Genomic DNA, 55258 nt, shown 5'->3' on the forward strand with positions numbered 1-55258 from the left:
ACCGAGCCGCCCATTGAGAAGCCGATCGTGGCCACCCTCCGGTGGCCGAGCGACCGCGCCCAGCGGACCGCCGAGGCCAGGTCGAGCACCTCGCGGTCGCCGACGGTGGAGCGTCCACCGGAGCGGCCGTGGCCGCGGAAGGAGAAGGTGACGACCGCCGCGTGCCGCCGGAGCACCGCCGCCACCCGCCGGACCGCCGGCCGGTCGAGCGAGCCGGTGAAACCGTGCGCGACCACGATCGCCGGGCCCTCGCCCGGTTGGGCGGTCTCTCCACCAGCCCCGGTCCTGGGCTGGTGGAGAGCCTCGATCCGCACTCCGTCGTCGGTCAGCAGGGCAGCACGCGTCCCGCCTCCGCCCGGTCGCCCCGGTTGCTTCGGAGGCCGGGCGGGCTGGGCGGGCTGGGCGGCTGAGTGGGGGAAACGGCCGGATTCGCCGGCTGACTGGGAGGACACGTGCGTTATTGTGACCGGGAGGATCCGGGCAGCGCCGCCCCCGGGTCCTTTCGTGCTTCCGGTGCCCGACGCGGCACCGGGCACCGCCCGTGTGCGCGGCGCTGGGCCTTCGCGGGCGAGGAGGGACCGACGGTCATGGCCAGCGGACGATGAGCACCCTGCTGCTCCTCACGGACACCCCCGCCGACCAGCCCCGCACGCCCGGAGAGGTGCTCCCGGCCCTGGACCTGCTGCTGCACGAGGCCAGGGTGGCGCCGGTCGAGGGCGCGGCCCTGGTGCACGCCCCGACGGCGGAGGTGGTCCTCGTCGACGGGCGGCAGGACCTGCCCCGGGTGCGTTCGCTGTGCCGGCTGCTGCGCACCACCGGGCTGGACGCCCCGCTGCTCCTGATCGTGACGGAGGGCGGACTGGCCGCCGTCCACGCGGACTGGGGAGTGGACGACGTCCTGCTGGACACCGCGGGTCCGGCGGAGGTGGAGGCGAGGATCCGGCTGGTGACCGGGCGGCGGCGACTGGCGGCCGAGGACCTGCCGGACGAGATCCGCGGCGGAGACCTCGCGATCAACGAGGCGGCGTACAGCGCGAAGCTCGCCGGCAGGGTGCTCGATCTCACCTTCAAGGAGTTCGAGCTGCTCAGGTACCTGGCCCAGCACCCCGGCCGGGTCTTCACCCGGGCCCAGCTCCTGCAGGACGTCTGGGGGTACGACTACTTCGGCGGCACCCGCACGGTGGACGTCCATGTGCGGCGGCTGCGCGCGAAACTCGGGCCGGAGCACGAGTCGCTGATCGGGACCGTCCGCAACGTCGGCTACCGCTTCGTACTGCCGGAGCGGGCCGAGCGGACCACCGCGCCGCGGGGGGCGGGCGCCGCCGCGCCGGTGGCCGCGGACGTCCGAGCGGGCTGGGGGAGTTGAGGGTGGAGGCTGAGCGGCGGGTGTGTGGAGGTGTTGGAGAGGTGTGTGGGGGCTTTGGCCCCGCGCCGCCATGCGCCCTGCGATCGCCCACGTCATCCCGCGTAGACTACGCACTGTGGCCAAGGTGACGCGGGACGACGTAGCGAGGTTGGCGGGTACATCCACCGCCGTGGTGAGCTACGTCATCAACAACGGACCGAGACCGGTCGCACCGGCCACCCGTGAGCGGGTGCTCAACGCGATCAAGGAGCTCGGCTACCGGCCGGACCGGGTCGCGCAGGCGATGGCCAGCCGACGTACCGACCTCATAGGCCTGATCCTCCCGGACGCGCGGCAGCCCTTCTTCGCGGAGATGGCCCATGCCGTGGAACAGGCCGCCGCCGACCGCGGGAAGATGGTGCTGGTCGGCAACTCCGACTACCGGGACGAACGCGAAGTCCACTATCTGCGAGCGTTCCTCGGTATGCGGGTCTCCGGGCTGATCCTCATCAGCCAGGGGCCGAGCGAGCACGCGGCGGCCGAGATCGAGGCCTGGGACGCCCGGCTGGTGCTGATGCACCGGCGGCCGGACGCGATCGACGACATGGCGGTCGTCACCGACGACGTGGGCGGCGCCCAGTTGGCGACCCGGCACCTGCTGGAGCACGGTCACCCCTACGTGGCCTGCCTGGGCGGTGTCGAGTCGACGCCCGTGATCGGCGACCCGGTCACCGACCACATCGAGGGTTGGCGGCGGGCCATGCACGAGGCCGGCCGTTCCACCGAGGGCCGGCTGTTCCAGTCGCTCTACAACCGCTACGAGTCCTACCAGGTCGCGTTGGAGCTGCTCGCCGGCCCGGACCGGCCGCCGGCCATCATCTGCGCCACCGACGACCAGGCCATCGGGGTGCTGCGGGCGGCGCGGGAGCTGCGGATCGACGTGCCCGGGGAGTTGGCCGTGGCCGGTTTCGACGATGTGAAGGAAGCGGCGCTCACCGACCCGCCGCTGACCACCGTCGCCTCGGACCGGCGGGCGATGGCGGACGCCGCGGTGGGGCTGGTCCTCGACGACGGACTCCGGGTGCCCGGCCCCCGGCAGGAGCGGCTCAAGCAGTTCCCGTCCCGACTCGTGGTACGCCGCTCCTGCGGCTGCGCCTGAGAATCAGCGTCTCCGGGGCGTCGGACCCGGGCAGCCTGCTCGGTAGACCGGGCGGGTTTCCCTGACGGCGCCGCTGGTTGCCGTGGGCCCGTGGTCCGTCATTCCGCGTTCCTGGGGTCGTTCCGCGTCCGTCGATCGCCGACCCCCACCGAATGGGTCGACAGGCGCCGCCTGGAAGCCGGCGGCGCCGGGTGGCCGGGTCCAGGTCGATCGATCTCGCTGCGTGCCAAAGGGAGTTGGCGGAAGGGCCCGATCGATGGCGGTTGGTTAGTCTATTTAGACTGATAGAGTTCGATCATGCCACGCCGCGCTCTTGACAACCCGATCGTTCTCGCGGTGCTGGGCCTGCTGCTGGAGCAGAGCTCGCATCCCCATCAGATCCTGTACGAGCTGCGAAAACGCAGCGACAACCACGCCTCCGCGATCAACCGGGGCACGCTCTACAACACCGTCGCCGCCCTGGCCGAAGCCGGCTGGATCGCCTCGCAGGGCCAGCAGCGTTCGGGCAACCGCCCGGAAAGGACGGTCTACGCCCTCACGGAATCGGGCCATGAGGAGCTCGTACGACGACTCGACTCGCAGATCCGGAACCCCCGGCGGGAGTTCGCGCAGTTCCTCGGAGCCGTCACCTACCTCGGTGCCCTCGGGCCGAGCGGAGCGGAGGAGGCGTTGACGGAGCGCTCCCGACGTCTCCGGGAGCGCATGGCGGCCGATGAGAAGCGGCTCGCGGACGCCCTGGCGGCCGGTGTGACCCGCCTCCACGTCATCGAAGCCGAGTACGCGCTCAGCCTGGATCGTGCCGAGACGGCCTGGATCGACGCCGTCGTCGAGGACATCCGCACCGGCTCCCTCACCTGGCCGGCCGCCTCCTCGGCGACCCCCGGGTCTCCCATGTCCCTGGACGGAGAGGACTCCAAGGCATGACAGCGACAACCCATGACGGCCTGCTCTTCGGGATATACCCCGGTGGAGTCTGCGGGGACGACGCCGGCGGACTCACCAGCGGTCCGCCCGACGACCCGACCCGGGTGGCGAGCGTGCTCGACCGTCTCCAGGGCCGAGCAGGTCGCCCCTTCCTGGTACGCGCCTACCTCGGCTTCGACGACACCACCCGGCTCGGCGAGCCGCACCTGACCGAGACGCCCACCGCCGCGGACCAGTACGCCGTGCGGGGGCGGAGACTGGACCTGGTGGCGCAGTACCGGTCCGCCGCCGCGGATGTCGACGGCTACTGCGACTTCCTGCGCGAGCTGGTCGAGCAGTACGGCGCGGTCACCAGCACCCTGCAGGTGGCGGAGGAGCCGAACGTCGCGTCGAACCCCGTGCTGGACGGCTATTACCCGGCGGTGCGGGAGGCGATCGTCCGAGGTGTGGCCGCGGCCAAGGCGCGGGCCCGAGAACTGGGACACGGACACCTGCGGGTCGGGTTCAACACCACGCCGCTGTTCGGACCGGCCGCCTCGTTCGTCGCCGAACTCACCGGCCGGGGCGGGGAGGAGTTCATCGGCGACCTGGACTACGTGGGCCTGGACTTCTTCCCCGACGTCTTCCAGCCCGTCGCCGCCGCCGAACTGGCACCGGCGGTCGAGGGGCTGCTACGGCACCACCGGGACGCGTTGCTGACCCCGGCGGGCCTGGGGCACCTGCCGCTGCACATCACCGAGCACGGCTGGCCCACCGGACCGGACCGACCCGCCGACCGCCAGGCCGATGTGGTCGAGACCGTGGTCCGGACCGTCGCGGCTCATGCGAGGCGGCTGGGACTGAGCGGCTACACGCACTTCTCGCTACGGGACTCCGACAGCTCGAACCCGGGGCTGTTCCACCAGTTCGGTCTCACCACCGACGACTACGCGCCCAAACCCGCCTTCGAGACCATGTGGACGCTCGTCGAGGAGTTCAGCGTCTGACGAGGGGCCGCGGTTCGGCCCGGCACCCCACGCCTCCCGCTCCGGCGCAGCCTGACGCGACAGCGCCCCGCTCACCGGCCGATCCGCGGCCGTGAGCGGGGCGCGCCTACTCGGCGGTCCGCGCCTACTCGACGACCGTGATCCGGTCCGCCTTCGGCGGGGCCAGCGGGGAGTCGGCCGAGGAGTTCTCGGTCAGGTAGGCGTTGAACGCGTCCAGGTCGGAGGCGCCGACCAGCTTGTTACCGCCCTCCGCCAGCACGGTGAAACCGTCGCCGCCACCGGAGAGGAACTCGTTCATCGCGACCCGGTAGGTCCGGCTCGGGTCGATCGGCTCACCGTTCAACCGCACCGAGTCGACGACGATCCGATCCGCGCCGGACTTCGTCATGTCGAGCGTGTAGCTGAAGCCCTCCGAGACCTGGAGGATCTTCGGAGACTCCTCGTTGCCGCCGCTCACCTGCTGCCGCAGCGCGGTGATCAGCTGCTCTCCGGTCAGGTCGATGGCGGTCATCATGTTGGTGAACGGCTGCACCGTGAAGGCCTCGCCGTAGGTCACCACGCCGTCGCCCTCGCCACCGGATGCCGGGTACGACAGGTCGGAGCGGATACCGCCCGGGTTCATCAGCGCGATCTCCGCACCGCCCTTGTCCTCCGGTGCCATAGCCGCCAACTGCGCGTCACTGATCAGGTCACCCAGCGGGGACTCCGGGGTCGTCGCCCCGCGGCCGGGGATGTCGTCCGAGATGTAGCCGACGGCCTCGTTGGCGATCGGCGCGGCCAGGTCGTTCCACCGCTTGATGAGAGCGGTCATGTCCCGCGCCGCGGGCTGGTCCCGGCGCACCACGTGGTTCGCCGTCCGGCCGCCGGCCGAGGCGACCGAGGTCCGCACGATGTCCTTGGTGCGGCGGTCGTAGGTGAGCGTGGTGTCGGTGTAGAGCTTGCCGAAGGAGGACGCCGAGGTGACCGTGCGCGGCTTGCCCGAGGGGTCCGGGATGGTGCAGGTGTACGCCTGGTGGGTGTGGCCGGTGACCAGCGCGTCGACCCGGGAGTCGACGTTCTTGGCGATGTCCACGATCGGGCCGGAGATGCCGTCGCCGGGGCCCGGGCTGTCGCAGTCGTAGTTGTACGCGCCGCTGACCGGTTCGCCGCCCTCGTGGATCAGCGCCACGACGGACCTAACGCCCTGCCGCTCCAACTCCTTGGCGTACTTGTTGATCGTCTTGACCTCGTTGTGGAACTTGAGGCCCTTGACCCCCTCGGCGGTGACGATGTCGGGGGTGCCCTCCAACGTCACACCGATGAAGCCGATCTTGACGCCCTTGTGCTTCCAGACGGTGTACGGCTTGAGGATCGGCTTTCCGGTCTTCTCGTCGGTGACGTTGGCCGCGAGGTACGGGAAGTCGGCGCCGCCGAAGACCTTGCCCTTCTCGAAGCAGCCGTCCTCCGGGTGGCAGCCGCCCCGCTGGATGCGCTCCAGCTCCGCGCGCCCCTCGTCGAACTCGTGGTTGCCCACGCTGGTGACGTCGAGACGGAGCTTGTTCATCGCCTCGATGGTCGGCTCGTCGTGGAACAGCCCCGAGACCAGCGGGCTGGCGCCGATGAGGTCGCCCGCCGCCGCGGTGATGCTGTAGTCGTGGCCCTTGCGGGCCTTCCGCAGCGACGAGGCCAGGTACTCCACACCACCGGCGTCGACCTGCTCGCTGGTCCCGTCCGGGTGCTCCACGGTCACCTGGCCGGAGGATCCGGTGGGCGGTTCGAGATTGCCGTGGAAGTCGTTGAACGAGAGCAACTGCACGTCGACCGTGGGGCCCTGGCCCTTGCCGTGGCCCTTCCCGTGCCCGTGCCCGTGGCCGTGGTGGCTACCGGCGGAGTGCCCGCCGGTGGCGCCGGCCGGCACGGCGGCCGACAGCACTCCGGCGGCGGCGAGCACGGCCGCACCGGCTGTCAACCGGCGTGCGAAACGGCGCCGTTGAGGTTTCGCTGGCATATCTTCCCCTTTTGGTGACGCTGGTGGCCGCCGCGAACTCCCGCGCTCCGGCGGGCGAACCGCACCGCAGAACAGCGGTACGTGACGATGAGGGGCTCCGCACGGAGTGGTCGCCCGGCACACCACGTTCCCCAGCGGTCAGCTGGGGAGCCCTGAGCTCCGGCAGCCTACAGTTGACGCGCGTAGGTGTCAGCGGTCGGGCGTGATAATGACGTACGGGGGAACGGCGCCGGAAGAGTTCGGGTCCGGGGCGAACAGCCGGGGGAAAGTCGAGCCGGGTTGATCCGTCCGTCCCCCGGCGCGTCGTAGGCTCGACGGTATGAGCGACGCAGTGGAGCGGACGGGCATGGGGCGCGCGATCGATGTCCTACGGGAACCGGCACCCGACGTGGTGCGGGAGGTAGTGCAGCTCATCGCGGAGGGCGCCCGGACGGACGGCCGGGAAGCCGTCTCCGAACAGGGCCGGCTGCTGCTGGCCGGCGGAGCCCGGGAGGGCGTCCGCCACCTGCTGCTGCGGGCGGCGGACGGCACCCTCATCGGCTACGCGCAGATCGACGGGACCGACCCGGTGGAGGCTCCGTCCGCGGAGCTCCTGGTCCACCCCGCCCACCGGGGCCGCGGCCACGGCCGGGCGCTGGCCCAGGCGTTGCTCCGGGAGACCGACCGGCGGCTGCGGGTCTGGGCGCACGGCGGCGGGCCCGCCGCCCGGCATCTGGCGCAGGTGCTGGGCATGACGCTCTTCCGGGAACTCCGGCAGATGCGCCGCCCGCTGGCCGGTCTGGAACTGGACGAGCCGAGGCTGCCCGAGGGGGTGACGGTGCGTACCTTCCGGCCCGGTGAGGACGACGAGGCCTGGCTGGCCGCCAACGCCGCGGCCTTCGCCCACCACCCCGAACAGGGCTCGCTCACCCAGCAGGACCTGGACGCCCGCAAAGCCGAGCCCTGGTTCGACCCGCTGGGTTTCTTCCTAGCGGTGCGGGAGGACGGCCGGCTGGTCGGCTTCCACTGGACCAAGGTCCACGCGGGGGAGGGGCTGGGCGAGGTGTACGTCCTCGGTGTCGACCCGCAGGCGCAGGGCGGGGGCCTCGGCAAGGCGCTCACCGCCATCGGCCTGCGCCACCTGGCCTCCCGCGGGCTGCCCACCGCCATGCTGTACGTCGACGCCGACAACGCCCCGGCGGTGAAGGTGTACGAGGGCCTCGGCTTCACCACCCACGAGACGGACCTGATGTTCCGCACGGAGTCCTGACGGGGGTCACCGTTCTGATGCCGGACTCGGTACCGACGCCGCCGGTCCGGCCGGAGAGCCGCCTGAAAGAAGTCGAGCGGCCCGCTGTTCCGCGGACGGCCCGGTGCGCTGAGGCACCGGGCCGTCACTCGGGTCGGAACCCGTTCGGCAGGTCACCCCGCGCTCTCCGCACGGGCCACGAGGTCCAGGGCGATGTCGGTGATCATGTCCTCTTGGCCGCCCACCATGCCGCGGCGGCCGACCTCGACGAGGATGCTGCGGGTGTCCAGGCCGTAGTGCTCGGCGGCGGCCTCGGCGTGGCGCAGGAAGCTGGAGTACACCCCCGCGTAGCCCAGGCTGAGGGTTTCCCGGTCCACCCGGACCTCCCGGTCCTGCAGCGGGCGGACGAGGTCGTCGGCGGCGTCCATGAGCGGGAACAGCTCGCAGCCGTGCTCCCAGCCCATCAGGTCCGCGACGGCGACGAAGGCCTCCAGCGGGCAGTTGCCGGCGCCCGCCCCCTGGCCGGCCAGCGAGGCGTCGACGCGGGTGCAACCGTTCTCCACGGCGACGACGGAGTTGGCCACGCCCAGGGCGAGGTTGTGGTGCGCGTGGATGCCCAGCTCGGTGCGTGGATCGAGGACTTCGCGGTAGGCGCGGAAGCGGTCCCGCACGCCGTCCATGGTCAGCCGGCCGCCGGAGTCGGTGACGTAGAGGCAGTTCGCGCCGTAGGACTCCATGAGCTTGGCCTGACGCGCGAGTTCCTCGGCCTCGGCCATGTGGGACATCATCAGGAAGCCGGCGACGTCCATGCCCATCTCGCGGGCGGCGGCGATGTGCTGGGCGGAGATGTCCGCCTCCGTGCAGTGGGTGGCGACGCGCACCGAGCGGATGCCCAACTCGTAGGCCCGCTTGAGGTCGTGGAGGGTGCCGATGCCGGGCAGCAGCAGCGTGGTCGGGACCGCGTGCCGGGTGGCGTCCACGACGGCTTCGATCCACTCCCAGTCGGTGTGGGCGCCGATACCGTAGTTGATGCTGGAGCCGGACAGGCCGTCGCCGTGGGCGATCTCGATCGCGGAGACGCCGGCGGCGTCCAGCGCCGCGGCGATGGTGCGGGCCTGTTCGACGGTGTAGCGGTGGCGGATGGCGTGCATACCGTCTCGCAGGGTGACGTCCTGGATGTACAGGGCGGTCGGGGTGGCGGCCCTGTCGGTGTCGGTCGTACTCATCGGGCGGCCCCTTCGCCGGCGCGGTGGGCGGCCATGTGCTCCGCGGTGCGCAGCGCGGCCGAGGTCATGATGTCGAGGTTTCCGGCGTAGGCCGGCAGGTAGTGGGCGGCCCCCTCGACCTCGAGGAAGACCGAGACTCTCAGCGCCTCGCCGCCGGTGGCCCCGGTCGGCAGCAGGGAGCGCAGCGGGTCGTCCGTCGCCACCCGGTGGAACTGCACCTTCTGTTTGAGCCGGTAACCGGGCACGTAGGCCTGGACGCGGCCGACCATCCGCTCGACGGAGGCCGTGATGGCCTCGGTGTCGCAGTCGGAGACCAGGCAGTGCACGGTGTCCCGCATGATCAGCGGGGGCTCGGCGGGGTTGAGGATGATGATCGCCTTGCCGCGGGCGGCGCCCCCGACCTGCTCGATGGCGGCCCGGGTGGTCTCGGTGAACTCGTCGATGTTCGCCCGGGTGCCGGGGCCGGCCGAACGGGAGGCGATGGAGGCGATGATCTCGCCGTAGTGGACCGGGGTGACGGCGTTGACCGCGGCGACGACGGGGATGGTGGCCTGACCACCGCAGGTGACCATGTTGACGTTCGGCGCTCCGAGGTGGGCGTCGCCGTTGACCGGCGGCACCACGTAGGGGCCCAGGGCGGCCGGGGTGAGGTCGACCAGGGTGCGGCCGAGTGGGCGGAGCACCGTCTCGTGGCGCTGGTGGGCGCCGGCGGAGGTGGCGTCGAAGACGATCCGCACGTCGGCGAACTCGTCCATCCGCACCAGGCCGTCGACGCCCTCGTGGGTGGTGGCCACCTTCAGGCGGCGGGCGCGGGCCAGGCCGTCGGAGGCCGGATCGATGCCGGCCAGGGCCGCGACCTCCAGACTCTCCGACAGCCGCAGCACCTTGATCATCAGGTCGGTGCCGATGTTCCCCGACCCGATGATCGCCACCTTGGTCCGGGGGGTCGTCTCACTACTCATTCGTTCTCTCCTTCCGCCTCGAAGGCGACCCGGACGGAACCCAGGTTCGAGATACGGGCTTCGAAAGCATCACCCGGGGTGACGGTCACCATCGGCCCCAGGGCTCCGGTCAGAACGAGGTCCCCCGCCCGCAGCGGGTCCCCCATCCCCGCGAGGGTCGAGGCCAGCCAGGCGGCCGCGTTGAGGGGGCTGCCGAGGCAGTCGGCACCGGTGCCCTCGGAGACCGCCTCACCGTTGCGGAGCATGGTCATCCGGACGGTACGGAGGTTGAGTCCGGTCAGCGGCACGGGCTGACCGCCCAGCACGAACAGGCCACTTGAGGCGTTGTCGGCGATGGTGTCGGCGATGGTGATGTCCCAGTCCCGCACCCGGCTGTCGACGATCTCCAGGGCGGGAAGCGCGAAGTCGGCCGCGCGGATGACGTCGACGACGGTGCACTGGTCGTGCGGCAGGTCGCTGCCGAGAACCAGCGCGACCTCGGCCTCCACCTTGGGTTGCAGGAGTCGCCCGGCGGGCACCACATCGCCCTCGGCCACGGCCATGTCCGCGAACAGCGCTCCGAAGTCCGGCTGGTCCACGCCGAGTTGGCGCTGCACTGCCGGAGAGGTCAGCCCGATCTTGCGGCCGACGATCCGGCGCCCGGCGGCCACGCCCTGCCGGATGTTGAGCCGCTGCACGGCGTAGGCGGCATCGGTGTCCGCCGCGGACAGGAGCGGAGCCACCGGGGGGCACGGCACGCCGGTCCGGGCGGCCTCCGCCAGGGCGGCTGCCGCCTTTGTCACGGCGGTGGAGTCACGGTCGCTCATGGCCGCCTCACTCCCCGGGCGGTCAGGCTGCGGTACGGAACGGACATACGGGTTACCTCCGGCGGGGGGACGGGTGAAGCGGTTGGGAGAATTCGGAACGGCCGGTGCGGGCGCGTCGTGACGGCGGTCATTCCTTGGGCCCGAGGCCGGCTACGCGGATGCCGGAGCGGACTTTGTAGCGCTTGTTGACGCTGATCAGCACGGCGGTGAGCGGCTCCAGCTGACGGGCCAGCCGCAGGGCGCCGGCGTCGACGCCGGGGCGGCCGGTGACCGCGCGTGCCAGTTCGACGACCACCGCCTTGGCCTCGGTGTCGTCCCCGCAGACCAGTACGTCTTCGTGGTCGAGCAGCCCGGCCTGGTTCCACAGGCTCGGCGCGGAGAGGTGATGGAAGGCACCCACCAGCCGGGCCTCGGGGACGATCCGCTGCGCCTCCTCGGCCGCGCTGCCGTCGGGGACGTCCAGACCATAGGGGCCGCGCCGGTCGAAGCCGAGCGGGTTCACACAGCTGACCAGCGTCTTGCCGGCCAGCCGGGGGCGGAGCGATTCCACCAGGGCGGCATGACCGTCGTAGGGCACCGCGAGCAGCACGACGTCCGCGGACTCGGCGGCGGTGGCGTTGTCCACCCCGCTGACGGGGGCGGTGTCGCCGGCCCGGCGCAGGATCTCGGTCGCCGCCTGCTCCGCGCGCTCGGCGGACCGGGAGCCGAGAACGACCGTGTGACCGGCCCGGGCGAACCGGTAGGCCAGGCCCTTGCCCTGGGGGCCGGTGCCGCCGATGACGGCGATCTTGTAGCTGGTCATGCTGGCTCCTCACGGATCAGGGGATGCGGATGGGGGTGTTCCTCGGGGGGGGGGAGACGGAGCAGTGGGGAGGCGGGAACGCTCACCGCCGCAACAGCCGGCACAGCGTGTGCCGCAGGTCGCCGACGTCGGGCACGGTGTCCAGGGACAGACACCGCTCGATCCACTGTTCCCAGCGGCCATCGCCCTCCCTGGCGCCGACGTTGCGGCGGAACTTGGCTGTGACCGCGTCACCGGGCACGGTTCGGGCGGCGCCCCCACCGCCGCTCAGGACCTCCTGCTCGGCCCGCTGCCCGTCCGCGAGATCGACGATCACTCGTGCGCCCCAGCGGTCCGGTAGGTGGGCGTCGAGTCCGGGGGCGTGGCCCAGGGCCACCTCCGGTACGCCTCGCGGCAGCGCGCCCCTGAAGAAGCGGACGTCCGCGGCGGCGCCGTGGAGCCACGCCGCGACGGCGAAGACCGCGCTGGCCGCGGCCTCGGTGGGGCCCGCCGGTGCCCGGTCGGCGGTGACGAAGCGGAGGAGCGCCTTGGGCAGCAGGATCTCGATACGGCGGGCCGACGCGACCGGCAGCCCCCGCGCCGCCAGCGCCTCCAGGGCGTCCAGCGCCGCGTGCAGCGGCCGGGCACACGGATACCCCTTGAACACGCAGTTGTTCAGGTGCGGCTCGGTCTCGGCGGAGGCCGGTGCGGCGCCGGTGCCGAGCGCCGCGGCGGCGGGCCCGTCCAGTAGGGTCCGACTCGCGGTCGCGCCGACGCGTGCCAGTTGGGCCGCCTCCACTCCGTCGGCCGCCGCGCGCCCGGCCAGCAGGTAGTGGCCGGCGCCGAGTTCGTCCGCGCTGAGCAGTCCGCCGAGACCCGCCGCGGCCAGGCCCAGGGCCGCGGTGGTCTCCTCGTGCCCAAGGCGCAGCAGGCTGGCGGCGGCAGCGGCCGAGCCCAGTGCGCCGAAGACCGCGGTCGGCCACCAGGCGGAGCCGTAGAGGCGGGGTCCGCCGAAGCGCAGCCCCGCCTCGACGACCACCTCGTAGCCGGCGATCACGGCGTCGACGACCGCCCGGCCCGGCAGTCCTTCGCGGTCGGCCACGGCCAGGGCGGCCGGGACCACCACGGCCGCGGGTACCACGGCGGCGGCGGGGTGCAAGGCGTCGTACTCGTCGGCGTGCCCCAGTACCGCCTCCGCCCACACTGCCGTGCGCAGCCCGTGCCGGCCGGCCAGGGCGGGAGTGCGCAGCTCACCGGAGGCGCCGGTGTCCGCCGCGAACCGGGCGAGCTGAGCCGCGACGGGGTGGGAGGCTCCGGCCGCCACGCAGCCCAGCGTGTCGAGGACGTGGAGGGCGGCCGACGACCGGGTGCCGGCGTCGGCCTCCTCCGCCCCACGCCGGCCGCGCAGTGCCAGCTCCTCCAGCACGCTCACCGGACCGCTCCCGGCCGCAGAGCGGGCAGCACCGCGGAGCCGACGCTTTCGATCAGCTCGGTGGGCAGGTCGTAGGAGCCGACGTGTTGGAGGAACACGCCGTTCACGCCGGTGGCGTGCAGTTCCCTGAGCCGTTCGGTGATCTCCTTGGCAGTGCCGAACAGACAGAACTCCTGGGCGAAGCGCAGGGCTGCCGCGTCGCTGACCCACTCCGAGCAGATCTCCACCGCGACGTCCCAGTCCTCGGCGTGTACGAGGTCCGGGTAGACGCCCTCCACCTGGTCGGGGACGTCCAGTTCGATGCCCGCGAGGGCGAGGAAGGGCGCTCCGCCCATCTGCGCGATCGACGCGCAGATCGGCTTGAGCTGTCGCGCGTCGGCCTCGATGTCCTCGGTCACGGCGCAGAACGCCGAGACGGTCAGCGGCACCTCGTCAGCGGTACGGCCCGCGGCCTCGGCGCCCTCCCGCACCCGCGCGGTGGCGCCGGCCAGGGTCTTCGGCGAGGCGCCGCTGAGCAGGATGACGCCGTCCGCCGTCTCCCCGGCGAGCCGCAGGTTCCGCGGGCCGCTGGCGGCCACGTGGATCGGCACGTCCGGCTGGGGGTCGCGGAGCCGGGAGCGGACGCCGTCGAAGTCCCACTCCTGTCCGGACAGCAGCGCCCGCAGCAGGCCCAGTCCCTCGCGCAGCGCCGCCCCGGTGCTCGGGCGCAGGCCGATCGGGGCGACCGAGCTGTTGCCGACGCCGAGGCCGAGGGTGAACCGGCCGGGAGCGAGCTCGGCCACGCTGCGCGCGGCCGAGGCGACGACGGCCGGGTGCCGGGTCACCAGGTTGGTGACCGCGGTGCCCAGCCCGATTCGTTCGGTGTTCAGGGCGGCCGCGGTCAGCACCGTGAAGACGTCCCGCCACAGCAGCTGCGAGTCGGGGAACCACACCTGGTCGAAGCCGAGTTCCTCGGCCCGGCGCACGGATCCGACCAGCCGGTCGGCCCGGTCGCACGGCGGGATGCGGACGCCGACCCGCAGTCCGGCGTCCGCCGCTCCGGCCGCTGCCGGGGTGGTCAAGACCGCCCCCGGCCGAGGAACTCCAGCGCGAGCTTGTTGAACCGGTCGGCGTGCTCGTGCTGGGGCCAGTGCCCGCACTCCGGGAAGATCTCCAAAGTCGAGCCCGGGATGGACTCCTGCATCCGGTGCGCTTCGGGCACGTCGCCGAAGGGGTTCTGCGCGCCCCAGACGATCAGGGTGGGCGCGGCGATCCGGGCCATCTGCTCCGGGCTGAGGAGGTCCTCGGTCCGGTTCTCCATCTTCTGGAGGCACAGCAGCTCGTCGATTCCGGCGACGAACTCCGGGCGGTGGTAGATCGCGTGGCGGACGTCGACGAGCTCCTCGGAGACGTTCACCGGGTCGTGCATGAGCAGCTCCAGGCGGCGGCGGGTGAGGTCCCGGTCGTCGCTGGTGACGGCCGCCTTGGTGCTGGTGCGGATCCGGTCCATGACCTCGGGGTTGGCCACGGTCCCGCCCGGGGCGACGAGGATCAGCCGCCCGACGCGCTCGGGGTGGTCGGCGGCGAGGCGGCCCGCCACCCAGCCGCCGAGGGACTCGCCGATGAAGTGGGCCCGCTCGATGTTTCGGCTGTCGAGGTAGTCGAGCACGTGCCGCACATAGCGCGGGATGCGCAGGTCGCCGCCCGGGTTGTCGGTGTAGCCGTGGCCGAGCATGTCGAGGGCGTGCAGTTCGAAGCCCTCGGACAGCTCCGGCACGTTGCGCACGAACGCCTCAAGGTGGCCGCTGGTGCCGTGGAGCATCACGACGGCCTCGCCCTCGCCGGCGCGCAGTACCCGGGTGCGTGCTCCGTTCACCGGCGCGTAGGAAAGTTCGAAGCCGGTGCCGGTCAGGTCGGTCCAGATGGTCATGCCGATGTCTCCTTGGACGAGGGGGTGAGGAGGCTGACGCCCATGCCGGTCAGCCAGTCGGGGACGGCCCCGTAGGCGAGGGTGCGGCCGGTCGGCGGCCCCCCGGGAGAGGTGAGGGCCGCGGTCATCGCGATCCAGGCGCGCAGTTCGTGTGCGCCGTTGCCCGCCTCCTTCTCGATCTGTTCGTCGGTGTGGTCGAGGAGGGCGGAGAGGTCACCGGTCTCGAGCAGGCGCAGGAACCACTGGTCGAACTCCTCGTTGATGTCCGGCTCGGCGGCCCGGATGATCTGCCGGCGGCGCACCTCGTACTCGCTCCAGGAGGTGCGGCCGTTGAGCCAGGCCTCGACCAGGAAGCGGTCGTCGTCCGAGAGCGTGTCGAACCACTTGGGCCAGGGCAGCCGGTGGGAGAGCCCGCCGGAGGCGATGACCGCGATCCGCTTGTCCTGTCCGTCGCCCTGGACGGCGGCGCGGAGTGCGGCGCCGAGCGTGTGGCAGCGGGCGAGGGAGGGCAGCGGCGGCGCGAACATGTTGATCACGACGGGAACGATCGGCACGTCGAGGGCGGGCAGCAGGTGCTGCAGCGAGTGGGTGATGCCGTGGTCGACGGTCAGCCGCAGCGAGAACGCGGGGTCGAACCCGTCGGTGACCAGGCCGTCGACGATGCGGCGGGCCAGGTCGGTGTCGACCGGGAGCGGTCCGCCGGGTGTGCCGGCCTCTCCGGCGCCCCGCACCTCGCCGACGCCGATGGTGAAGGCCGGCATCAGGTCGAGGAACATGCCGCGGAAGTGGTTGGAGCCGATCACGACGACGGCGTCCGGGCGGGCCTCGGCCAGTGCGTCACGCGCCTGGGCGAGGCCGTCGCGGAACCGGTGCGCCGCGGGCAGGTGGTCGACTTCGGCCCAGTGCGTGTTCATCAGGGTGCTGTGTGAGGACCCGACGCCAAGTACCAGTCGGCTCATGAGTCCTCCTCTCCGACGTGCGGCCGCGTTCGCCGGGCCGCCGGGTGTGACGGTGATCCGCTGCGCCCGTTCATGCGGCGCGCCGTTCTCCGGTGCACACCGCGATCGCGGTGTGCACGATGGCCCGGGTCAGCCGGACGGCCTCCCGGATGTCGACGACGTTCATCCCGGCGGGGAAGTCCAGCGGCAGCGGGGCGTCCGGGCCGATCCGGTCCATGCCGATCCGGGCGGTCGGCAGGCCCCGTGCGCGCAGGATGTTGGCGTCGGTCGCGCCGCTGTTGGCGACGATGGGCTCGTGCGGCCGGCCGGCGATCTCCTCCCACGCGGACTTGGCCGCCGCGACGACCGGGGCGTCCTCGGGCGTGTGGGTGCCGGGAATGGCGAGCACCATGTCCCAGTCGAGCTCGATCTGCGGGTGTGCGGCCTTGATCGCGTCGATCGCGGTGGCGAACTCGCGGCGTACGTCGGCGGGTGTCGAGCGAGGGTTGGTGCGCAGGTCGACCTTGAACCGGCAGAGGGCCGGGGCCACCGCAGCCATTCGCGGCCAGCCGCCCTCCACGGAGGAGATGATGCCCTGCGGTGCCACCAGCCCGTCGGTGTGCCGGGCGGCGTACTCGGGGAACCAGCGCTCCAAGGCGTCGATCACGGTGGCGGCGTGGGCGATGGCGTTCGCATAGGGCATCCGGTGCCGGCTGCCGACGTAGGTGTAGGTGCCGCGCACCCGGACCTCGAACCAGCAGAGTCCCACCTCCTCCCAGGAGACGGCCCACCCCGGCTTGGCGATCAGGGCGTGGTCGGCCCACCAGCCCTGTTCCAGCAGGAACGAGCAGCCGCTGCCCTGGCCGGCGTTGTGCCGGGTCAGACCGCGGGTGGTGCGGCCGTTGGTCGGCATCCCGCCGGCTCCGAGGCCGACGACGAGGTCGCCGCGCAGCGGTATCCGGGCTCGGGCGATCGCCTCCGCAGCGGCGACGACCGCCGCGCCGTGGCCCTTGGGGTTGCTGGCGCCGAGCCCGAGCACATGGTGACCGTGCACCTGGGCGCGGGGCTGCATGTCCGCCCGCAACTCGGGCCCGATCCAGGGCACGTCCTCCTCCGCGTCGCCGACGGTGAGGGTGTCGGTCGGGGCGTAGAGCAGCAGGTCCTCGCCGCTGCCGTCGCCACGGAGCCGGCCGACGGCGTTGGCCTGGCGGTCGTCGATCGCCTGGTAGTGGGCCTCAAGCCCCGCGCCATCGAGGGTCGTGGTCAGCCAGCGGGCGAGTGCGGCCTCCTCACCGGTCGGGCTCGGGATGTCGACCATCCCGACGACGAGTTCGGTGAGCCGTTCGGGGGTGATGAGCTTCCAGGCAGCCTCCGTCCAGGACTGTTGCCGCGTGTTCAGCCGGGTCATCGCGCACCCGGGCGGACGCTGCGGACGGTGGTGCCGCGCCCCAGCCGGACGAGCAGTCCGGAGCGCTGCGCGGCCACGGCGGCCGCGACGGTGGCGAGGGTGATCAGGACAGCGGTGCGAGAGGACACGGCAATCAGCTCCTGTGGGTGAGGAACGCGTCGGCGAGCGCGGCGACGGCCGCCGGGCGCTCGGCCTGCGGATGGTGGGAGGTCCGGCCGACGACGGCGAGGTCACCGCGGGGCAGCGCGTCGGCGAGGGCCGCCGCGTAGTCGGGGCCGGCGAAGGGGTCGTGGCGCCCCCACAGGACGAGAGTGGGGGCCTTGACGGCGCCGAGGGCCTGGCCCAGGTCCTCGGCGGGGGCGGGCAGGCCGGCGGTCGCGAGCGCGCCGGGGGTGACGCTGGCCCGGTACCGGGCCAGTGCCGTCGACTCAGGGATGCGGGCGGTGTCGTACCACTCCGACGCCGCCATCAGCGCCCGCATCTTGGCCGGACCGGGGCCGTCCCCGCCGTAGTACTCGGCGCGGACCCGGGCGCCGAGCCCCGGATCCGTGCTCAGTGGGCCGGCCCCGCCCGGTGCGGGTGTGGGCTGGCTGCCGATGAGCACGATCCGGCCGATCCGCTCGGGCCGGTCGGCCGCGAGCCTCAGCGCGACCAGCCCGCCGTACGACTGGGCGAGCACGTCGACCCGGGCGGGTGCGACCCGTTCCAGCAGCGCGGCGAGGACGCCGGCGGCCGCCGAGGGGGACAACCGCGCCGCGGAGGGCTCCGTCCCCGAGGCGCCGTAGCCGGGCAGATCCACCCAGAGCCACCGGCGTTCGGGCCGCAGCGTCAGCACCGCACCGAAGTCCGAGGTCGCGTGGCAGCCCGGGCCACCGCCGTGCAGGACGACGGTGACCGGGCCGTCCGCGGCGCCGGCCCAGCCGTGGGCCGGCTCAGTGACCGACACGGCGTTCGGTGGGCTGGACGACCGGTGCCACCTGTTCGACGTGCCGGCGCCAGGCGTTGATCGACAGGTCGGGCCGGTACAGCCGCTCCGGCGGGGCGTCGGTGACGTTGACCATCCACGCGTCCTGCCGGGTGAACTGGCCGTGGAACAGCCAGCGGAAGGCAGCCAGGTACTTCGCCTTGAAGGCCAGTGCGGTGGCGCCGGTCTCGAAGCGCACCATCATCTGCACGTAGCGCACGTGGTCGGCGTCGACGGGGACGTACCACTCGTAGTGGATGAACTTCGGGTAGGCCACCCGGAGCAGGCCCGGCATCCGGACCGACACGAAGCCGGGGATGTCCATGGCGGAGATCACCGGGTTGGCGTCGCCGTTCTTGTCGGGGTGGTCGGGCAGCGGCACCCGCTTCCACCAGCGCTTGTTGGTGAAGGTGCCGACGCCGGGGAACTCCGCGTCGTAGTGCAGTTCGTCCTGCACCCGGACCAGCCAGCCGTCCTTCTCGACGATGCGCGTCTTGTTCCAGGTCGGCATGACCTTGAACAGTCGCCACAGCGCGGTGTTGTGCAGGTACTTGGCGTGGCCCTCGTCGAAGCCGTTCTCGGCACCGAACCGCCAGTTGCCCTTGCGGACCTCCGACCGCCCGCCGAGCACCAGCGTGTTCTCGGTGAGCTCGGAGGGGATGTCACGCTCGACCGGCGGCGGGTCCTCGCCGGGCGGGACGTCGCCGATGTAGACCCACAGCATGCCCAGGAGCTCTTCGACGGGGTAGGTCGCGACGGAGATCTTGCCGCAGATGGGGCTGTCGGGGCCGTCGGTGATGACGGCGTCGAGCCTTCCGGTCTCCAGGCCGAAGGTCCAGCCGTGGTACGCGCAGCTGATCGTCCCGGGAAACTCCTTGCGGCCCAGCGACAGGGGCACGCCACGGTGCGGGCAGCGGTCGTGCAGGGCCCGGACCTTGTCACCGTCGCGGACCAGCGCGATGCGCTCGCCGGCCAGGGTGATCGGCACCGGCTTCTCCTGGACCTGATGCGCCCAGATGGTCGGGTACCAGTAGTTGCGGAATCCCAGCTCGGCCGAGTTGTAGATCGGCCAGGCCGACCAGTCGGTGCCGTCCTGGACGGGCGGGCCGGGCTCGACCGGCTTCGTCGACGAACGTCCCGCGGCGCCGCGGCTGCGCGGCACCTTGCGGGGTGCGGCTTCGGGGGTCGGTTCGGTGGATGCGCTCACGATGTCTCCAGTCAACGGGGGTGCGCACGGCGTGCCGTGCGATCGTCAGAGTCGAGGACCGGGCGGTCTCACAGGTCGAGCACGAGCTCGGGGGTCTGGGCGCGCGACACGCACGGCAGGAACGCGTCGGTGCGGTCGGGCTCGGTCAGCGAGTCGCGGTGCAGGGGTCGGCCCTTCAGGACCGGGAGTTCGCAACTGCCGCAAACACCGTCCCGGCAGGCGTTCGGCACGTCGATGCCGGCCGCGTCCAGGATGTCGAGGGCCGTGCAGTCGGGGGGTACGGAGAGCCGTCGGTCGGACCGGCTGAGGACCAGTTCGAAGGCCTGCAGATCGTCCTCGTCGTCGCGGGGACGGGCGGAGAAGCGCTCGACGTGCAGCGTCCCCGCCGGCCAGGCCTCGCACCGCTCTTCGACGGCCGTGATCAGGCCTTCCGGGCCGCAGCAGTAGACCGCCAGCCCCTCGGTCGGTTCGCCCAGGGCCGCCGCGAGGTCGAGGTGGCCGAACTCGTCGAACGGCCGCGGTGCCACCTTGTCCCCGTAGGGCGCGAGCTCGGGCAGGAACGCCATCGAGCGGTGGGAGCGCCCGCCGTAGAGCAGTCGCCAGTCGCGGCCCTCCGCCTCGACTCGGCGGATCATCGGCAGCAGCGGCGTGATCCCGATGCCGCCCGCGATGAACAGGTAGCCCTCCGCCGCCACGAGCGGGAAGTTGTTGCGCGGTCCTCCCACCTCGACGAGTTCGCCCGGGCGCAGGGTCTCGTGCACATAGCGGGATCCACCCGCCGAGGCGGGTTCCCGCAGCACCGCGATCCGGTAGCGGTGCCGCTCCGCCGGGTCGCCGAGCAGTGAGTACTGGCGTACCTGTTCCGGCAGCCAGAGGTCGATGTGGGCCCCGGGCTCCCAGGCCGGCAGCAGACGCCGCTCGGGATCGGCCAGCTCGACGGAGAGCACGCAGTCGGACTCCCGCCGTAGGGCGACGACCTCGAGTTCCAGGACGCCTGTCTCGCTGTCGGACATCTCCACCTCCAGTTTCGGTACTAAGTACGGTACATATTACGAGCAAGGGTTGGGAAGTTCCCGCGGAGCATCTCGTACTTAGTACGGTACGCATCTTGAGGCGTTCTGGGAAGCCCCCTGAGCAGCCGGTACCGCTGAGGCGGTTCGCCCGGGCGCCGATCACCGACGTACCGGACCTCGAACGGGACGTCGTCCGGTACGGTTTGACCGGACGATCAGGAGGAGCCCCATGGCGCGGCAGCAGAGGCGGTCTCAGCGCGGCGACGCCCCGCTCTCCGCCGAGCGGATCATCGAGGCGGCCCTGCGCATCTCCGACGCGGAGGGGGACCTGGACCGGCTCACGGTGCGGCGGCTCGCCACCGAGCTGGGCGCCGGCACGATGACCCTCTACAGCTACTTCCGTAGCAAGGAGGAGATCCTCGACGGCATGGCCGACCACGTCCTGGGTCGGATGCGGCTGCCCGCCGAGCCCGACGCCGGACCGGCCGAGGCGCTCCGCACCGTCGGGCACGCCTTCCTCGCGATGATGCGCGAGCATCCGAGCGTCGTCCGGCTCTTCTCCACCCGCATCACGGACAGCCCCACCGCGCTGCGGGGCGCCATGGAGGCCGTGCTCCGCCGGCTCGTCGGCGCCGGCATTCCGGGGCCGATGGCCGTGCGCTGCTACGGCTTCCTCATCACCTACGCCATCGGCTTCGCCAGTTACCAGACACCCCGGCAGTGGGGGAAGGCGACCGCCGAGGAGGGGGCCGAGCAGCGCCGGCAGCGCCGCCACTTCTACGCCGCGCTACCGCTCGAGGAGTTCCCGCTGGTGGTGGAGTTCGCCGCGGAGGTCACCGAGCTTCCCTCCGACGCCCAGTTCGCCGCCGGCCTCGAGGCGTACATCGACAGCACGCTCCGCGCGCTCGAACGGGACACCGTACGGCCCTGAGCCCGGCTGTGACCGGCTCTTTCTCCGTTCCGCTGGTCCCCTCGCAGGCATCCTGGACCGCTCTTCCACGCGGGCCGGAAGCAGGCTCGCGCCCGGAGGCGTGAAAGCTCGGCGCCGGGAAAAACCTCGTCCGACCTCTTGACGCTCGCACAGTGGACCGTACACAGTACGATTCATTGCACGATGCTTCGTACGAAGTTTCTGTCCGACCGATGGCGACCTCGTAGTCCGTACCTGTGCATCCCCCCTACCTCAACGTCTGCCCGGCCGCGCCGCGACCGATATGAGCTGACATTGGCCAGATGTACGCGGGACCAGGGACCCTGGGAACTGAACGCGGATCTCGCCGACATCCCTTTCGACCGGCCGCCCCGTTCGGCGACCCACATTCCGGAGGACGCATGACCACGACGCGTTCCGCAGCGCAGCAGAGCAGAAGGGTAGTGTTCGCGAGCTGGATCGGCACGACGATCGAGTACTACGACTTCGCGATCTACGGCCTGGCCGCCTCACTGATCTTCGCCCCACTGTTCTTCCCGTCCACGGACCCCGCGGTGGGAACGCTGCTGTCGCTGTCCAGCTTCGCCGTCGGCTACCTGACACGGCCGCTCGGCGCCCTGGTCTTCGGGCATTTCGGCGACCGCATCGGCCGCAAGATGGTGTTGGTCGTCACGCTCGTTCTGATGGGCGTCTCGACCTTCGCGATCGGGCTGCTGCCCAACTACGCCCAGATCGGCATCGCCGCCCCCATCCTCCTCATCGTGGCCCGCCTGCTGCAGGGCTTCTCCGTCGGCGGCGAGTACGGCGGCGCCGTACTGATGACGGTGGAGCACTCCTCGGACAAGAAGCGCGGCCTGTTCGGTTCCGTGGTCAACACCGGCGCGACCGCGGGCCTGGTGCTCGCCAACCTGGTCTTCCTGCTGGTCTTCCAGCTTCCCGATGACCAGATGCTCTCGTGGGGCTGGCGCATCCCGTTCCTGGCCAGCAGCCTCCTCGTGGTCATCGGGCTCGTCTCACGGTACTCACTGGAGGAGTCGCCCGACTTCGCCGAGGCCAAGCAGCGGGGCACCGTCCGGGAACTGCCGCTCCTCGACGTGCTGCGCCACCACCTCGGGACGGTGGTGCTGGTGGCCGTGGGCATCATCGCCGCCGGCAGCGCCTTCACCATGACGACGGTCTTCTCCCTGACCTACGGCAAGGAGGCCCTCGGCCTGGAGAACAGCACGATGGTCTCCGTGCTCCTGCCCTCGACCGTGGTGATCCTCATCTGCCTGCCGCTGTTCGGCAAGCTCTCCGACCGGGTCGGGGTGCGGCCGGTGTTCCTCGCCGGTGCAGCCGCCCTCGTCGTGCTGCCCTTCGCGTGGTTCGCACTGCTGGAGACCCGCAACTACGGCCTGATGGTGCTGGGCTTCGTGCTGCTGTTCATCGGCTACTCCGCAAACTACGCGGTGGTGCCCGCCTACTTCTCCCAGGTCTTTCCACCGGCCGTCCGGTTCACCGGCATGTCGATCGGCTTCACCCTGGGACTCATCGCCGGTAACGCCATCGCTCCCGCCACCTCCGCGTGGCTTCTGGACGCCACCGGAGGCTGGACCGCCATCGCCTGCTACATGGCGGTCACCGGTCTGGTGTCCCTGGCGGCCGGACTCCTCCTGCGCATACCCGGGGCCGACACCGACCGGCAGCCGGCCGCCGAGGTGCCGGTCGAGACCGAGCAGGCCGTCGGGTGACCGTGCCCGACCCGACCCCGCGCCGCAGGTACGCCGACACCCGCCACGGACAGGTGCACTACGTCGAGCACGGCAGCGGCGCCCCGGTACTCCTGCTGCACCAGACCCCACGGTCCTGGGACGAGTACCGCGACGTCCTGCCGCTGCTCGGCGGGGAGTTCCGGGCCATCGCGATGGACACCCTGGGCTTCGGCCAGTCCGCCCGACCGTCCGGGCCCTGGAGCATCGAACTCTTCGCGGCCGGGGTGCTCGACCTCTGCGAGGGACTGGGACTCGACGAGTTCTCACTCGTCGGGCACCACACCGGCGCGGTGATCGCACTGGAGGTCGCAGCCTCCGCTCCGGACCGGATCCACTCCCTCGTGCTCTCCGGCATGCCGTTCGTCGACGCCGAGCGTCGGCGGCGGGTGGCCCGGCGGGCACCGATCGACCATGTCGTGCCGACGCCGGACGGTTCGCACCTGACGCGGCTCTGGCAGAACCGAGCCCCGTACTACCCGGCGGACCGGCCGGACCTGCTCGACCGCCTGGTGCGGGACGGGCTGGGCGTCCTCGACCGGGTCGAGGAGGGCCACCTGGCGGTGAACCGCTACCGCATGGAGGAGCGGATCGGGCTGATCCGCTCACCGGCGCTCGCCCTCTGCGGCGAACTGGACGAGTTCTCGCTCCCGGACCTTCCGAAGATCACCGCCGCGATACCCGGGGCCCGCGCGGCGGTCCTGCCCGGCACGGGAGTGCCGGCCGTTGACCACCAGCCCGAGCAGTTCGCGGCGACGGTCCGCGCCTTCCTCGGGGACCCGCACGGTTGCCCGGCGCCGGCCGGCGGGCCCCGCACCGGACCGCTCACCGACCCCGCCCCCCGCTGACCTCCCAAGGAGCCGAGCCATGGATGTCCACCACCGGACCGTCCCCCTCCCCGGAACATCGCTGTCCTACCACGTGAGCAGGCCGGCCGCCGACGGAACGCCGGTCGTCTTCCTGCACCCGTGGTTCGGCTGCTGGCAGTTCTGGACCTCCACCATGCGGCACCTGACCGGACGGCCGTGCTACGCCGTCGACTTCTACTCGCCCGCCGCCGGCGAGTGGTCCGCCGACCCCGGACCGACCACCCTCGCCGACGCCGTGGTGGCGATGATGGACGCCGAAGGACTCGACCGGGTCGACGTGGTCGGCAACTCGGTCGGCGGGATCGTCGCGCAGGTCATCGCCTCCACGACCCCGGAGCGGGTGCGCCGGCTCGTCCTGGTCGGCACCGGGGCGAGCACCCGGGGCGCCCTGCCCGGCTTCGCCCGGGCCGTCGACCGGTGGATCGAGGCGGGGCGGGAGGGCGGGGCCGCGTCCCGGGCCGCCGCTGAGGACACCGTCGGGATGCTGTTCACCGGCCGCCCCGACGACGCGACCTGGGACACCTACCTCCAGGCGGTCGTGCGCACCGACCCGGCGTACCTGGCAGCCGTCCTCGGCGCGGCGCGGGAGCTGGACCTCACGCCGCGACTCTCCCGCATCAGCGCGCCGACGCTGGTGGTCCGCGGCAGTGAGGACTGCGCTCGAACCGCGGAACACGCGGCCGTGCTCGTCGCGGGAATCCCCGCCGCCCGCTCCGTCGAACTGCCCGGCGCCGGACACTCTCCCATGGTCGACCAGCCGGACCGGTTCGCCGACCTCGTCTCGGCCCACCTCGACGAGGAGGCCGCCGAGCCCGTCGGCGGTGGCCGGTGAGCCTCGGCTTCGGTCACCTCGCCCGTATCGGCCACCTGTATCCGTCGGGCGGGCTGTGCGACTACGAGATCCAGTTGATGGCCCCGCAGGGGGTGCAGTTCGTCACCACCCGCCTGCCGTTCCGCAACACCGGCACGGCGGACGACCTGCGCCTGGTCGAGAACGTGGAAGAGCACGCCCGGCTGCTGGTGGATGCCGACGTCGACATCATCGCGGTCAACTGCACCGCCGCGACGCTGCTCGCCGGGCCGGAGCGGCTCCGGAACCGGATCGGCGAGGCGACCGGGATCGGCTCGGTCACCACGATCGAGGCGGTGCTCGCCGCTCTCTCGGCCACCGGGATCCGCCGACCCGCGTTGCTGACCCCGTATCCCGACGAGGTCGTCCGAGCGGAGACGGAGTTCCTCCGCGAGCGCGGCATCGAGGTCGTCACCCACCTGGGGCTGCCGCGGGCCACACCGGTCGAGCAGGCCATGATCGAACCAGCTGGCTGGCTCGCCCTCGCGGACACCCTCGACCCGTCGTTGATCGACGGTGTGCTGCTGAGCTGCGCGGGCATCCGCATCGCGGACGAGTTGCAGCGGATCGAGGACCGGCTCGGCCTGCCCGTGGTGGCCAGCAACCAGGCCCTGCTCTGGCATCTGCTCCGCACTCTGGACATCCCCGCCCGGCCGGACCGGTACGGCGCGTTGCTCGCGGGCCGTTTCGACACCGCGGCACCGAGCCCTGACGGCGCGCACTGAGCCTGCCGGAAACCTCGCCCCGGGCCGTCCCGCGACCCCGGCCGGACACGGATCGGCGCCGCGCCCGAGAAGGGCGCGGCGCCGCTCGTACCCCGGGTGGACCGGTTCAGTCGCGGACGCCGCTGACGTCCGAGAGGAAGTGGGACCAGGGGGACATGGTCACCCGCAGGGCGGGGATGTCCACGCGCTTTGAGTCCGCACATGGACCGCATGGGCGGACGTGGCGACTTCCACGCAGTCTCCGCCGTCGGGGCCGCTGTGGCTGCTCTTGAACCAGACGAGTTCGTCAGGCGCTCTGGCACACTCTTCAGTGTTCATTTCTCCCCTGCCGCGCGCTCGATGAGACGTGCAGACTCCTCGGTCTGCAACAGGCCCGGGACCAGTAGCTGGTCGTAGGAGAAGCGGCTCACCGCCTCCGTTTCGAGCAGGGCGAAGTCGCGGAAGAACTCCGGGAGTTTCGCCCGGTCCACGTCCTCCTGGAGTACCCGTAGTGCCCCGCCGGCGCCCAGCGCGCGCTCGGCTGCCTCGGTGAACATCGCCTTCGCTGGGCGGCGGCCCTGTTCAACGGAGGCCACCAACTCCAGGGAGTACCCGATGGCCTCCCCGAGCGCCTGCTGGGTGAGTGCGGACCGCTCGCGGCACAGGCGGACCAGCTTGCCGTACGCGCACCAGGCCGCCGGCCGGTCGCTCTCCGGTCGGCGCGGCCCCGGCACCGCCGCCGGACGTTCGCCTGCGCCGCCCGTCCCGCCCCCTTGGTGCCGTCCGGCCGCCTTGTCGCGCAGTCGGCCTGTCGATCCGCCGCGTCTGGGCAACGTCCGCTGTCCGGTGCGGGGCACGGGCAGTTGCCCGTACAGCTGCCGTACACGTCCGCCTGGTTCCCGTACCCGGCGGCCGATGCCGCCGTCCTGCCTGGTCAGGCTCGTCCCACGCCGGTCCAGCCCCTAGGCCAGTTCCCTCTCGAACCCGGACAGCAGCGCGTCGAGGGCGAAGCCGAAGCCCGCGCGGGACGGAGTGTCGCCCGCCTCCCGGGCGGCGCGCACCAGCACCGGGTAGGTGTCCGGGTCGACGTCGGCCAGATCGGCGGTCTCCCCGTCGGCGCGGCCCGCCTGTACGGCGGCATGGCCGAGGGCGAGGCTGGTCACCGAGTGGACGACGTCCAAGGCCCTGGGCAGGGTGAGGCCCGCCTCGTGCAGCGCCGCCACGGCGGCCTCCATGGTCCGCAGGTTGCGGGGTGTCACGGCGGGCCGGGACATCAGCAGCGGCACGATGTACGGGTGGGCGCCGAGCGTGGTGACGAGCGCGTCGGCGTAGGCGCGGAGGCCCTCCCGCCAGGTGGCCGCCCCGATCTCGGGAGGCGCGGCCTCCGCGATGACCAGCTCGACCATCCCGTCCAGCAGCGCGTCCTTGTTCGGCACATGGTGGTAGATGGTCATCGCCTCCACCCCCAGTTCCGTACCGAGACGGCGCATGGAGAGGGCCTTCAGCCCCTCCTGGTCGGCGAGGTGCACGGCCGTCTCCAGTACGGCTTGCCGGGTCAGTCCCGCCCGTTGCCCACGCGCCCTGTTGGCCGCCATGCCGCCCCCTTTCGTACCGGACGTCTCAGCCCCGGGTTTGACGATTCTTACGGCGTAAATATAGCGTGCGGGAAGTTTACTTACGATGTAAGAATCTTGTGGGGGGCTGACGACCGTGACATCCCGCACCGCCATGTACCTGGGGCTGGCGCTGACCGCGGCAGCCGCAGTGCTTCCGCTGGTCGACATGGCCACCGTGGACAGCGTCACCAGCCATGTACGCGACGCCTATCCGGACTGGCCCGACTCGGATGTGCGCAAGGACCGCACCGCCATCACCGTCTACCTGACTGTCGTCTGGGCGCTCGGCATCCCCTGCTGGCTCTGGGCGATCCGCTCGGTCCGCGGGGGAGCGCGCCGTGCCCGCACGGTGAGCGTCACGCTGTTCGTGCTCGGCGCCTGCCTCGCCCTCTTCGACCTCACCTACTCCGCGGCGCCCTACGACCGCATCATCCCGCTCTCCTACGGCCTGCTCGGGCTGCTGCCCTGCCTGGCAGGGCTGCTCGCGGTCGGCCTGGTGTGGAAGGAGAGCACCGATGCCGCCCCGGGCGACGGGCGTACCGGTGGTTTCCGGAGCCCGGTGGATACGGTGTGAGGCCTTAGCCGGCAGCCGTCCGCCGCGTTCACCGGCGGGGGCGCGGAGTGGTCGCCCACGCGGTGGCACCGTCCCCCCGGCCCCGGGCACCCGCCGGCCCGTCAAGTCGCGGTACGGCATTGGAACTTTCAGGGCACGGAGGTCCTGAGCGGCCCACCGGCGGGAAGGATACGGGCATGCAGCCCAGCGTTCCCGAACCGGTCCCCGAGGTGGTGCGGCAGACGGCCCGACAGGCGGTGCCACGGCCCCGGCAGCAGCCGGAGCCGCCGGACGCGCCCGCGATGCGGCAACCCGTCGGGATGGACGCCGTCCCCCCGCCCGGCACCTTGGCGGCAGCGGCGCCCGAACTGGACCCGGATCTGGACGCCGATCCGGACGCCTACGAGGGAGACGCCGAGGGGAGCGAGCTGCCGCCGGACCGCTTCCTGGACCGGGAGCGCAGCTGGCTGGCGTTCAACGAGCGGGTGTTGGAGCTCGCCGAGGACCCGGCGATCCCGCTGCTGGAGCGGGCCAACTTCCTCGCGATCTTCGCCAGCAACCTCGACGAGTTCTTCATGGTCCGGGTGGCCGGGCTCAAACGGCGGATCGCCACCGGGGTCGCCACCCGCTCCGCCTCCGGTTACCAGCCGCGCGAAGTCCTGCAGCAGGTCTGGGACCGGTCCCGGGAGCTGATGCTCCGGCACGCCGCCTGCTTCCGGCAGGGCGTGCTGCCCGGCCTGGCCGCCGAGGGCGTGGAGCTGATCCGCTGGCCGGAGCTGACCGAGCAGGAGCAGTCCCGGCTCTTCACGCTCTTCCGGCAGCGGATCTACCCGGTGCTGACTCCGCTGGCGGTCGACCCCGCGCACCCCTTCCCCTACATCTCCGGCCTCTCGCTGAACCTCGCGGTCGTGGTGCGGAACCCCGTCAGCGGCGAGGAGCACTTCGCCCGGGTCAAGGTGCCGCCGCTGCTCTCCCGTTTCCTGGAGGCCTCGCCGCAGCGGTACGTGCCGCTGGAGGACGTGATAGCCGCACACCTGGAGGAGCTCTTCCCCGGGATGGAGGTGCTCGCCACGCATCTCTTCCGGGTCACCCGCAACCAGGACCTGGAGGTGGAGGAGGACGACGCGGAGAACCTCCTCCAGGCCTTGGAGAAGGAGCTGATGCGCCGCCGCTTCGGGCCGCCGGTCCGGCTCGAGGTGGAGGAGGACATGGCTCCGGAGGTGCTGGATCGGCTGGTGCGGGAGCTGAAGATCTCCGCGGCGGAGGTGCACCGGCTGCCCGGCCCGCTCGACCTCACCGGGCTGTTCGGGATAGCTGCGCTCGACCGCCCCGAGCTGAGGTTCCCGAAGTTCGTGGCCGGACCCCACCCCGACCTCGCCGAGGCCGGAGCCGGCTCCGCCGCGGTGCCGGACGTCTTCGCCGCGCTGCGGGAACGGGACGTGCTGCTCCACCACCCCTACGACTCCTTCTCCACCTCCGTGCAGGCGTTCCTGGAGCAGGCCGCCGAAGACCCCGACGTGCTGGCGATCAAGCAGACGCTGTACCGCACCTCGGGCGACTCACCGATCGTCCACGCGCTGATAGACGCCGCGAACTTTGGCAAGCAGGTGCTCGTCCTGGTCGAGATCAAGGCGCGCTTCGACGAGCAGGCCAACATCAAGTGGGCCCGCGCGCTGGAGGACGCCGGCTGCCACGTCGTCTACGGGCTGGTCGGCCTGAAGACGCACTGCAAGCTCTCCCTGGTGGTCCGGCGGGAGGGCGACGCCCTGCGCCGCTACGCGCACGTCGGCACGGGCAACTACCACCCGAACACCGCCCGGCTCTACGAGGACCTGGGGCTGCTCACCGCCGACCCGCAGGTCGGCGCGGATCTCTCGGACCTCTTCAACCAGCTCTCCGGGTACTCGCGCCGTACCACCTACCGGCGGCTGCTGGTCGCTCCCCGCTCCCTCCGCGAAGGGCTGGTCCGGCGGATCGCGGCGGAGGCCGAGCACCGGCGGGCGGGGCGGCCGGCGTACGTCCGGATCAAGGTCAACTCGATCGTCGACGAGGCGGTCATCGACGCGCTCTACCGGGCCGCCCGCGCCGGTGTGCGGGTGGACGTCTGGGTGCGCGGGATCTGCGCCGTCCGCCCGGGGGTGGCCGGGCTCTCGGAGAACATCCGGGTCCGCAGCGTGCTCGGTCGCTTCCTGGAGCACTCGCGGATCTTCGCCTTCGGCAACGGAGGCGACCCCGAGGTCTGGATCGGGAGTGCCGACCTGATGCACCGGAACCTCGACCGCCGGATCGAGACGCTGGTGCGGGTGGCCGACCCGGGCCACCGGGCCTCGTTGGTGGCGCTGCTGGAGGCGGGGATGTCGGAGACCGCCGACTCCTGGCTCCTCGGCCCGGACGGCGAGTGGAGGCGGCGCGGGACGGACGGGGACGGGGCGCCGCTGCCCAACGTCCAGGAACGGCTCATCGCCGCCCGGCGGCGGGGGCGAGGCCCGGCGCTGAACTGAGGCGCGCGGTGGACGGGCGCCGGGGGGCGCCGCTCAGCGCGGCGCCAGCGCCCCCCAGGCCACGCTCACCTCGCCCTGCCGCCACCGCTTGGGCCCGTCGGTCAGCGGCCAGTCGGCGGCGAGCGAGCGGACCGAGCGCATCCAGCGCTGCCGGACCCCGAGCGGCGCGTAGGGCGCCGCCGCCGCCCAGGCACGCTCGAAGTCGGAGAGGAAGGCGTGTATCGGTTCGCCGGGGACGTTGCGGTGTATCAACGCCTTCGGGAGCCGCTCGGCGAAGACGGCGGGGCTGCCCAGATGGCTCAGCCGGGCGGCGAAGGTCACCGTCCGCGGACCGTCCGGCCCGAGCGCTATCCACACATGGCGGCGCCCTATCTCGTCGCAGGTGCCCTCCAAGAGCAGCCCACCGGGGGCCAGCCGGGAGCAGAGCCGCTCCCAGGCCGCCGCCACCTCGGCCTCCTCGTACTGGCGCAGCACATTGGCGGCCCGCAGCAGGACCGGGCGGGCGTCCCCCGGCAGCGGGACCTCGAAGCCGCCGCGGCGGAAGGAGAGGCCGGGGCGGGCGTAGGGCTGGGCCGCCGCCACCCGGTCCGGATCTATCTCCAGGCCGACCACCTCGGCGTCAGGCCGCACCCGGCGGAGCCGCTCCAGCAGTTCGACGGCGGTCCAGGGCGCCGCCCCGTACCCGAGGTCGACGGCGAGCGGGCGGCGGGCACGGCGCAGCACCTCGGTCCGTTCGGCGGTGATCCAGCGGTCCATCCGCCGCAGCCGGTTGGGGTTGGTGGTCCCCCGGGTCGCCGTGCCGACGGGACGGGAGGGTGCGGAACGGCCAGCCATGGGTTCCAGTGTCCCGCCCCGCTGGCGGAGCCCGTGCAGAGGGGGGTCGCTGACAGCACAGCCGACGGCCGAGACGTTCGGTCACCGTTTGGCAAAGTGGAAATGGTTGGGGTGATTCCGGTGGTTGCAGGCGGGAGAGGGGTGGTTCGCGCCCCGGGTCGAGGAGGTCTCGCGCGGTGAGCCAGCAGGTGTCCCGGTGGAGTGTGCAGAGCCAGCGATCCGGGGGCGGGCTCCCCGCCGCCAGACACCCCGGGATCAGCACGCTTCCCCCGGCCCGGCAGGGCGGCCCCCGCCGGCCCCGGCGCGTCGCCATGCTCAGCGTGCACACCTCCCCGCTGCACCAGCCCGGGACCGGCGACGCCGGAGGGATGAACGTCTACATCGTCGAGCTGGCCCGGAAGCTGGCCGCCCTCGACATCGAGGTGGAGATCTTCACCCGGGCCACCAGCGGTGACCTGCCGCCGACCGTCGACATGGCGCCGGGGGTGCTGGTGCGCCACATCGACGCCGGGCCCTACGAGGGGCTGGCCAAGGAGGAACTCCCGGCACAGCTGTGCGCCTTCACCCACGGCGTGCTGCGGGCCTGGGCCGGGCTCCGGCCCGGCCACTACGACCTGGTGCACTCGCACTACTGGCTCTCCGGGCAGGTCGGCTGGCTGGCGGCGGAACGCTGGGGTGTCCCACTCGTCCACGCCATGCACACGATGGCCAAGGTGAAGAACGCCGCACTGGCGGAGGGGGACACCCCGGAACCCGCGGCCAGGGTGATAGGGGAGACGCAGGTGGTCCGCGCCGCGCACCGGCTGATCGCGAACACCGAAGGCGAGGCCGCGGAACTGGTCCACCACTACGCCGCCGACCGACGTCTGGTCGACGTGGTGCACCCGGGCGTCGACCTCGACCTCTTCCATCCCGCCGACGGCCGCGCCGCGGCCCGAGCCCGCCTCGGGCTGCCGCAGGAAGCGCTGATCCCGCTGTTCGCGGGGCGGATACAGCCGCTCAAAGCACCCGACGTCCTGCTCCGCGCGGTCGCGGTTCTGCTCCGGGAGCGGCCCGATCTGCGCGGGCGCACCCTCGTGCCCGTGGTCGGCGGTCCCAGCGGCAGCGGCCTGGCCAGGCCCGACCGCCTGCGGAGCCTGGCGGAGCAGCTCGGCATCGCCGACGTGGTCCGCTTCCAGCCGGCGGTCGGGCAGCGGCAGCTCGCCGACTGGTACCGGGCCGCCTCAGTCCTCGTCATGCCCTCCTACAGCGAGTCCTTCGGACTGGTCGCGATCGAGGCCCAGGCAGCCGGCACCCCCGTCCTCGCCGCCGCCGTCGGCGGGCTACCGGTGGCGGTACGCGACGGGATCACCGGTTTCCTGCTGCCGGGACACGATCCGGCCGACTACGCCCAGGTCCTGCGCCGCCTCGCGGACCAGCCCGCGCTGGGCGAGGAGATGGGCCGGGCCGCGGCCCGCCACGCCCGCGGCTTCGGCTGGGACGCGGCGGCGGCCGCCACCGCGGAGGTCTACACGGCGGCGCTGCGCGCGCACCGTCACCTACGATCGCACCATGGCTGAGGCGGTGGCGACGGCGCGGGAGATCATCGAGCGGACCCTCCGGGAGGCGGAGCTCGACTGGGAGAGCCCGAAGGACGGGCACTACGTCGTGAAGCTCCCCGGCACCGCCAAGCTCTCCACCACCTGCTCCCTGGTGGTCGGCCGGCACTCGCTCTCCGTCAACGCCTTCGTGGTCCGCTGCCCCGACGAGAACGAGGCGGCCGTCCACCGCTGGCTGCTGGAGCGGAACACCCGGCTCTTCGGGGTCGGCTACGCCGTCGACCGGCACGGGGACGTCTACCTGGTCGGCAAACTGCCGCTCTCCGCCGTCACCCCCGAGGGGCTGGACCAACTGCTGGGCACGGTGCTGGAGAACGCCGACGGCAGCTTCAACACCCTCCTGGAGATGGGCTTCGCCACCGCCATCCGCCGCGAGTACGCCTGGCGCACCGCGCGGGGGGAGTCCACCCGCAACCTCCAGGCCTTCGGACACCTGACGGGCCGGGATGCCGAGGGCATGGAAGGAGAGTCCACCGGCACGGGCTGAGCAAGCGGCGGGCCGGCAGACCCCGTCGATTAGGCTCGGGGGCATGGCCGACGCACCGTACAAGCTGATCCTCCTCCGCCACGGCGAGAGCGAGTGGAACGCCAAGAACCTCTTCACCGGATGGGTGGACGTCAACCTCACCGAGAAGGGCGAGAAGGAGGCGCAGCGCGGCGGCGAGCTGATGACCGCCGCCGGCCTGCTCCCCGACATCGTGCACACCTCCGTGCAGAAGCGCGCCATCCGCACCGCGCAGATCTCCCTGGAGACCGCCGACCGCCTCTGGATCCCCGTCAAGCGCTCCTGGCGGCTCAACGAACGGCACTACGGCGCGCTCCAGGGCAAGGACAAGGCGCAGACGCTCGCCGAGTTCGGCGAGGAGCAGTTCATGCTCTGGCGCCGCTCCTACGACACCCCGCCGCCGGTCCTGGAGGACGGCGCGGAGTGGTCCCAGAGCGACGACCCCCGGTACGCCGACCTCCCCAGCGAGGCGCGCCCGCGCACCGAGTGCCTCAAGGACGTCGTCGCCCGCATGCTGCCGTACTGGTACGACGGCATCCTGCCGGACCTGCAGGCGGGCCGCACCGTGCTGATCGTGGCGCACGGCAACAGCCTGCGGGCGCTGGTCAAGCACCTCGACCAGATCTCCGACGCGGACATCACCGGTCTGAACATCCCGACCGGCATCCCGCTGCTGTACGAACTGGACGCCGACTTCCGGCCGATCACCGCGGGCGGGGCCTACCTCGACCCGGAGGCGGCGAAGGCGGCCATCGAGGCGGTCAAGAACCAGGGCAGGAAGAAGTAGGCCCATACCCGAACAAGCCCCCTGCCCGCTGTTTGCCTGCTGGTAAGGGGCTTGTTGCTGCCCCGGGGCAGGTCTCCCGGGGCCGTCAGATCCGGGACGGGCCGGACCGGGTGGGGTCGAAGACGGTGGCCAGGGGCGAGGTCGACCGGACCTCGGCGATCACTGACCAGGTGTGCCGAACCGCTCGGATCGCGACGGTGCGCGGATCCGCCGGAGGCCCGGTGGATCCGCGCACTTTGCCACTGTGTGCTCTGCGCTGCGGTGTCAGCGCAGCGGAGGCTGCCGCCGCGGCGCTCCGGGAACGTGTCCCGGAGCCCGCGGCGACCCTCTTGGTGCGGGGTCAGCCGCAGCCGCCGCCGCACTGGCAGGCGCTGCCGCTCTGGCAACCGCAGCTACATCCTGAGCCGCAGCCGCAGTTCCTCGGTGCCGGGTCGGGTGTGGTCGTGGTGGGGAAGTCGGCCATGAGTACCTCCTCGATGGCAATGCATCCTGATCAACCGTTCGTTACTGCACACCAGTTCGCCCGGGCGCGTCAACGGCGCGCGGGAGCACGTAGGAGATCGTCGGAATGCTCGTGAGCCGGTTCCGGAGGCCGCTCCGCCCGGCCCGCGCCGGCGGACGTCCGGAGCCGCTGTCCGCCCCAGCACCACCCCCCGCCGGCCGCCGGGCGATGCCGGAGCAGCCGACCGAGCTGGCCGACCGTCCCACATCGAACCGAGCCGAACCGAACCGAGCCGAACCGAGCCGAACTGAACCGAGCCAACCGAGCCAACCGAGCCGACCGGTCGCCGGCCGGGTCAGCCGCCCTGGACCGGGCCGCCCTGCTCGATCTCGTCCGCGTGCTCGCCGGTCACCAGGTAGACCACCCGCTGGGCGACCGAGACCGCGTGGTCGGCGAACCGCTCGTAGTAGCGGCCGAGCAGCGTGACGTCGACCGCCGTCTCGATGCCGTGCTGCCAGCGTTCGTCCATCAGGCGCCGGAAGAGGTCCCGGTGCAGCAGGTCGATGGCGTCGTCGTCCTGCTCCAGCTGGAGCGCCCGGTCGACGTCCTTGGTGATGATCACTTCACCGGCCTTCACCATCAGCCGCTGCGCCAGTTGCCCCATCTCCAGGATGGTGGCGTGCAGGTCCTGCGGTACGGCCGACTCCGGGAAGCGCCGCCTGGCGAGCTTGGCCACATGCTGGGCGAGGTCCCCGGAACGCTCCAGGTCGGCGCTCATCCGCAGGCTGGTGACGACGGTCCGCAGGTCGGTGGCGACCGGCTGCTGCCGGGCCAGCAGGGTGATCGCCCGGTTCTCCAGCTCGCGCTGCAAGTCGTCGACCTTCTCGTCTCCCGCGATCACCCGTTCGGCGAGGTCGAGGTCGGCGTCGAGTATGGCCGTCGTCGCGCGGCCGACGGCCGAGCCGACGAGCCGGGCCATCTCGACCAGATCGGCGCCGATCTGGTTCAGCTCCTCTTGGTATGCGTCCCGCATGGTGTATCTTCCCTCGCTCTGTGCACCTGGCGGCACAAGGCGTGCCCTGATGCCCCACCGTGCGGGGCCCACGCGTCCGGCTCCGACATCCGGGGTGAACCCGTGCCGACCCCGGGGTGAACTCTCGGTGACGAGTGTCGAAGACGACATCCCGGCCCATGGGAGGTCCTCGCCGACCTGCTTAGTCTTGACGTATGGACGGAAGCGCGGCGATCGCCGCCGTGGCCGCGATCGCCGGAGCAGGCACCGGCGTGGCCGCCATGTTGGCGCTCCGCTGGAGCGAGCGGGAGCAGGCCGGGCACCACCGTGCGGCCCGGCCGGCCCAGCCGGTGCTGCCGCCCGGCGTGGACACCGTGCTCTCGGTGCTCCGCTCCTCCGCCGTCGTCCTCGACGACAGCGACGGGGTGGTCAAGGCGAGCTCGGCCGCGTACGCCCTCGGCCTGGTGCGCGGCGGCGAGCTGGCGGTCGAGCCGATGCTCAGGATGGCCCGCGAAACCCGCCGGGACGGGGAGATCCGCCAGGTCGAGCTGGAGCTCCCGCGGCGCGGTACCGGCCGGGGCGAGGAACTGGCCGTCTCGGCGCGGGTGGCCCCGCTCGGCTCCCGGCTGGTGCTGCTGCTGGTGGAGGACCTGACCGAGGCCCGCCGGATCGAGGCGGTCCGGCGGGACTTCGTGGCCAACGTCAGCCATGAGCTGAAGACCCCGGTGGGGGCGCTGTCGCTGCTCTCCGAGGCCGTCATGGACGCCTCCGACGACCCCGAGGCGGTCGACCGCTTCGCCCGGCGGATGCAGACCGAGGCCACCCGGCTCACCAATCTCGTGCAGGAGCTGATCGACCTCTCCCGGGTGCAGAACGACGACCCCCTGGAGGACGCCGAGCCGGTCTCCGCGGACCAGCTGGTCGCCGAGGCGGTCGACCGCTGCCGGCAGCAGGCGGGCAACAAGCGCATCGCGATGGTCGCCGGCGGCACCGCCGGCCTGTACATCTGGGGGAACCGCGGCCAGCTGGCCGCCGCGCTCGGCAACCTCGTCGAGAACGCGGTCAACTACAGCCCGCCGCGGACCAGGGTCGGAATCGCCGTCCGGCGGGTGACCGGCCCCGGCGGCGACTTGATCGAGATCGCCGTCAGCGACCAGGGCATCGGCATCCCCGAGCGGGACCGGGAACGCGTCTTCGAGCGGTTCTACCGGGTCGATCCGGCCCGCTCCCGGGCCACCGGCGGCACCGGGCTCGGGCTCTCCATCGTCAAGCACGTCGCCGCCTCGCACGGCGGTGAGGTAACCGTCTGGAGCGCTGAGGGCCAGGGCTCCACCTTCACCCTGCGGCTTCCGGAGGCCGAGGGCGTCCGGAAGCGGGACAGCGGCCCGCCGTCCGACTCGGTGGGCCCGGACGGCTGCGACCACCCGGCCGGACCGGCCGGCGCCGACGCGGCGGACCAGCCGCCCGCGACCGGTGGGCGAAATGCTCCGGAGCCCCTGGCCCACCCCGGTGGCCCGGACACTCCCGCCCTCGCCGCCGGTTCCTCCGACCGTTCGGAGGAACCGGCGGGAATCCCTGTCGGCCCGGGCTCTCCGCCTCCGGAGACGCCCTCCACCAACCTTTCGGAACAAGCGCTCCGCGCCCCTGATACAGCCCCGGAGGTCCTTCCGTGACCCGAGTGCTCGTCGTCGAGGACGAGGAATCGTTCAGCGATGCCCTTTCGTACATGCTCCGCAAGGAGGGGTTCGAGGTCGCGATCGCGACCACCGGGCCGGACGGCCTGGAGGAGTACGACCGCAACGGCGCCGATCTCGTACTGCTCGACCTGATGCTGCCGGGCCTGCCCGGCACCGAGGTCTGCCGCCAGCTGCGGAACCGCTCCAACGTGCCGGTGATCATGGTGACCGCCAAGGACAGTGAGATCGACAAGGTGGTCGGTCTGGAGATCGGCGCCGACGACTACGTGACCAAGCCCTTCTCCTCGCGCGAGTTGGTGGCCCGGATACGCGCGGTGCTGCGCCGCCGCGGGCAACCCGAGGAGACCGTCTCCACCGCGGTGGAGGCGGGTCCGGTGCGGATGGACATCGATCGCCATGTGGTGACGGTCGGCGGCACCAAGGTGGATCTGCCGCTCAAGGAGTTCGACCTGCTGGAGATCCTGCTGCGGAACGCGGGCCGGGTACTCACCCGGATGCAGCTCATCGACCGGGTCTGGGGAGCGGACTACGTCGGCGACACCAAGACGCTCGACGTCCACATCAAACGGCTCCGGGCGAAGGTCGAGCCGGACCCGGGCGCCCCCCGTTACCTGGTCACCGTCCGCGGGCTCGGCTACAAGTTCGAACCCTGATCCCGGCACCGGCTCCGCCCGGTACGGGGGCGGCCCCCGGAACGCCGTCAGCGTTCCGGGGGCCGCCCCCGTCGTCAACCGCCGCTCACCGGGAGCGGCCGCCGGTCACTCGTCCGCGGCGTCCCCGCTGTCGGAGCCGGCCTTCTCCTCGTCGGACTTCTCCGCGTCCGCCTTGTCGGAGCCGGCCTTGTCGGAGCCGGACTTCTCGGAGCCGGCGGAGGCCGAGCTCGACGGCGAGGGCGCGCTGCTCGGCCCGAACTTCTCGTAGTAGTGGGTCGCCGGGACGACGAAGACCGTCATCTTGATGGCCCCGGTCCTGCTGAGCCGGAAGACGACCTGCTGGGTGTCGCCGTCCTCGCCGACCTTGCCGCTGTCCTCCAGGATCGCGGAGGCGTTGCCCTCACCGCCGAGCAGCACGGAGCCCCCGGCCGGCACGGTCACCGGACCGGAGCCCTTGGCCGGCGAGAGCACGACCGACGAGCCGGTGCCGGGCACGGACACCGACTCCAGGGTCTGGTCCTTCCGGCTCTGGTTGAAGATCCGGGCACTCACCGAGGCCGGTCCGCCGGGGCCGTCGGCCTCCGTGATCAGCACCGCGTTGTGGATCTGGATGTCGTCGATCGTCGTCGCGGCGTTGTCCGGCTTGACCTGGAGGGTCTCGGCGTCGAACCCAGCGGCGCAACCGGTGAGCGCGACGAGCGACAGCGCGGCGGCGGCTACGAGGGCACCACGTCGAAGGCTCGGGGTACCCCCGGCCGGAGGTTGGGGCAGGCTCACGGCGGCGGCATCTCCTAGTACGGACTACGGCGGCCGAACGGCTCACGCCCGGACGCGGATGGACAGCTGGGGTTCGGACACGGCCCGTCCCCGTGTATCAGCGGCCTTAGATTACCCAGCCGCCGTTTCCGCTCCGCACCCGACCCGCACCCTACGGCCCGGCCGCCCCGGGAACGCTGCCGAAGCCGCTGACGGCGGCGGGTGCCTGCGCGGCGGCGGCGCAGCCGGACAGCGGGGTGGTCGGACGCCGGAGGCGGCGGCGGTGTGCCGTACGTCACCCGCGCCGCCGGGGAGTGAAGTGCTGCCCGGCCAGGACTCGCTGACCGGTCGTTCCGCAGCGCGCGGTTGCGGTCGCGCCGCGGGCACGCTGCGGAGAAAAACGGGCGGCGGGTCGCCGTGGCTGGTAATCGGAGGGGAATGCCCGTGCGTTGGGAATTCGATCAGTCGCCTGTTTGATCGAATTCAGGAAAACTCCCCGAAGTGAGTGCGCCCGGTGTCGAACGGAGTAGCGCAAGTCACTTCTTGGATTCCGGCAAACCGGGACGTTCGGTTGCTTCGGAGGGGTGGTGAGGCTCTCTGTGGCGCATCTTTCACTTCACCCCCACAGCCCCTCCGACCTGCGAATACCTGCTGGAAGCGGGGCCGCGCAGCATGTACCGCCCGTGGTTGTCAACCCCCGAGAACCGCCCTGACCTGCGAAAACACCATTCAGAACGGTCCGTTCCCGTGTTACTCTGGATAGCCACGGAAGGGGTACCTGTCACATGACGTTCAAGGTTGGCGACACCGTGGTCTATCCCCATCACGGGGCCGCGCTGATCGAAGCCATCGAAACTCGCCAGATCAAAGGCGTGGACAAGACCTACTTGGTGCTGAAGGTCGCGCAAGGCGATCTGACCGTTCGAGTGCCCGCGGACAATGCGGAGTTCGTCGGCGTTCGCGATGTGGTCGGGCAAGAGGGACTGGACCGGGTCTTCGAGGTGCTGCGTGCACCGTATGCCGAAGAGCCGACCAACTGGTCCCGCCGCTACAAGGCGAATCTCGAGAAGCTCGCCTCCGGCGATGTGATCAAGGTGGCGGAGGTCGTCCGCGACCTGTGGCGCCGTGAGCGCGAACGCGGACTCTCCGCGGGTGAGAAGCGCATGCTCGCCAAGGCCCGCCAGATCCTGGTGAGCGAACTCGCTCTGGCGGAGAACACCAACGAGGACAAGGCCGAGGCTCTGCTCGACGAGGTTCTCGCGTCCTGATCTGAGATCCGGACCTCCGACAGCCTTTCCGAGCGCCCGGTGAGCAGATTTTCGCGGTGGCCCGGCGTCGTATCGCCGGGCCACTGGCGTGGCGGGTTGGAGAGGACTCGACCCGGGCTCGCCCGGGTGGGCCGGCATGGCTGTTCGAGTCCGGACTGCCCGCCGGAACACGGGTGCTTGCCGGCCGGCGGGTGGCTTGGGAATGCTGTTGGCGTGCCGGGCCCGGGCAGCTCGCTCGGCCGGTTGTCACGGAAGGGACCGGTCGGGGCGTCGCGCCCGGCACGCTGTGGCCCATACCCATCCCGGTCGAGGAAACAAACCTGAACGCCAACGCAGCTCCGCAGTCCCGGGCGTCCGTGTCGACGCCCGAAAGTCCCGGCGACGTGACCGCGGCGGTCATCCCCGCGGCGGGCCGAGGGGTCCGGCTGGGTCCGGGCACCCCCAAGGCGCTCCGCGCCCTGAACGGTGTGCCCATGCTGGTGCACGCGGTCCGGGCGATGGCCCGTTCGCGGGACGTCTCCCTCGTCGTGGTGGTCGCTCCGCCGGACGGCGCACAGGAGGCGCGCACGCTCCTGGACGACCACGCGCGACCCGATTCGACCGAACTGGTGGTCGTGCCCGGCGGCGGCACCCGACAGGAGTCGGTGCGGCTCGGCCTGGCCGCGCTGCCGCCGGAGGTCACCGTGGTGCTGGTGCACGACGCGGCCCGGCCGCTGGTCCCGGTGGAGACCGTGGAGACGGTCGCCGCCGCGGTCCGCGGCGGCGCCCCCGCCGTGGTGCCGGCGCTGCCGCTGGCCGACACCGTCAAGCAGGTGGAGCCCCGGGCCGGCGGCGGGCCGGAGCCCGTGGTGGCCACCCCCGACCGCGCCGCGCTGCGGGCGGTGCAGACCCCGCAGGGCTTCGACCGGGCCACGTTGGAGAAGGCGCACCGGACGGTCGCCCTGGAAGGCGAGGGCGTGACCGACGACGCCGGTATGGTCGAGCGGCTGGGCCTGCCGGTGGTGGTGGTGCCCGGGCACGAGGAGGCGTTCAAGGTGACCCGTCCGCTGGACCTCGTGCTGGCCGAGGCCGTACTCGATCGTCGGAGGGCTACCGATGGCTTCGCCTGACCGCGACAACGGGGGACCGGCCGCCCGGTCCGCCGGGATGATCGGATTCCCGCTGCCGCAGGTGGGCATCGGCACCGACGTGCACGCCTTCGAGAAGGGGCGGGAGCTGTGGTGCGCGGGCCTGCGCTGGGAGGAGCCGGGCGGCGGCGTCCCCATCGGGCTGGCCGGCCACTCCGACGGCGATGTCGCCGCACACGCCGCCTGTGACGCGCTGTTCTCGGCGGCCGGTCTGGGCGACCTCGGGGAGCACTTCGGGACCGGACGGCCCGAGTGGGCCGGCGCTTCCGGCGTGACGCTGCTGACCGAGGCGGCGCGGATCGTGCGGGCGTCCGGTTTCGACATCGGCAACGTGGCCATCCAGGTGATCGGGGTCCGTCCGAAGATCGGCGGACGGCGTGCCGAGGCGCAGCGGGTGCTGTCGGAAGCGGTCGGCGCACCGGTCTCCGTCTCCGGCACCACCACCGACGGGCTGGGGCTGACCGGGCGCGGGGAGGGGCTGGCGGCCACCGCCACGGCCCTGGTCGTGCCCGGGGGCGTCGTCACTCCTTGAGGACTGTGCCGTAATCGCGCCCGGCCGCCGGAGGGAGCGGTGTGCGGGGACACGGGACGGCTGCGGGAGACCGGGGCGTACGGCGGCGTCGGAGTCAGTACCCTGGTCCCGTGACTATTCGGCTGTACGACACCAGCGCCCGGCAGATCCGCGACTTCGCCCCGCTGACGCCGGGCTGTGTCTCGATCTACCTCTGTGGCGCGACCGTGCAGGCCGCCCCGCACATCGGACACATCCGATCGGGACTCAACTTCGACATCATGCGCCGCTGGTTCGCCTACCGCGGCTACGAGGTGACGTTCGTCCGCAACGTCACCGACATCGATGACAAGATCATCGCGAAGGAGGCGGAGAGCGGCGAGCCGTGGTGGTCGATCGGCTACCGCAACGAGGGCGCCTTCAACGCCGCCTATGACGCCCTCGGTTGCCTCCGGCCGACCTACGAGCCCCGCGCCACCGGCCACATCCCCGAGATGATCGAGATGATGCGGGGGCTCATCGAGCGCGGGCACGCCTATCCGGCCGACGGCAACGTCTACTTCGACGTCCACTCCTTCCCGGAGTACCTCGCCCTGTCCAACCAGGAGCTGGACAACCTCCTCCAGCCCTCCGGCGAGGGGGAGACCGGCAAGCGGGACCCGCGCGACTTCGCCATGTGGAAGGCGGTCAAGCCCGGGGAGCCGAGCTGGGAGACGCCCTGGGGGCCGGGTCGGCCCGGCTGGCACCTGGAGTGCTCCGCGATGGCCCACAAGTACCTCGGCAGCGCCTTCGACATCCACGGCGGCGGCGTGGACCTGGTCTTCCCGCACCACGAGAACGAGATCGCCCAGAGCCGGGCCTTCGGCGACGACTTCGCCGCCTACTGGGTGCACAACGCCTGGGTGACGATGAGCGGCGAGAAGATGAGCAAGTCACTCGGCAACTCGGTGCTCATCTCGGAGATGGTGGCGCGCTGGCGCCCCGTCGTACTCCGCTACTACCTCGGCACCCCGCACTACCGGTCGACGATCGAGTACAGCGAGGAGGCGCTGCGGGAGGCGGAGTCCGCCTTCGGGCGGATCGAGGGCTTCGTGCAGCGGGTCACCGAGCTGGCCGGGGTGACGGAGCCCGCGCCCGAGGTGCCGCCGGCCTTCGCCGAGGCGATGGACGACGACCTCGGGGTGCCGCAGGCGCTCGCCGTCCTGCACACCACCGTCCGGCAGGGCAACTCCGCACTCACCGCGGACGACAAGGAGGCGGCCGTCGCCCGGCTGGCCGAGGTGCGGGCGATGCTCGGCGTGCTCGGCCTCGACCCGCTGGACCCCCGGTGGAGCGGCGCGGGAGAGCAGAGCGAGGAACTGCACGACGTGGTCGACTCCCTGGTCCGCCTGGTGCTGGAGCAGCGCCAGGCGGCGCGGGCCCGCAAGGACTACGCCACGGCGGATGCCATCCGCGACCGGCTCCAGCGGTCCGGGCTCCTCATCGAGGACACCCCGTCCGGGCCGCGATGGGAGATCGGCCCGCACTGACGGTCCGCCGACCGCCGGCGAGCACAGCAGTTCAGTTCCATACAAGTTACGCAGCAAGTTACGCAGCCAGTACCGCCGAGCAGCAGCCGGCGGGCAGAGAAGTCAGGTGACCCATGGCCGGCAACAGCCAGCGCAGAAACCGCCGCACGTCCGGCAAGAAGGGCATGCAGGTCGGCAGCGGCGGCCAGCGTCGCCGAGGCCTGGAGGGCAAGGGGCCGACTCCGCCCGCCTCGGCCCGCAAGGGGCATATCAAGAACCGGCTGGCCAACGAGAAGGCGCGGCGGGCGGCGGCCCGCCCCAAGCGCCGCGCCGGATCGGGCAGCAGCGAGATGGTGGTCGGCCGCAACTCGGTGGCGGAGGCGCTGCGGGAGGGCGTCCCGGCGACCAAGCTGCACGTCCAGCAGTACATCGACAGCGACGAGCGGGTGCGGGAGGCGCTGCAGGCCGCCGTCGACCGGGGGCTGCCGCTGATGGAGGCGCCGCGACCGGAGCTGGACCGGATGACCGGCGGCCTCAACCACCAGGGCCTGGTGCTCCAGGTGCCGCCGTACGACTACGCCCACCCCGAGGACCTGGCGGCCGCCGCGCTGGACGACGGTGAGGACCCGCTCATCGTGGCGCTGGACGGGGTCACCGACCCCCGCAACCTGGGGGCCGTGGTGCGGTCGGTGTCGGCCTTCGGCGGGCACGGTGTGGTGGTGCCCGAGCGTCGCGCGGCCGGGATGACCGCGGCCGCCTGGAAGACCTCGGCGGGCACCGCGGCCCGTACCCCGGTCGCCCGGGCCACCAATCTCACCCGCGCGCTGGAGGCCTACCAGAAGGCCGGGCTGTTCGTGGTGGGGCTGGCCGCCGACGGTGAGGCCGAGATCCAGGACGTCGAGGCGCTGGACGGGCCGGTGGTGATCGTCGTCGGCAGCGAGGGCAAGGGGCTCTCCCGGCTGGTGAGCGAGACCTGTGACCTCCGGGTGCGGATCCCGATGCCGGGCGGCGCCGAGTCGTTGAACGCCGGGGTCGCCGCCGGTGTCGTGCTGTACGAGGCGGCCCGCCGCCGCTCCTGAGCCGTGCGGACCGGTGCGGCCGGCTGGGGGCGCCACCGGGAAGCTGGGCGCCGCGTCGGCACCGGGGAACCGGAGATCTTGACGGGTCTCGGACAGATCGGGGCAGTGCGGGCAGTGTCTTAACCGGGGGTCACTCGGTTAGATGAGTGTGGACACCAGAACACCTCGCTCTACCGGGGGCGGCTCGCCCGGTTTCAGCGGCGAGCCCGGGCTGAGCACGGTGAAGGTGCCGTGTGATCCCGCCCAGGTCATCGTCAACCACGCCAGCTTCCGGGTGCGGCTCGCCAGGCCGGTGCCAGGCGGTATCCCCGTGCCGGCCGCGCTCCGGCGGTCCGCCGCCACCACGCCTCCCCGACCGGTCGGCGCCACCCCGGCCGCGGGGTCGCGGCGCCGCACACCCGTGGTGTGGAGCGGACGGACCAGGCCCGGTGACCCGGCCGCCGGCCAACTCCTGCAGGCGGTCCGGAACACGGGAACGGGGCTGGACGGGACCGCGCCGTTCCCGGCCGTCGACGGTGCGGAGGACCCGGCGACCACCCAGGTCCTGCCGCAGCTCCGGGGCGACGCGCCGCAGCCGCCCGGAGTCGTCGCACCGCGCCAGCCGAGGCCACCGGAACCCGGGCCGCTGCTGGGGCTCCGACCGTTGCGCGGGCTGGAGTGGGAGGAGGCCGGATACGAGGGGGACGGCCTCGCCGGCGAGCGGGGAGCCGACCCGCCGCGGTCTCCCGCTGAGTTCGAGGAGCTGGCCGAACCGTGTCCGCCCGAGCCGCAGCCGCTCGAACCCTACCGAGCCGAGCCGTACCCGCCCGACGACGGCGGACCGCGGGCGTTGGTCGGGGAAGCCCCGGCCGGCCGTCGCCGTACCCTCCTGGAGCACCGCGCCTACGAGGAGTTCGACGCCGACCCGGAGACGGACCGGCAGACCGGGAGCGACCGGGCCACCGATGACCTCACGGCGGCCGGGAGCGGAGACGGCACGGGGGAGGGCCGCCGGGGGCGGCGGCGCTCCGCGGACGCCGTCCGGCACGCCTACTACCCCGACCGCCGGATCAACCTCGGCGTGGTGCTGCTGCCGCTCCGGGTCTTCCTCGGCCTGATCTCGGTCTACGCCGGTATGGGCAAGCTCTGCGATCCGGTCTACTTCGACGCCGCACAGGACGGCTCCCTGGTCTCCTGGCTGCGTTCGATGCGGCCCTGGTCGGTGGCGGCCCCGCTGCACGACCTGGCCCTGGCCCATCCGTTGGGCGCCGGGCTCACGGTGGCCTTCCTGCAGATCGTGGTGGGTGTGCTGACCATCTGCGGACTCTGGCAGCGGCTGGCGGCGGCGGTCGGCGCCCTGCTCTCGATCGCGCTCCTGCTGACCGTGAGCTGGCAGCAGGGGCCGGTCTACGAGTTGCCGGACATCATCTACCTCGCGGCCTGGAGCCCGTTGGTCATCGCGGGCGCACCGGTGTACTCGGTGGACGCCAGGCTGTCAGGGGAGGCCTGGCGCAGTCTCGGGCCCCGTGCCGAGCTGTGGGACCTCCGGCTGCGGGTCCTCAGGCGCGGCGCGGTGCTGGGAGCGATGATCGTCGGTGTCACCCTGCTGACCGGTTCGATGCTCGGCGGCGCCGTGCGGTCCACCGATCTCACCCGGCTGCCCGGACCGGAGGAGGCGCCCCGCAACCACCTGCCGGGCTCTCCGCTGCCGCAGCGGCCGGAACGCCGCCCGTCCCTGGACCCGTCCTCGGGTGCGGGTGCCCGCGAGACCGGAAGTCCCGCGAGCCCGGAGGCTTCGGTCTCGCCGTCCGCGCCGGAGGAGTCGGCCGGCGCGGCGACCTCCGGCCCGGCTCAGCCCACCCAGGGCACCGTCGGCCCGCCCGCCCGACAGCAGGCGCCCCCGCAGCAGCCGCCGAGCCGCACCGCGGGACCGGGGTCCACCGGCGGCTCGGCACCCGACCCGGGGAGCGGTGGTGACGAGGGCGCCGACGGGAGGACCGGCGGCGATCCCGACGAGGGCGCCCTGGGCGGTCTGCTCGGCTGATCCGGAGCGTGGTGCGGGTGGCCCCGGCCCGGGGCCACCCGCAGGGCGTCAGCTCTGGTGCGCCGCGAGTTCCCTGGCCGCCTCGGTGAGGTCCTTCTCGGTGTCGATGGCTCGCCAGTAGGCCCCCTGCGGCAGGGGATAGCCGGCGAGTCGGCGTTTCCGGGCCAGCCGCGGGAAGGTGGTGCGCTCGTGGTCGCCGCGGGTCGGGAGCATGGCGGCGAAGTTCGCGGAGAAGACGTAGACCCCGGCGTTGATGAGGTACGGCGAGGGGGGCGCCTCGATGAAGTCCACGACATGGCCGTACTCGTTGGTCTCCACCACGCCCCAGGGGATGCGGGGCCGGGCCAGCGAGAGCGTCGCCTCCGCACCGCGCTCGTGGTGGAAGTCGGCCATCTCCCGGAGCGAGAAACGCGTCCAGATGTCGCCGTTGGTGGCGTACCAGGGTTCGTCGGGACGCGGTAGATAGGCCGCGGCGTGTTTGAGACCGCCGCCGCGACCGAGTGGTTCGTCCTCGGTGACCGTGGTGACCCGGCAGGGCAGCCGGTCGGCGGTGGAGGTGAGCCACTCCTGGAGCACCTCCGCGAGGTGGCCGCAGGAGATGACCGCGTCGGTGACGCCCTCGGCGGCGAGCCAACCGAGTTGGTGGCCGATGATCGGCGTCCCGGTGCCCGGAATCTCGACCAGCGGTTTCGGCCGGTCGTCGGTGTACGGGCGCAATCGTGAGCCCTGGCCGCCGGCGAGGATCACGGCCTGGGTCGGGCGCGCGGAGGAAGCGTTGGAGTCACCTGTCATGAGCCGCACCATATGCGGTGTTGTGCCGCTGGCCGTACGCGCGCCGGGGGCGCGGCCGGTCGGAAGGCGACGAGGTGGGCTCGGGGGGAGAGCCGGGCCAGTTGCTGAGGTCCGGTCGGTTCCGTCAGTGCGCCGCCTGGGCCACGCCGTAGGCGAAGGAGGTGTCGCAGACGGGCCGGGAGAAGCTCTGGGCCCGCTCCACCGCGCTGCCGTACTTGGCCACGGCCGCCCGACCGAGCGCCCGGGCGATCCGGCCGCAGTGCTCGGCCAGCGAGGGGTCGCGTTCGGTGGCCTGCTGGAGGTGGGTCAGCGCCACGCCGGGGTCCTTCTCCCGGAGTTCGGCGATCAGCCGGTCGCGGAGCCGGTCCTGCGGAGTGCTGGCGGTCCCGGCGGGGCTTCGGTCGGTCTGCTCGGCGGAGGCGTTGAGCATCGAGGACTCGCCTTGCGGGGTGGACCAGTTGACCTGGCTGACCGCGAGAGTGCCGGAGAGTACCAGCACGACGGGGAGGGCGAGCGCGAGGGAGCGGCCGATTCGGCGGGCTACGGTGTTCACGCGGCGATGGTAGCGATCCGTAGTCGAAATGCCACATTCCGTCACTCGGGCGAGGGAGCTGCGGAGAGGGCCTTGGGCGACTGTTCGACCGGGGCGGGAACGGTGGGTGTGGACGGGGGCGAGCCCGATGCGCCCGAGCGGGCCCGAAAGGGCGGACGGCGCCGCACACCCCGTCAGCCGGGGGCGCGACGCCGTCGACCGCTGACTTCGGCAGCGGCACTGCTCAGTCGGTGAGACGGGTCCCGCTGGAGGTGGAGAAGACGTGGATCTCGTCCGGGCGCGGCACGACGTGGAGCGTGCTGCCCTTCTCCGGGATCTTGCGGCCGGGCACCCGGACCACCAGGTCCTTCTCGGAGTCGCCGACCTTGGCGGTGCCGTAGACGTAGCCGTCGGCGCCGAGCTCCTCGACGACGTTGACGGCCACGGCGAGACCGGCCGGCGCCTCGTCGCTCTCCTTGCTGAGCGACTGGGCGGTGGCGCCGTCCTGCTCGACGACGTCGAAGTGCTCCGGGCGGACGCCGACGGTGACCGTGCGGTCTCCGCTGTCGGCGGCAGTCGACAGCGCCTCGCGGGAGACCGGCACCACGCTGTTGCCGAACTTCACGCCGCCGTCGGTGATCGGCACCTCGACGAGGTTCATGGCCGGGGAGCCGATGAAGCCGGCGACGAAGAGGTTGGCCGGGCGGTCGTACATGTTCCGCGGGGAGTCGACCTGCTGGAGCAGCCCGTCCTTGAGCACCGCCACCCGGTCACCCATGGTCATGGCCTCGACCTGGTCGTGGGTGACGTAGACGGTGGTGATGCCGAGCCGGCGCTGCAGCCCCGCGATCTGGGTCCGGGTGGAGACCCGGAGCTTGGCGTCGAGGTTGGAGAGCGGCTCGTCCATCAGGAACACCTGGGGCTCCCGGACGATGGCGCGGCCCATGGCGACGCGCTGGCGCTGACCACCCGAGAGCGCCTTCGGCTTGCGGCCCAGGTAGTCGGTGAGGTCGAGGATCTTGGCGGCGTCCTCGACCTTCTTGCGGATCTCCGACTTGTTGACGCCGGCGATCTTGAGGGCGAAGCCCATGTTGTCGGCGACGGTCATGTGCGGGTAGAGCGCGTAGTTCTGGAACACCATGGCGATGTCCCGGTCCTTGGGCGGCAGGTGCGTGACGTCCCGCTCCCCGATGCGGATCGAGCCCGCGTTGACGTCCTCAAGCCCCGCGAGCATCCGCAGCGAGGTGGACTTGCCGCACCCGGAGGGCCCGACCAGGACGAGGAACTCGCCGTCGGCGATCTCGATGTTGAGCTTGTCGACCGCGGCCTTGCCGGAGCCGGGGTAGACGCGTGTCGCGTTGTCGAACGTGACCGTAGCCATGGTGTTTCCCTTCACCGGCAGGAACGTGCCGGACGATCCGAGTAAAGGTGAGGCGTTGGGAGCCGCCGCCGGTCCGCCGCCCTCGCGAACGGTGGCTGCCGATCGACGGCTGCGGTTGGTCCACACCAGGTGGACTGCTGGGTGACGCTACCCGGCCCACCTGCGGCTTGTCAGTAGCGGTGCGGTCTCGATCGCGCCGCGCCCGACCGCGGTGTACGGAGCGTGGCGCGGGTTCCGGGGCGGAGGGGCGCCCGGTCTGCTCCTCAGATGACGCCCGCGGCGGCGCGCGGTGACCCCGGCGGTACGGCGGTCCGGCTGTGTAGAGTGGTGGTGCCCCGCGCTCGGCACCGGATCGAGGCGGCACGCGCCGACTTAGCTCAGCTGGTAGAGCACCGCTCTTGTAAAGCGAAGGTCGTCGGTTCGAGTCCGACAGTCGGCTCGACTGTGAGCAGGAAGAACGCCCCGGACCGATCCTGGTCCGGGGCGTTCGGCGTCCGTGGACGGCGTCGGCGAGGTCGGTCAGCCCTGGTCGACGCTCCGCTTCCACGGCCGGTTTCCAGGTGGCTGACGCCGCTTCCCGACGGGTGTCCTGCGCGAGCGTCCCGGCTCGGCGGTTGTCTTCCCTCGGAAGGTCTACCTGGTTGAGCCAAGGAGGCAGGTGGGGTGAAGGGCATGTGGAAGCACGGGTGCGCCGTGAGCCAGTGCTGTATCGCCGGTGTCTTGTGCGTGGCGTGGATGTAGCAGACCAGGTGCACCTCCAGTCCCTCGGGCACCTCCTTGTCGATGCGGGCGAGGGCCATCGGCGGGCCCCTCAGGGGCAGGTGACGACCTGGCCCGCCCAGGACAGGCCTCCGCCGAAGCTGAACAGCAGCACGGGGGCGCCCGCGGGGACCTCGCCGCGCTCGACGAGCTTGGACAACGCGAGCGGGACCGAGGCGGCGGAGGTGTTGCCCGAGTCGACGACGTCCCGGGCGATCACGACGTCATCGCGCAGTGCGAGGCGTCGGGTCAGTGCCTCGATGATCCGCAGATTGGCCTGGTGGGTGACGACTGCGGCGAGGTCGGTGGTGGCGATGCCGGCATGGCGGCAGGCGTCCTCGGCGATGGCGGGCAGTTCGCTGGTGGCCCAGCGGAAGACCGCCTGGCCTTCCTGGGTGAACTTCGGCTGCCAGGCGTCCTGCAGCCGCACCGCGTTCCCGCGGGTCGGGTCGGAGCCCCAGACGACGAGGCCGATGCCCTCGTGGTCCGCCTCCGTCGAACTGATGAGGGCTGCGCCCGCGCCGTCGCCCAGGAGAACGCAGGTACTGCGGTCACTCCAGTCGGTGACGTCGGACATCTTTTCGGCGCCGATGACGAGGGCGTGCCGGGCCGCTCCCGCCTTGAGTGAGTGATCCGCGCAGGCGAGGGCCGTGGTGAAGCCGGCGCAGCCGTTGTTCAGATCGAAGCAGACGGCGGATGGGATCTCCAGGCGAGCGGCGACCTGGGCAGCGATGGAGGGGCAGCGGTCAACGGCGGAGCAGGTCGCGACAGTCACCAAGCCGATTTCTGCCGGTGCGAGACCGGAGGTGACCAGAGCCTTCGCCGCGGCGGCTGCGGCCATGTCGGTGACGGACTCGTCCTCGCGCGCGATCCTGCGGGTGGCGATCCCGGTGCGCTGACGGATCCAGTCGTCGCTGGTCGCCACGAGTTGCTCCAGGTCCGCATTGCTCAGCACTCGGGACGGCTGATGGTGGCCCATCGCAGCGATACGGGTTCCCGGCATGGAGTTTCTCCTCGGTCGGACTGCGCGGCAGGTCGGGCAATGCCCGCCGGAATATAGCAACCGATCGGTCGGAAGCTAAAGAGGTGGCGAGCGACTAGCATGGCTTGTCATGAGTCCTCGCAACTCCGTCCTTGAGGCCGGCCGCACCCGTCAGCGCATCGTTGACCGTGGTCTGACTCTCGCGTCCGTGAATGGCCTGGAGGGGCTGACCATCGGCCGACTGGCAACCGAACTGGGGATGAGCAAGGCGGGAGTGCTCGGCCACTTCGGTACGAAGGAGAGCCTGCAACTCGCCGTCGTCGACGCCGCGGCGGAGATGTTCGCCCGCGAGGTGCCGCAACGAGCCCGGGGCGTGCCGCCGGGACTGGCGCACCTGAGCGCGTTGTGTGAGGCATGGGTGTCGTATCTGGAACGTGAGTTGCTGCCCGGCGGCTGCTTCTTCACCGCCGTGGCGGCGGAGTTCGACGGCCGCGGCGGACCGGTGCGTGATGCCATCGCCGGCCTGGACTCACTCTGGCGCCGCGACCTGAGCATCCACATCCGTCGCGCCGTCAACGTCGGCGAACTGCCGACGGATACTGACCCCGGCCAACTGGTGTATGAGCTGGTCGGGATCATGCTGGCTCTCAACCACTCCCTGCAGCTCCATCACGACGAGCGAGCACCTGGGCGTGCCCGACGCGCAGTGCGACGGCTTCTGGAAGTGCACTGACGCACCTTCACGAGACCACCCCTCAGTCGGGGCGAAGGGATCTTTGACCCGCGGCCTCTCGGCCGCCGATGTCACTCAGCGCTCGCGCGGATTCTCGCCGTGCGCCCACCAGGGATTACGGGACAACCCTTACGTGTGGCCGGTCGTCCCCGTCGCTCGGTGGACAGCGGTGCCCGGGTGCCTGGTTGCTTCCGCTGCTCCAGCCACCGTCCGATGTCGTCGCCCTGGAAGGCATATCGGGCGCGATGTCGGGCAGCACGCCGCCGGCGTCGACCAGACCGGCGAGGACGCGGTAGTGCCGCTGCCAGCTGGGCGGCCAGGGGCAGTCAGTCGGGGTCGATCGCCGCCAGCTGTCGGGCCGTCACGCTCGGCGAGAAGTCCCGCAGGTTCACCGCGGCGGTCGGGTTCTCGCGTTCCACTGGTGCGTGATGTCCTTCAGCGCCGCCTCGAAGGACGGATCACGCCCGGCGTCGGAGGTCATGGGGGCGGGCAGGCGGAACGAATCCCCGTCGTGGCGACTGACGCGGATCCAGTAGTCGTACCTTCCGTGGAATCCGCCCACCTTGTCCACGGTGATCTCCGAGATCTCGTGCCAGGCGGCGGCGGAGCCGCCGAACGGCTTCCGCGCCTGGACGCCGTCCGCGTCCACGATCGTCCGCCCGAGCGCCATACGGGCCAGCCACGGGGCTGCTGGAATCCCCATCAGGCCGAATGCCGAGGGGAACGAGCCGATAGAGGTCTCTCGTGACCACCCTGTCTGCAGAGCGAAGACGGAGTAGGCGGACAACACGAGCGCGGCTCCGAACCACAACCACCAGGTGCGCCGCTGAGCAGGTCTGTATTCGATTTTCTGCACGATTCCACCATAGGTCAGCGCTGCCGGTTCAGGGCTTGGTCGGTCGCGGTCCCGCCAGCTCGGTGCCGTGCAGTGCGGGGTGGCGTCCCTGCCGCCGCGGCCACCCGAGGAGCGGTGGCGCCCCGCGGAACACCGGTCAGCAGGGCGCGGGTCAGTCCCCGTGCGGCCGGGCGATCGCCGCGGCGGCGGGGCCGGGGGCCTCGATGTCGGTCACCGTCCACAGCTGCGGGGTGCCCGGTGCGCCGGCGGTGATCCGCACCGGACCGTCCTGCTCCGGGTGGCTCTCGACCAGCGTCAGATCGGTGACCATGCCGATGCCCACCGCCTTGAGCACCGCTTCCTTCCGGGTCCAGCAGCGCAGGAAGGCCCGGGTGCGGTCGTCCTCGCCCGCGAGCGAGCCGAGGTGCGCGCTCTCGGCGGGCGAGAGGGCGGACGGGGCGAGGAGTTCGGTGCGCACGTCACGGACGCGCTCCACGTCGAGGCCGACCGGGGAGTCGGCTACCGCGAGGCCGCCGATGCCGGGGGTGTGCGAGACGCTGATCCACAGGTCGTTGGCGGGGTGGACGACCGCCGGAGGACCGTGGTCGCCGTCGCCGCACTCGGGGCAGGCGCGGCGGCCGAGCTCTATTCGTTCCGGAGTGGTGCCGAGCACGTCGGCGAGGATGCGGCGGACGGCTGCTCGGTAGGTGATGAACTCGGTCGCGCGGGCCGAGGACCGCATGCGCGCGGCGCGCTCACGTTCGGCGGGGCCGAGTAGGTCGAAGTCGGCCGGGACGGCCGCATCGGGCGTCTTCCACCACCAGACGTCGGTGTTGGCGAGCGTCGTCGGCGTGATCATCGCGGCACTCTATCCGGCCGGGACGGCCGACTCGCAGCGGGGCGGGAAAGGTTGAGCCAGGCATTGGCATCAAGCGGCCAATCAATTGGAGGAATGATCGCTGAACGTCGTTGTGTGAATGCGCTCCGTCATCGCGCTCGCGGTTATATCCGAAAAGGCACATCCGGGCGTGCAGCAAGGTGACATGAGTGTGCCGTTTTGTTACCTGCGTAGTACGTGGTCCGGAAACGCCGTGGCGCTGACGGGGTTTGAACTGTGGGCGGAGCGTTGACTGGCTCAGGGCCAGCGAACTAATGTCGGCGCGGTAGCCGCCCGGACTGTGCGGGGCCTTTTGGGGTTGTGACCGGGCGGTTCGCGACCTTTAACGCCAGATCAATTCTGGGTGTTGCAGGCGTGGACAGAAGGTGTTTCGACTTCCGTTAACGTCCGTGCGGCCATTTTGACACAACGACCGGTGAGGCTGCGGCGGACCGAATGTTGTGGACCCAGGGGGATTCATGGCTGACCTGCTGACGACACCCGATACCTCAAGACGGGATGAGGTCGAACTCGCGTTGATGCAGGCGCGGGAGCTGATCGAGTCCACCGTTTCCATCCACCGCAGCAGGCCGGCCCAGCGTTCGCTGATCGTGATGGGTTCCGACGACCGCTCGCTGGCGGAGGCCGTCCAACGCCTGGTGGGTGGGGCCCGACACAGCGTCAGCGTCGCTCTGCCGGGAGGCCCCGGGCAGGAGCAGGACGTGCTCCGCACCTCGCTCGGCGTGCTGTCGGCCGCCGCCCGCCGAGGGGTTCGGGTCCGCCTCCTCACCGGGCCGCGGATGCTCCCGGCGGCGGAGGCCTTCGCCGCGGAGAACGGTGAGCCGGAGTGCGAGGTGCGGGTGGTGCAGGGGGAGTTGCAGCCCACCTTGGTGGTGGACGGCCGTATCGCGCTGGTGCGTCCGGCCGCCGAGCGGGCCCGTCGGCACACCTCGCTGGTCCGGGATCCGGCGGCGGTGCGGGCGCTCGACCTGCTCTTCGCCGGGGCGTGGAGCAGCGCCGTCCGGCTGGCCGAGCACGTGCGGCTGAACGAGAGCCTGCGGGGCGAGTTCGTCGGCCGGATCCTGGAGCGGCTCTGTGCCGGGCGCACCGACGAGACGGCCGCCAGGGAGATCCAGGTCTCGCTGCGCACCTACCGCCGGCACGTCGCGGAGATCATGCGCGCCCTGGGGGCGAGTTCGCGCTTCCAGGCGGGCGTCCGGGCGGTCGAGTTGGGCCTGCTGCCGGCGCGCTGAGCCGTTCACGGCCGGCGCTCCCGAGCCGGCTCGGACGCTCGGCGTCCGCAGGATCAGGCGGGTTTCCCGACGGAGTCACGGGGTGAGTTGGGTGAAGGACGGTTTGCTGCCGGAGCAACGAACCGGGCGGCACGAGGAAGAGGACGGCGTGAGCCCGGCCGAGCTGGGCGACGACCTGGAACAGGCGCTGCTGGAGGTGCGGAGCCTGATCGAGACCACCGTTCTCAAACACCGGGACCGGCTGTCGCGGCGTTCTCTGGTCTCCGAGGTGAAGGCTGAGGCGAAGGCGATCTCGGCGGCCGCGGCGGAGATCATCAGTGAGGCGACGGAGAGTGTCGACGTCGTGCTCGCGGGGGACGGCGCACCGGCCGCGGCGGTGCAGTCGGCGCTCTGCGGGCTGCTGGAGGAGGGCGATGAGCAGCTCCGGGTGCGGGTGTTGTGCACCCAGGCGGTGCTCAACTCGGACATCGTCCGCTGCCCGCTCCGCGGGGACGGCCGACTCCAGGTGCGGATCGCCCGGTTCCCGATGCTGGCGGCGGTGATCGTCGACGGCAAGGCGGCGCTGGCCTGCGCGGAGTCGGCGAGCGGCCGACGGGCCTCGGTGATCCGGGCGCCGGCCGTGATCCGCACGCTGCTGACGCTCTTCGACGGCGTCTGGCGGAACGCGGTCGTCGCCACCGACCGGTTGGACTTCGGTGACCGGGCGCGAGCCGAGATCAGCCGGCGCATCCTGGAGAAGTTGTGCGCCGGGGTGACCGATGAGGTGGCCGCTCGGGATTTGTCGGTTTCGGTGCGCACCTACCGGCGCTACGTCGCCGAGATCATGGTGCTGCTCGATGCCAGTTCGCGATTCCAGGCCGGGGTGCGGGCCGCGGAGTTGGGACTGCTGGCGGGCCGCCCCAGATCGCGTGGCAGCTTCCTGTAACGGGCGTTGATGGGGAGGGGTTCGGGCCGTTAGATATGACGGTCGGGATTCAAGCGGAAAGCTAAATTCCGGAATCCCCCATGTGGAAGGTGAATCCATTGAGTGCCGAACCGATCGGTCGGGCGTTTCCGCTTCCGGGAACGCGCCGCCGGGAGGCCCTCGGGCGTGGGACGGCCACGCCGCCGCGGCTTGCCGCGGCTGTCGTTGAAGAGGCCCGGACGGGCGGTCTGGTGAAGGAGTCCCGCGGATGACCGCAGTCGGCACCGAGAACAAGTGGTTCCGCCGGTACCCGGCGACCGGGGTGCTGCGGAAGCGGCTGGTGGTCCTGCCGCACGCGGGCGG

General features: G+C 71.9%; 54 protein-coding genes, 1 tRNA gene and 1 pseudogene (2 of these 56 running past the window's edge). 28 read left to right on the top strand and 28 right to left on the bottom strand.

Features of this window, described 5'->3' with window-relative positions; all coding sequences use genetic code 11:
• Window positions 1–332, bottom strand: the beginning of a protein-coding gene (locus BGP73_RS19580) for an alpha/beta hydrolase (protein WP_069816887.1). 547 nt of this gene lie to the left of the window's left edge; 332 of the gene's 879 nt are visible here — the first part of the coding sequence; the start codon lies at window positions 330–332; its stop codon lies off the left edge, out of view.
• A gap of 269 nt (window positions 333–601) precedes the next feature.
• Between BGP73_RS19580 and BGP73_RS19585 the strand changes: the two genes are divergently transcribed.
• The 4 genes from BGP73_RS19585 to BGP73_RS19600 all read left to right on the top strand — a co-directional run bounded on the left by BGP73_RS19585 (window position 602) and on the right by BGP73_RS19600 (window position 4414).
• Complete coding sequence (locus BGP73_RS19585; RefSeq protein ID WP_069816749.1) at window positions 602–1366, top strand: response regulator transcription factor; 765 nt, start codon at window positions 602–604, stop codon at window positions 1364–1366.
• Between the two features lie 115 nt (window positions 1367–1481).
• Window positions 1482–2504 carry a LacI family DNA-binding transcriptional regulator gene (locus BGP73_RS19590; RefSeq protein ID WP_069816751.1) on the top strand — a complete coding sequence of 341 codons (1023 nt, stop codon included), beginning with the start codon at window positions 1482–1484 and terminating at the stop codon, window positions 2502–2504.
• A gap of 297 nt (window positions 2505–2801) precedes the next feature.
• Entirely contained in the window at window positions 2802–3428 is a 627-nt protein-coding gene (locus BGP73_RS19595) for a PadR family transcriptional regulator (RefSeq protein ID WP_069816753.1), read from the top strand.
• Window positions 3425–4414: a hypothetical protein gene (locus BGP73_RS19600; RefSeq protein WP_079127695.1), complete on the top strand. Its 990-nt coding sequence runs from the start codon at window positions 3425–3427 to the stop codon at window positions 4412–4414. The genes BGP73_RS19595 and BGP73_RS19600 overlap by 4 nt, the downstream gene beginning before the upstream one ends.
• 124 nt (window positions 4415–4538) lie before the next feature.
• On the opposite strand, the gene BGP73_RS19605 is transcribed toward BGP73_RS19600, so the two are convergent.
• A complete protein-coding gene (locus BGP73_RS19605; protein ID WP_069816755.1) occupies window positions 4539–6401 on the bottom strand; it encodes a bifunctional metallophosphatase/5'-nucleotidase in 1863 nt (620 codons plus the stop codon).
• A 319-nt stretch (window positions 6402–6720) separates the two neighbouring features.
• Here BGP73_RS19605 and mshD point away from each other — a divergent pair, with 319 nt between their 5' ends.
• Window positions 6721–7650, top strand: coding sequence for a mycothiol synthase (gene mshD / locus BGP73_RS19610; protein WP_069816757.1), 930 nt, complete (start codon window positions 6721–6723; stop codon window positions 7648–7650).
• A gap of 152 nt (window positions 7651–7802) precedes the next feature.
• Here mshD and dmpG read toward each other — a convergent pair whose 3' ends face one another.
• From dmpG to BGP73_RS19670, 13 genes are all read right to left on the bottom strand, one after another.
• Window positions 7803–8855, bottom strand: a complete 1053-nt coding sequence (dmpG, locus tag BGP73_RS19615) for a 4-hydroxy-2-oxovalerate aldolase (RefSeq protein WP_069816759.1) — start codon at window positions 8853–8855, stop codon at window positions 7803–7805.
• The gene (locus tag BGP73_RS19620; protein ID WP_069816761.1) at window positions 8852–9817 is read right to left on the bottom strand and encodes an acetaldehyde dehydrogenase (acetylating); all 966 of its coding nucleotides are present in this window, start codon (window positions 9815–9817) and stop codon (window positions 8852–8854) included. Before BGP73_RS19620 ends, dmpG begins: the two co-directional genes overlap by 4 nt.
• Window positions 9814–10623, bottom strand: coding sequence for a 2-keto-4-pentenoate hydratase (mhpD, locus tag BGP73_RS19625; protein WP_069816763.1), 810 nt, complete (start codon window positions 10621–10623; stop codon window positions 9814–9816). The genes BGP73_RS19620 and mhpD overlap by 4 nt, the downstream gene beginning before the upstream one ends.
• A 127-nt stretch (window positions 10624–10750) precedes the next feature.
• Entirely contained in the window at window positions 10751–11425 is a 675-nt protein-coding gene (npdG, locus tag BGP73_RS19630) for an NADPH-dependent F420 reductase (RefSeq protein ID WP_069816765.1), read from the bottom strand.
• A gap of 82 nt (window positions 11426–11507) precedes the next feature.
• Window positions 11508–12836, bottom strand: a complete 1329-nt coding sequence (locus BGP73_RS19635) for an MmgE/PrpD family protein (protein ID WP_069816767.1) — start codon at window positions 12834–12836, stop codon at window positions 11508–11510.
• A complete protein-coding gene (locus BGP73_RS19640) occupies window positions 12833–13897 on the bottom strand; it encodes an LLM class flavin-dependent oxidoreductase (RefSeq protein ID WP_069816769.1) in 1065 nt (354 codons plus the stop codon). Before BGP73_RS19640 ends, BGP73_RS19635 begins: the two co-directional genes overlap by 4 nt.
• Entirely contained in the window at window positions 13894–14745 is an 852-nt protein-coding gene (locus BGP73_RS19645) for an alpha/beta fold hydrolase (RefSeq protein ID WP_069816771.1), read from the bottom strand. Before BGP73_RS19645 ends, BGP73_RS19640 begins: the two co-directional genes overlap by 4 nt.
• Window positions 14742–15704 carry a catechol 1,2-dioxygenase gene (locus tag BGP73_RS19650; RefSeq protein ID WP_069816773.1) on the bottom strand — a complete coding sequence of 321 codons (963 nt, stop codon included), beginning with the start codon at window positions 15702–15704 and terminating at the stop codon, window positions 14742–14744. Before BGP73_RS19650 ends, BGP73_RS19645 begins: the two co-directional genes overlap by 4 nt.
• Window positions 15705–15774: 70 nt before the next feature.
• Window positions 15775–17091: a M20 family metallopeptidase gene (locus BGP73_RS19655; RefSeq protein ID WP_069816775.1), complete on the bottom strand. Its 1317-nt coding sequence runs from the start codon at window positions 17089–17091 to the stop codon at window positions 15775–15777.
• The gene (locus BGP73_RS23790) at window positions 17088–17219 is read right to left on the bottom strand and encodes a hypothetical protein (protein ID WP_280138198.1); all 132 of its coding nucleotides are present in this window, start codon (window positions 17217–17219) and stop codon (window positions 17088–17090) included. The genes BGP73_RS19655 and BGP73_RS23790 overlap by 4 nt, the downstream gene beginning before the upstream one ends.
• A 5-nt stretch (window positions 17220–17224) precedes the next feature.
• Window positions 17225–18037: an alpha/beta fold hydrolase gene (locus BGP73_RS19660; RefSeq protein WP_069816777.1), complete on the bottom strand. Its 813-nt coding sequence runs from the start codon at window positions 18035–18037 to the stop codon at window positions 17225–17227.
• A complete protein-coding gene (locus BGP73_RS19665) occupies window positions 18024–19262 on the bottom strand; it encodes a Rieske 2Fe-2S domain-containing protein (RefSeq protein ID WP_069816779.1) in 1239 nt (412 codons plus the stop codon). Before BGP73_RS19665 ends, BGP73_RS19660 begins: the two co-directional genes overlap by 14 nt.
• Before the next feature lie 68 nt (window positions 19263–19330).
• A complete protein-coding gene (locus tag BGP73_RS19670; RefSeq protein WP_069816783.1) occupies window positions 19331–20275 on the bottom strand; it encodes a PDR/VanB family oxidoreductase in 945 nt (314 codons plus the stop codon).
• 229 nt (window positions 20276–20504) lie between these two features.
• Between BGP73_RS19670 and BGP73_RS19675 the strand changes: the two genes are divergently transcribed.
• The 5 genes from BGP73_RS19675 (at window position 20505) to BGP73_RS19695 (ending at window position 25398) form a co-directional block, all read left to right on the top strand.
• The gene (locus BGP73_RS19675) at window positions 20505–21206 is read left to right on the top strand and encodes a TetR/AcrR family transcriptional regulator (RefSeq protein ID WP_069816785.1); all 702 of its coding nucleotides are present in this window, start codon (window positions 20505–20507) and stop codon (window positions 21204–21206) included.
• A gap of 401 nt (window positions 21207–21607) precedes the next feature.
• Window positions 21608–22936 carry an MFS transporter gene (locus BGP73_RS19680; RefSeq protein ID WP_069816787.1) on the top strand — a complete coding sequence of 443 codons (1329 nt, stop codon included), beginning with the start codon at window positions 21608–21610 and terminating at the stop codon, window positions 22934–22936.
• A complete protein-coding gene (locus BGP73_RS19685) occupies window positions 22933–23802 on the top strand; it encodes an alpha/beta fold hydrolase (RefSeq protein ID WP_170837894.1) in 870 nt (289 codons plus the stop codon). The genes BGP73_RS19680 and BGP73_RS19685 overlap by 4 nt, the downstream gene beginning before the upstream one ends.
• A 19-nt stretch (window positions 23803–23821) precedes the next feature.
• Window positions 23822–24655, top strand: coding sequence for an alpha/beta fold hydrolase (locus BGP73_RS19690; RefSeq protein ID WP_069816789.1), 834 nt, complete (start codon window positions 23822–23824; stop codon window positions 24653–24655).
• Window positions 24652–25398 (top strand): maleate cis-trans isomerase family protein, encoded by a 747-nt coding sequence (locus BGP73_RS19695; RefSeq protein WP_069816791.1) that lies wholly within the window; start codon window positions 24652–24654, stop codon window positions 25396–25398. Before BGP73_RS19690 ends, BGP73_RS19695 begins: the two co-directional genes overlap by 4 nt.
• Before the next feature lie 159 nt (window positions 25399–25557).
• Here the strand turns inward: BGP73_RS19695 and BGP73_RS22350 are convergent, their stop codons facing one another.
• The 3 genes and pseudogenes from BGP73_RS22350 to BGP73_RS19705 all read right to left on the bottom strand — a co-directional run bounded on the left by BGP73_RS22350 (window position 25558) and on the right by BGP73_RS19705 (window position 26972).
• The gene (locus BGP73_RS22350; RefSeq protein ID WP_244501282.1) at window positions 25558–25716 is read right to left on the bottom strand and encodes a DUF397 domain-containing protein; all 159 of its coding nucleotides are present in this window, start codon (window positions 25714–25716) and stop codon (window positions 25558–25560) included.
• 20 nt (window positions 25717–25736) lie between these two features.
• Window positions 25737–26111: pseudogene (locus BGP73_RS19700) on the bottom strand (helix-turn-helix domain-containing protein); the annotation flags it as partial.
• Between the two features lie 228 nt (window positions 26112–26339).
• Window positions 26340–26972: a TetR/AcrR family transcriptional regulator C-terminal domain-containing protein gene (locus BGP73_RS19705; RefSeq protein ID WP_069816793.1), complete on the bottom strand. Its 633-nt coding sequence runs from the start codon at window positions 26970–26972 to the stop codon at window positions 26340–26342.
• A 115-nt stretch (window positions 26973–27087) separates the two neighbouring features.
• Between BGP73_RS19705 and BGP73_RS19710 the strand changes: the two genes are divergently transcribed.
• Both BGP73_RS19710 and BGP73_RS19715 read left to right on the top strand, forming a co-directional pair.
• Complete coding sequence (locus BGP73_RS19710; RefSeq protein WP_139134587.1) at window positions 27088–27567, top strand: hypothetical protein; 480 nt, start codon at window positions 27088–27090, stop codon at window positions 27565–27567.
• A 299-nt stretch (window positions 27568–27866) separates the two neighbouring features.
• A complete protein-coding gene (locus BGP73_RS19715; RefSeq protein ID WP_244501287.1) occupies window positions 27867–30047 on the top strand; it encodes an RNA degradosome polyphosphate kinase in 2181 nt (726 codons plus the stop codon).
• A gap of 33 nt (window positions 30048–30080) precedes the next feature.
• Here BGP73_RS19715 and BGP73_RS19720 read toward each other — a convergent pair whose 3' ends face one another.
• Window positions 30081–30881: a methylase gene (locus BGP73_RS19720; RefSeq protein WP_069816797.1), complete on the bottom strand. Its 801-nt coding sequence runs from the start codon at window positions 30879–30881 to the stop codon at window positions 30081–30083.
• A gap of 254 nt (window positions 30882–31135) precedes the next feature.
• On the opposite strand from BGP73_RS19720, the gene mshA reads away from it, so the two are divergent.
• From mshA to BGP73_RS19735, 3 genes are read left to right on the top strand one after another with little or no spacing between them, the layout of a single operon-like run.
• Window positions 31136–32440, top strand: a complete 1305-nt coding sequence (gene mshA / locus BGP73_RS19725; protein WP_069816897.1) for a D-inositol-3-phosphate glycosyltransferase — start codon at window positions 31136–31138, stop codon at window positions 32438–32440.
• Entirely contained in the window at window positions 32433–32966 is a 534-nt protein-coding gene (locus tag BGP73_RS19730) for a YbjN domain-containing protein (RefSeq protein WP_069816799.1), read from the top strand. Before mshA ends, BGP73_RS19730 begins: the two co-directional genes overlap by 8 nt.
• Window positions 32967–33009: 43 nt before the next feature.
• Window positions 33010–33771 (top strand): phosphoglyceromutase, encoded by a 762-nt coding sequence (locus tag BGP73_RS19735; protein WP_069816801.1) that lies wholly within the window; start codon window positions 33010–33012, stop codon window positions 33769–33771.
• Between the two features lie 85 nt (window positions 33772–33856).
• Here BGP73_RS19735 and BGP73_RS23210 read toward each other — a convergent pair whose 3' ends face one another.
• Window positions 33857–34006, bottom strand: a complete 150-nt coding sequence (locus tag BGP73_RS23210; protein ID WP_170837895.1) for a hypothetical protein — start codon at window positions 34004–34006, stop codon at window positions 33857–33859.
• A 562-nt stretch (window positions 34007–34568) separates the two neighbouring features.
• A complete protein-coding gene (gene phoU / locus BGP73_RS19740) occupies window positions 34569–35246 on the bottom strand; it encodes a phosphate signaling complex protein PhoU (protein ID WP_069816803.1) in 678 nt (225 codons plus the stop codon).
• A gap of 194 nt (window positions 35247–35440) precedes the next feature.
• Between phoU and BGP73_RS19745 the strand changes: the two genes are divergently transcribed.
• A complete protein-coding gene (locus tag BGP73_RS19745; RefSeq protein ID WP_079127697.1) occupies window positions 35441–36898 on the top strand; it encodes a sensor histidine kinase in 1458 nt (485 codons plus the stop codon).
• Window positions 36895–37575: a response regulator transcription factor gene (locus BGP73_RS19750; RefSeq protein WP_069816805.1), complete on the top strand. Its 681-nt coding sequence runs from the start codon at window positions 36895–36897 to the stop codon at window positions 37573–37575. The genes BGP73_RS19745 and BGP73_RS19750 overlap by 4 nt, the downstream gene beginning before the upstream one ends.
• 105 nt (window positions 37576–37680) lie before the next feature.
• On the opposite strand, the gene BGP73_RS19755 is transcribed toward BGP73_RS19750, so the two are convergent.
• Window positions 37681–38352: a DUF461 domain-containing protein gene (locus tag BGP73_RS19755; RefSeq protein ID WP_244501283.1), complete on the bottom strand. Its 672-nt coding sequence runs from the start codon at window positions 38350–38352 to the stop codon at window positions 37681–37683.
• Window positions 38353–39116: 764 nt separating this feature from the next.
• On the opposite strand from BGP73_RS19755, the gene BGP73_RS19760 reads away from it, so the two are divergent.
• The 6 genes from BGP73_RS19760 to BGP73_RS19785 all read left to right on the top strand — a co-directional run bounded on the left by BGP73_RS19760 (window position 39117) and on the right by BGP73_RS19785 (window position 45847).
• Window positions 39117–39599, top strand: coding sequence for a CarD family transcriptional regulator (locus BGP73_RS19760; protein WP_006380568.1), 483 nt, complete (start codon window positions 39117–39119; stop codon window positions 39597–39599).
• Window positions 39600–39982: 383 nt separating this feature from the next.
• Window positions 39983–40708: a 2-C-methyl-D-erythritol 4-phosphate cytidylyltransferase gene (gene ispD, locus BGP73_RS19765; RefSeq protein WP_244501284.1), complete on the top strand. Its 726-nt coding sequence runs from the start codon at window positions 39983–39985 to the stop codon at window positions 40706–40708.
• Between the two features lie 37 nt (window positions 40709–40745).
• Complete coding sequence (gene ispF, locus BGP73_RS19770) at window positions 40746–41258, top strand: 2-C-methyl-D-erythritol 2,4-cyclodiphosphate synthase (RefSeq protein ID WP_107474093.1); 513 nt, start codon at window positions 40746–40748, stop codon at window positions 41256–41258.
• A gap of 110 nt (window positions 41259–41368) precedes the next feature.
• Window positions 41369–42766, top strand: a complete 1398-nt coding sequence (gene cysS, locus BGP73_RS19775; protein ID WP_069816810.1) for a cysteine--tRNA ligase — start codon at window positions 41369–41371, stop codon at window positions 42764–42766.
• A gap of 113 nt (window positions 42767–42879) precedes the next feature.
• Window positions 42880–43824: a 23S rRNA (guanosine(2251)-2'-O)-methyltransferase RlmB gene (gene rlmB, locus BGP73_RS19780; RefSeq protein WP_069816812.1), complete on the top strand. Its 945-nt coding sequence runs from the start codon at window positions 42880–42882 to the stop codon at window positions 43822–43824.
• Window positions 43825–43966: 142 nt separating this feature from the next.
• Window positions 43967–45847: a DoxX family membrane protein gene (locus tag BGP73_RS19785; RefSeq protein ID WP_079127699.1), complete on the top strand. Its 1881-nt coding sequence runs from the start codon at window positions 43967–43969 to the stop codon at window positions 45845–45847.
• Window positions 45848–45895: 48 nt separating this feature from the next.
• Here BGP73_RS19785 and BGP73_RS19790 read toward each other — a convergent pair whose 3' ends face one another.
• The 3 genes from BGP73_RS19790 to BGP73_RS19800 all read right to left on the bottom strand — a co-directional run bounded on the left by BGP73_RS19790 (window position 45896) and on the right by BGP73_RS19800 (window position 48552).
• Entirely contained in the window at window positions 45896–46639 is a 744-nt protein-coding gene (locus BGP73_RS19790; RefSeq protein ID WP_069816815.1) for a nucleotidyltransferase family protein, read from the bottom strand.
• A gap of 124 nt (window positions 46640–46763) precedes the next feature.
• Window positions 46764–47192, bottom strand: coding sequence for a hypothetical protein (locus tag BGP73_RS19795; RefSeq protein WP_069816818.1), 429 nt, complete (start codon window positions 47190–47192; stop codon window positions 46764–46766).
• A 223-nt stretch (window positions 47193–47415) separates the two neighbouring features.
• Complete coding sequence (locus BGP73_RS19800; protein ID WP_069816820.1) at window positions 47416–48552, bottom strand: ABC transporter ATP-binding protein; 1137 nt, start codon at window positions 48550–48552, stop codon at window positions 47416–47418.
• Between the two features lie 366 nt (window positions 48553–48918).
• Here BGP73_RS19800 and BGP73_RS19805 point away from each other — a divergent pair.
• A tRNA-Thr gene (locus BGP73_RS19805) sits at window positions 48919–48991 on the top strand.
• A 372-nt stretch (window positions 48992–49363) separates the two neighbouring features.
• On the opposite strand, the gene BGP73_RS19810 is transcribed toward BGP73_RS19805, so the two are convergent.
• The gene (locus BGP73_RS19810; protein ID WP_069816822.1) at window positions 49364–50314 is read right to left on the bottom strand and encodes a beta-ketoacyl-ACP synthase III; all 951 of its coding nucleotides are present in this window, start codon (window positions 50312–50314) and stop codon (window positions 49364–49366) included.
• A gap of 109 nt (window positions 50315–50423) precedes the next feature.
• Between BGP73_RS19810 and BGP73_RS19815 the strand changes: the two genes are divergently transcribed.
• Entirely contained in the window at window positions 50424–51026 is a 603-nt protein-coding gene (locus BGP73_RS19815; RefSeq protein WP_069816824.1) for a TetR/AcrR family transcriptional regulator, read from the top strand.
• A 388-nt stretch (window positions 51027–51414) separates the two neighbouring features.
• On the opposite strand, the gene BGP73_RS19820 is transcribed toward BGP73_RS19815, so the two are convergent.
• A complete protein-coding gene (locus BGP73_RS19820; RefSeq protein WP_069816826.1) occupies window positions 51415–51882 on the bottom strand; it encodes a hypothetical protein in 468 nt (155 codons plus the stop codon).
• A gap of 151 nt (window positions 51883–52033) precedes the next feature.
• The gene (locus BGP73_RS19825) at window positions 52034–52720 is read right to left on the bottom strand and encodes a 4'-phosphopantetheinyl transferase family protein (RefSeq protein WP_069816828.1); all 687 of its coding nucleotides are present in this window, start codon (window positions 52718–52720) and stop codon (window positions 52034–52036) included.
• A gap of 497 nt (window positions 52721–53217) precedes the next feature.
• On the opposite strand from BGP73_RS19825, the gene BGP73_RS19830 reads away from it, so the two are divergent.
• The 3 genes from BGP73_RS19830 to BGP73_RS19840 form a co-directional block, all read left to right on the top strand.
• Window positions 53218–53991, top strand: coding sequence for a helix-turn-helix transcriptional regulator (locus tag BGP73_RS19830; RefSeq protein WP_069816830.1), 774 nt, complete (start codon window positions 53218–53220; stop codon window positions 53989–53991).
• Window positions 53992–54073: 82 nt separating this feature from the next.
• Entirely contained in the window at window positions 54074–54916 is an 843-nt protein-coding gene (locus BGP73_RS19835) for a LuxR family transcriptional regulator (RefSeq protein WP_244501285.1), read from the top strand.
• 247 nt (window positions 54917–55163) lie between these two features.
• A protein-coding gene (locus BGP73_RS19840) for a thioesterase II family protein (RefSeq protein ID WP_069816832.1) crosses the window boundary here: on the top strand, window positions 55164–55258 show its beginning. 673 nt of this gene lie beyond the right edge of the window; only the first 95 of its 768 coding nucleotides appear in the window; it begins with the start codon at window positions 55164–55166; the stop codon falls past the right edge of the window.

Origin of the sequence: Streptomyces sp. TP-A0874 (assembly GCF_001748085.1) — a bacterium.
Taxonomy (GTDB): Bacteria; Actinomycetota; Actinomycetes; order Streptomycetales; family Streptomycetaceae; genus Streptomyces.

Bases quoted from the DNA above. Each gene is read 5' to 3' on its own strand.
- BGP73_RS19585 (WP_069816749.1), top strand. From the start codon at position 602: ATGAGCACCCTGCTGCTCCTCACGGACACCCCCGCCGACCAGCCCCGC.
- BGP73_RS19595 (WP_069816753.1), top strand. From the start codon at position 2,802: ATGCCACGCCGCGCTCTTGACAACCCGATCGTTCTCGCGGTGCTGGGC.
- BGP73_RS19600 (WP_079127695.1), top strand. From the start codon at position 3,425: ATGACAGCGACAACCCATGACGGCCTGCTCTTCGGGATATACCCCGGT.
- BGP73_RS19605 (WP_069816755.1), bottom strand. From the start codon at position 6,401: ATGCCAGCGAAACCTCAACGGCGCCGTTTCGCACGCCGGTTGACAGCC.
- mshD (WP_069816757.1), top strand. From the start codon at position 6,721: ATGAGCGACGCAGTGGAGCGGACGGGCATGGGGCGCGCGATCGATGTC.
- dmpG (WP_069816759.1), bottom strand. From the start codon at position 8,855: ATGAGTACGACCGACACCGACAGGGCCGCCACCCCGACCGCCCTGTAC.
- BGP73_RS19620 (WP_069816761.1), bottom strand. From the start codon at position 9,817: ATGAGTAGTGAGACGACCCCCCGGACCAAGGTGGCGATCATCGGGTCG.
- mhpD (WP_069816763.1), bottom strand. From the start codon at position 10,623: ATGAGCGACCGTGACTCCACCGCCGTGACAAAGGCGGCAGCCGCCCTG.
- npdG (WP_069816765.1), bottom strand. From the start codon at position 11,425: ATGACCAGCTACAAGATCGCCGTCATCGGCGGCACCGGCCCCCAGGGC.
- BGP73_RS19645 (WP_069816771.1), bottom strand. From the start codon at position 14,745: ATGACCATCTGGACCGACCTGACCGGCACCGGCTTCGAACTTTCCTAC.
- BGP73_RS19650 (WP_069816773.1), bottom strand. From the start codon at position 15,704: ATGAGCCGACTGGTACTTGGCGTCGGGTCCTCACACAGCACCCTGATG.
- BGP73_RS19655 (WP_069816775.1), bottom strand. From the start codon at position 17,091: ATGACCCGGCTGAACACGCGGCAACAGTCCTGGACGGAGGCTGCCTGG.
- BGP73_RS19670 (WP_069816783.1), bottom strand. From the start codon at position 20,275: ATGTCCGACAGCGAGACAGGCGTCCTGGAACTCGAGGTCGTCGCCCTA.
- BGP73_RS19675 (WP_069816785.1), top strand. From the start codon at position 20,505: ATGGCGCGGCAGCAGAGGCGGTCTCAGCGCGGCGACGCCCCGCTCTCC.
- BGP73_RS19680 (WP_069816787.1), top strand. From the start codon at position 21,608: ATGACCACGACGCGTTCCGCAGCGCAGCAGAGCAGAAGGGTAGTGTTC.
- BGP73_RS19690 (WP_069816789.1), top strand. From the start codon at position 23,822: ATGGATGTCCACCACCGGACCGTCCCCCTCCCCGGAACATCGCTGTCC.
- BGP73_RS22350 (WP_244501282.1), bottom strand. From the start codon at position 25,716: ATGAACACTGAAGAGTGTGCCAGAGCGCCTGACGAACTCGTCTGGTTC.
- BGP73_RS19705 (WP_069816793.1), bottom strand. From the start codon at position 26,972: ATGGCGGCCAACAGGGCGCGTGGGCAACGGGCGGGACTGACCCGGCAA.
- BGP73_RS19715 (WP_244501287.1), top strand. From the start codon at position 27,867: ATGGACGCCGTCCCCCCGCCCGGCACCTTGGCGGCAGCGGCGCCCGAA.
- BGP73_RS19720 (WP_069816797.1), bottom strand. From the start codon at position 30,881: ATGGCTGGCCGTTCCGCACCCTCCCGTCCCGTCGGCACGGCGACCCGG.
- BGP73_RS19730 (WP_069816799.1), top strand. From the start codon at position 32,433: ATGGCTGAGGCGGTGGCGACGGCGCGGGAGATCATCGAGCGGACCCTC.
- BGP73_RS19735 (WP_069816801.1), top strand. From the start codon at position 33,010: ATGGCCGACGCACCGTACAAGCTGATCCTCCTCCGCCACGGCGAGAGC.
- phoU (WP_069816803.1), bottom strand. From the start codon at position 35,246: ATGCGGGACGCATACCAAGAGGAGCTGAACCAGATCGGCGCCGATCTG.
- BGP73_RS19745 (WP_079127697.1), top strand. From the start codon at position 35,441: ATGGACGGAAGCGCGGCGATCGCCGCCGTGGCCGCGATCGCCGGAGCA.
- BGP73_RS19760 (WP_006380568.1), top strand. From the start codon at position 39,117: ATGACGTTCAAGGTTGGCGACACCGTGGTCTATCCCCATCACGGGGCC.
- ispF (WP_107474093.1), top strand. From the start codon at position 40,746: ATGATCGGATTCCCGCTGCCGCAGGTGGGCATCGGCACCGACGTGCAC.
- rlmB (WP_069816812.1), top strand. From the start codon at position 42,880: ATGGCCGGCAACAGCCAGCGCAGAAACCGCCGCACGTCCGGCAAGAAG.
- BGP73_RS19785 (WP_079127699.1), top strand. From the start codon at position 43,967: ATGAGTGTGGACACCAGAACACCTCGCTCTACCGGGGGCGGCTCGCCC.
- BGP73_RS19790 (WP_069816815.1), bottom strand. From the start codon at position 46,639: ATGACAGGTGACTCCAACGCTTCCTCCGCGCGCCCGACCCAGGCCGTG.
- BGP73_RS19800 (WP_069816820.1), bottom strand. From the start codon at position 48,552: ATGGCTACGGTCACGTTCGACAACGCGACACGCGTCTACCCCGGCTCC.
- BGP73_RS19810 (WP_069816822.1), bottom strand. From the start codon at position 50,314: ATGCCGGGAACCCGTATCGCTGCGATGGGCCACCATCAGCCGTCCCGA.
- BGP73_RS19815 (WP_069816824.1), top strand. From the start codon at position 50,424: ATGAGTCCTCGCAACTCCGTCCTTGAGGCCGGCCGCACCCGTCAGCGC.
- BGP73_RS19825 (WP_069816828.1), bottom strand. From the start codon at position 52,720: ATGATCACGCCGACGACGCTCGCCAACACCGACGTCTGGTGGTGGAAG.
- BGP73_RS19830 (WP_069816830.1), top strand. From the start codon at position 53,218: ATGGCTGACCTGCTGACGACACCCGATACCTCAAGACGGGATGAGGTC.